This window comes from Oceanospirillum sanctuarii, from assembly GCF_002150805.1.
Classification (GTDB): domain Bacteria; phylum Pseudomonadota; class Gammaproteobacteria; order Pseudomonadales; family Halomonadaceae; genus Oceanospirillum; species Oceanospirillum sanctuarii.
In genome coordinates, this window is record NZ_MTBA01000013.1 from 1 (window position 1) to 57,671 (window position 57,671).

Genomic DNA, 57,671 nt, shown 5'->3' on the forward strand with positions numbered 1-57,671 from the left:
TCGTTCGACTTGCTCAACCGAGGCTGCGTATTTTACAGAAGCAATCCTCGATGTCAACACTTAATTTTTAAAAACTTTTCAAAAACAAGATGTTAACTGTTGTCGTGAGACTTGCTCCGTGACAACGAGGGCGAATTATACGCACAAAACGGAGCAGCGCAAGCCCTGATTGAAAGAAAATGTAAAATAATTACAAAAACTTAGAAGCAACCATTTTGCCTCCCCCCCCCTATATAAAGCAAAACCCCGATCCGGATTCCGGATCGGGGTTTTGCTTACAGATAAGAACAGAGTGCTATGCCTCTGCTCTTTGTCGAACTGCTACTTATAGAGCTATTACAGAATAGCCAGCAGCTCAACTTCAAATACCAGCACGGAGTATGGAGGGATTGCGCCCGCACCACGCTCACCGTATGCCAGATTCTGAGGAATGGTCAGACGCCATTTAGAACCAACAGGCATCAGCTGCAGCGCTTCAACCCAACCAGCGATTACGCCGTTAACCGGAAATTCTGCAGGCTGATCACGAACAACAGAGCTATCGAACACTTCACCGTTGATCAGTTCACCGTGGTAGTGAACACGTACTTTGTCAGCTGCTGCAGGCTTGTCACCTTCACCAACTGTCAGAACTTCATACTGCAGTCCAGACTCAGTTACTGTCACGCCTTCTTTCTTTGCGTTGTCAGCCAGGTAGTTCTCACCGGCTTCTACAGTTTCTTTGTGTGCTTCTTTTTGCTTTTCAGCCAGACGCTGCTGGATCACTTCAAAAGCTTCGTGCAGCTCCATATCAGTCAGCTGACTTTCTTTGCCTTCATAAGCTTCACGCAAGCCCAGAACAACCTGATCCAGTCCTAAACCTTCGATACCACTACTTGCCAGCTGCTCGCCCATCTGGCGACCAATGCCGTAACCTACTTTTGCTTCAACTGTATTCAGTTCGCTCATTTTAAGGCTTACCCTTTGATTTCATTAAAATTCCATCTTAACACTCATCCCCCATAGATTCATCCATCCGACCAAACACAGAATATCCCTCAACAGGTCACGGTAGATGATTTTTCTGTTTTTATCTTTTTAGCCAGTTTGATAAACCATGAAAGTTTACTTTTACGTAAACGTCTCTTATATTCCGAGACACATCACATGGTCTCCCGGCCTAATGCAACGTCTAAAAATAGCTATATTAGAAACGGGATACCTGTTTTGTGTGCCTTACCGGGTACCGCACAATCAGGTCACAGGCAGGCGGCTTTTCGCCCGATCAGCCGTCACTGACACAATCGGTACCGCCTGTACTTCTGACACGATCAGATGACTAATGACAAAAACAATAAAGGAAAGCTTATGGCTACTTCAAAACAGTCCGCAAAGCAGTCCGAGGCTCCGGTGGTTCACAATCCTGTCTTTATCGATGGCAGCGATTTAACAACCCCTACTCTCAAAATCCTTCGTCAGGATGGTTCCATCTACGAAGGCGCAGAACTGCCAGATATCGACAAAGAACTGGCACTCAAGATTTATGACACCTTCCAGTTTATCCGTGCTCTGGATGAACGCATGATTGCTGCCCAGCGACAGGGCCGTATCAGCTTCTATATGACCCAGATTGGTGAGGAGGCTGCTGATATCGGTAGTACCGCAGCGCTCGCCCATGACGACATGATCATGGCGCAGTACCGTGAGCAGGGTGCACTGGCATTCCGTGGTTTCCCGCTGGATCAGTTTATGCATCAGCTGTTCAGTAATGAAAAGGATCTTGGTAAAGGTCGCCAGATGCCGATTCACTACGGCTCCAGCGAACTGAACTACATGACCATCTCTTCCCCGCTGGGTACTCAGCTGCCGCAGGCCGTTGGTTACGCGTATGGCTATAAACTGGAAGAGAAAGACAACTGTGTGATCTGCTATTTCGGTGAAGGCGCTGCTTCTGAAGGCGACTTCCATGCAGCGATCAATATGGCAGGTGTATTTAAAGTGCCTGCTATCTTCTTCTGCCGTAACAACGGCTATGCGATCTCCACCCCATCCAGCGAACAGTTTGCCGGTGACGGTATCGCACCACGAGCGGTTGCCTACGGTCTGAAAGCGATCCGTGTTGATGGCAACGATGTACTGGCGGTTCTGAAAGCCACTCAGGAAGCCCGTAAGCTGGCGGTTGAGCACAACCAACCGGTTCTGATCGAAGCGATGACCTATCGCCTTGGCGCACACTCCACCTCTGATGATCCATCCGGCTACCGCAGCAAGAAAGAGGAAGAGAAGTGGCGCGAGAAAGATCCGGTTCTGCGCTTTAAACACTGGCTGATTCAACAGGGCTGGTGGAGCGAAGAGCAGGATGCCGAAGTGGCCGATGCCAAACGTAAAGCTGTAATGGCCGCCATGAAGGAAGCTGAGAAAGTTCCGGCACCTCATATTGATGATCTGATTACTGATGTCTACGACACCCCGCCTAAGCACCTGCAGGATCAGCTGGATGCGCTGAAAGCACACATCCGCAAATATCCGGACGCTTATCCGAAAACCGCTGGGAGAATAGACCATGAGTAATATGAATCTGCTCCAGGCGATTAACAACGCACTGGATATCGCGATGGACAAAGACAGCAAGGTGCTGTGCTTTGGTGAAGACGTGGGTCACTTCGGTGGCGTGTTCCGTGCCACCAGTCATCTGCAGGAAAAGTACGGTAAAAGCCGCTGCTTCAATACCCCTCTGACCGAGCAGGGCATTATCGGCTTTGCCAACGGTTTAGCCTCAGGCGGCCACAAGCCGATTGCTGAGATTCAGTTTGCCGACTATATCTTCCCGGCATTCGACCAGATTGTGAATGAAGCCGCCAAGTTCCGTTATCGCTCCGGTAATGAGTTTAATGTTGGCGGTCTGACGATTCGTTCTCCTTACGGTGGCGGTATTCACGGTGGTCTTTATCACTCACAGTCTCCGGAAGCTTACTTTACCGGCACTCCGGGTCTGAAAGTAGTTATTCCACGTAACCCGTACCAAGCCAAAGGTCTGTTGCTGGCATCGATCCGTGATGACAACCCAACTATCTTCTTCGAGCCTAAACGTCTCTACCGCGCCTCTACCGGCGAAGTACCGGAAGAAGATTACGAACTGCCGCTGGGCAAAGCGGACATCATGCAGGAAGGCACCGATATCACCGTATTAGGCTGGGGCGCTCAGATGGAAGTGCTTGAGAAGGCCGTTGCTATGGCGGCGGAAGACGGCATCTCCTGCGAACTGATCGACCTGCGCACCCTGATGCCGTGGGATGTGGAAACCGTCAGCCAGTCGGTTCAGAAAACCGGCCGTCTGCTGATCAGCCACGAAGCACCACTGTCCGGTGGTTTTGCCGGTGAGATCGCCGCCACGATTCAGGAAACCTGTTTCCTCTATCTGGAATCGCCGATCGCCCGTGTAACCGGTCTGGATACCCCGTTCCCACTGGCTCACGATAAAGAGTACATGCCGGATCATCTGAAAAACTACGAAGCGATCAAACGCAGCGTGTCATTCTGATAACCGCAGGAGATGAATATGATTCAGGAATTTATTCTGCCGGATATTGGTGAAGGCATCGTTGAGTGTGAACTGGTGGAATGGCTGGTAAAAGAGGGTGACATCATCACCGAAGATCAGCCCGTTGCCGATGTGATGACCGACAAAGCACTGGTTCAGATCCCGGCTATGCACCACGGCAAAGTGGTTAAACTGCACTACAAGCAGGGTGAAATCGCCAAGGTTCACGCGCCACTGTTTGCCGTTGAAGTGGAATCTGAAGCGACAAATACCGCTGAAGTTGCCAATGACACCGCTGCTGACCAACCACAAGCATCATCTGCCTCTGCTACAGGCGGCAAACGCACCAAAGACTTTATCCTGCCGGATATCGGCGAAGGTATTGTTGAATGTGAGCTGGTGGAATGGCTGGTTAAAGAAGGCGACTGGGTGGAAGAAGATCAGCCCGTTGCCGATGTAATGACCGATAAAGCGCTGGTTCAGATCCCTTGTATGGATCATGGCCGCATCAGCAAGCTCTATTATAAGCAGGGTGAAATCGCCAAAGTGCATGCCCCTCTGTTTGAGATCGAGATCGAAGATGACAGCCAGCCTGCTGCACCTGTTGCCACCGCCGCAAGTCCGGCGACTGAAACTGCTCAGCCGGTAGCAGAAGCATCAGCTTCTCCTGTGGCACAAGGTAAAGCACTGGCAAGCCCTGCTGTTCGTCGTATCGCCCGCGAGCATAATGTCGATATCAGTCTGGTTCAGGGTTCCGGTAAAGATGGCCGCGTACTGAAAGGTGATATTCAGGCTTATGTCGATGCCGGTCATCAGAACGCAGCAACAGAAACTGCTTCTGTGCAGGCTGCAAGTCAGCCAAGCTCGCAGACACCAGTATCTCAGAGCAGTGCAGAAGATCGTGTTGAGCCAATTCGCGGTATTAAAGCAGCGATGGCAAAACAGATGGTCAGCTCCGTCTCCACCATTCCGCATTTCACCTACGCGGAAGATATGGATATTACCGACCTGATCGCTCTGCGTAAGAAGCTGAAGCCTGGTATGGAAGCCAAGGGTATTAAGCTGACACTGATGCCGTTCTTTATGAAAGCGATGGCGCTGGCGATTCAGGAATATCCTGTGCTGAACAGCCGTGTGAATGATGACTGCACTGAGCTGACTTACCTCGGCAGTGTGAATATCGGCATGGCGGTGGATACTCCAATCGGCCTTCTGGTGCCTAACGTGAAGAACGTGCAGAATCTCAGCATTAAAGAGATCGCACTGGAAGTTGCGCGCCTGACCGAAGCCGCCCGCGCGGGTCGCGTCAGTCAGGATGATCTGAAAGGCGGCACCATCAGCATCTCCAATATCGGAGCGCTGGGCGGCACCGTGGCAACGCCAATCATCAATAAGCCGGAAGCCGCTATCGTGGCGCTGGGTCGTACTCAGTCTCTGCCGCGCTTTGATGCCCAGGGCGCTGTCACCGCAAGAGATATTATGCAGGTCAGCTGGTCTGGCGATCACCGGATTATCGACGGTGGCACCATCGCCCGCTTCTGCAACCTGTGGAAGCAATATCTGGAAGATCCGACCAGCATGCTGGTAGATCTGCACTAATCCTGAAAAGGTTAGTGATGTAGGATGAAAGCGAACAGGCACCCGAAGCATTTCAGGTGCCTGTTTTGCTTTATAAAGAACACTTAATAGCAAGGCCGCTTATGCCGGATAAACGCAAAAAACAGCAGTCAGCCACAGACCACGAAATCGGAAAAGCCCACAGCAAATCCGAGTACGACTCCCAGCTACAGCACTTCTATATCAATGAAGAGCAGTCGATCTACCTGATGAGCCATCAGGACGCCCAGAAGATCAAAGACTGGGTCGACCTGTGTGAAAGCCAGCTGATTCAGCACGGTTTCAGCCAGATTGAGTTTATCGGCAAGGGCGCTTACGGCTTTGTTTTTGGCGGCCTGTCTCCGGCGGGCAATCCCTACGTGTTTAAGTTCTCCCGTATCAACCTGCCTCAGCACGTTCAGGATCGGCTGGAAGAAGAAGCCTGGATGCAGCAACAGCTGGATCACACCAATATTCCGGCGGTGATCGAATACACCCGTATCAAAAAACAGTCCGTGCTGATTATGGAGCGGGCAAAGGGCATGGATCTGGAGCAGTTCAGCCTGAAGTATGGCCCCCTGCCACCGCGCCTGGTGGTCAGTATCGCCGCACAACTGCGAGATATTCTCTGGTCGATGCGCCAGTTTGTTGATCGTAAGCCGGATGGTCAGGGCAGTATCAAACCTATCGTACACGGCGATATCAAACCTTCGAATATCGTGATCGACCCGGAAACCGAAACCATCAAGCTGATCGACTGGGGCTCCAGCGTGTTTGCCCAGCTGGATGCTCAGGGGCAGCCGGTGGGCGACAACGGCATAAGTATGATGAGTGCTGACCACCAGCACACCAACGCCAAGTTGGGGGATGTTTATTTTATTGGCGAAGAGCAGCTCAATGGCTCCCTCTCCTCCCCCCGGTTTGATGAACAGGGCGCAGCGGGAACCCTGTACGCCATCGCCTCCGGTCAGTCCTGCCGTTACGGCCATAAAGCGATTCCCGCCACCTCACTGGGTTTACCGGTGGAGTTCGCCCGCACCCTGCAGACCCTGCTGGATGATGATCCGAACAAGCGCCAGCAGGCGGGGGATTACTTTATCCGCGAGATGCCTAAGATGCGTCATCTGGTGTTTGCCGAGGATCAGTGGCCAAGGCCAAAACCTCTGGTTCCGGTCTGGAGCCACCAGAAAACCGTCGCCATCGACACCGTGGTGTATAACTCCCGCAAAACCTTTCTGCGGGAAGAGCAGCAGGATCACTATCTGGCGGATGTAAACGATGTCGAGCTGGAGAAATACTATAAGAACTTTATGCATGGCATGGGCAAAACCGAACGTGCTTTTCTGGCCAGTATCAGCCGCTTAGGTAAGTATCCGCTGGTGGGCGGTCTGGGGATTCACTGGGATGAGAAAGGCGTGCATATCGATTCCAGCCTCAACCTGTATGAGCCGGAACTGCAACCGGCCTTTACCGCAGCCGTGAATAATATGGTGCATCTGGCACGCTCGATTCATCGGGTTGGCGTATTCAAATGCTGTATGTTTAACGCCCGTGTCACCCTGCATATGGAACGGGATAATCCCGACGAGCCCTTTAAAGCACCGCAAGGGGCTGAGATTCCCTTTGAAGTCACCCCCGCACCACCGGTGGATGAACCCAGCCGATTGCACTCCTATTTTGAAGACGGGGAAGACCCGGAAGAACTACTGGTACTGCCCGCCCCGATCCGAAAACAGGTAGAGCGCCTGAACCAGATCCGGCACACCGGCTGTATCATCTTTGAGAGCCTGCCCAAGCATCTTAAGTTGCACAGTTATTATGTACTGCTGGATGAGAGCAAAGAGGAAGAGTTTCGGGATGCGCTGCGGATTATTCTGGAGAATATTCCGCTGATTGATGGACAGGGGATTTCAGGGTTTATGAAACTCCCCTACAAAAATACACGCAGCTTTAGTCATCTGGAGTGCCAACCGGATCATTTCTACCCGAGGAACCCGAAAGAGCAGTTGTGATGGGGATTTGGGAAGGCAAAACAACCTCTCCGGTTGGAGAGGTTGTTGGTCCTAACACCCTGTTAAGGGGCTGATTAATGTTTGGCTAAAATGTGAAGCGAAGCGAAACCGAGCCAAACGTTAGCAGCCCCGCTTGAATAGTTTGTTATGTAACTTTACGCCATACCAAGAAGTTTATATATAGGAATACAAATTTCCTCATTTTCTTCTTCTGTCATTTCTAGCCAATCGGTCATCCTATTAAGTAGTTCATGCTGTTTATGAACGAATTGTATAAGAGCGTATTGGTCTATTTTTACTTGAGGGGGAATAGTGTTGATAAGTTGTGCATTAGCACAACATAGTGCTATTGACTTTAAACCACATAAATTGTTCGAAGGATCACAATAAAAAAACAAAGGTAGCTTATCAGCCAATTTTTTTGAAAAGTGAACAACTTCTGGAATCTCAAATAATTCACGAGAATCTGATTCATATCCGAAAAATGAGATTTCAACATTACTTTTCTTTTTAAAAGCTAATTCACGTGAAACGTGAAACCTATCAAATTGACTTACGACTTCTGAAATACCACCAGATTCAACCCACTCTTTTGAAATAACGATATGAAAACTATCTGTATGCTTAGTGATTACATCATTGATTAGCCAATATTTCTCCAATTCCTCAGTGTAATCAGTAACATCAGGCAACATAGAAGTAATTAATTTTTTACTATCGACTAAAACTTGATTCTTAGAAATAGACATTTTCCATGCTGAAGGTGTACTTTCTGTTTTATTTGCATCAAATAATTCCCAATAAACATCGTTCGAATCTGGGTCACATAACATGATGAACACAGGCAAGGGATAATTTAATAAATAATTTATATGTTTTAGCTCACCACGGTAAATATAACCCCATCTATTTTCTTCTTTAAAAAAGGATTTACCATATTTAATTTGAACTGCAAAAGTTTGGCCCGTTACCGTACCGTTAACATCGACAACATCAACTTGACCATCTATTCCAAAATCAAATTCTTGTGGTGTTCTTTTGAAGATCCAACCTAAACTTTCAAATACTATTGTTGAAACCCGTTGTACACCTAATTCTCCTTTTTGTGCTTCTACAGAATATTTTGGACCTAACATTTTTACTACCAATGTGAATATTGAATGAGACTAGTTACATAACTCCGCAATATACGGCAAAAATAGCTGGCTATACTTTGTGAGAAACGAACAAAAGCCAGTTGTTTTTGTCCGATTTAATTGCTTTGTTAAGTGTCTTTTCTAGTGAAAAAACTACTAGCAGCCATACCTAATACACTAAGAGCAATAGTGAACATTAGCCCTATAAACCATTTGTTCTGGTCATACATTCTATCTATTTCTGCTTTAGTTTGTGTTAACTCTGCCTTTATAGATTCTTCAGCGTTATTTAAGTCCTTTCTTAAAATTGGGACTGCGAGTGCCTTAGCCGGATCTACCGTAATTGCAGCTTCAAGGGCTTCAAGCTTCTTGCTTACACTATCTAAATTGGCCCCCATAAGCTTGGCTTCTACTTTCCAACCGTGATCATTTGGAACGGTTGAAATAGTCTTAATACTTTTAAGAGCACCATCAACTTCAGCACGGAGTGACATTATTTCTGATTTTAGTTTTGAGTTTTCTGACTCTAATTTCGTGATTTTTTCGGTTAAATCAGCATTGGTCAATGTTATTTTATCTTCTGAAATTAGCCCAAATAGCATGGCTATGGTAATTGCAGCGGCAATAGATGAGGCCATCCCTGCAACTATTGTAGATAAAGCTCGTGCCTTATTTTTATTTGCTTGATTGGAAGCTCTCTTGCTCTTGTATAAAGTTGATTCAACATTCTTCAGTGAATCGTAGGTAGGCAAATCAAAAACTTGAGAGGCATCACCTTCTTTTGTATTTACTAGAAATGTACTTTCAACACCGTCCTTAAATCCGTATATGAAAGCTTGAACTCTCTCACTCAACATCTTTGAATATGAAGTTACTTGTTCAAGTGCTTTATCTAGATTTCTAAGATCTCGTTTTATTTCAAATATCGCTAATACTTGATTGGTATCAGGATCTTTTATGGCTAGATCGATTCTAGCTCTTGCTGAACGGCCAATAGCAAGGCCAACCTCTAGCACAATAGATGACTTTGGATAACCCAACTCTAAAAGTCTATTAATTAACTTTTGCCTAACTTCTTCTTCCGAGAGTTCCACTTATCCTCCTGACACTTAACATTTTAATCATAGGCATGCGCGTTTAGCCGGTATCAATATACCGACAAACATAGAGGAAGGAGTTTAATAAGAAAGGAAAAATCCATTTCTGATCTGACTGCTTCCCTGCCAACGCGCCTGCGTTTATTCACTATGCAAGCATCTGTTTTCACTGCCTGCTGTCCAACATTCATAATTCTTGCAGCTTATCTAATTCAGCTACTCCGGTAAACGCTCATTAAGTCGGACACTTCCACAATTTACAGGCAAAAAAAGGAGCCGTGATAACTCACGGCTCCTTCTGGTGGATCAGGTCAGATAATTACTCCGGACGGCGCGGCATAAAGGCGTTTTCTTTCCAGATTTTGTACTCTTCCCGGAAGCCCTGCAGATCGCCATAGGCTTTGGCGAAGAACGGATCAGCAGCGGATTTCTCTGCGGCAACCTCTTCCCATGTTTTACGGAACAGATCCAGCATGTCGTCGCTCCAGCGCATGTTGTGTACGCCTTTGTCGTTGACGTTTTTGTTCATCGCGGCGAACTGAAGTGCTTCGCCCTCGGCATAGGATACCGCCATAGCTGAACGACAGGTGGTTTCTACCAATGCCTGCTGGGTTTCGCTCATCTTGTTCCAGGTATCTTTATTGATCAGGAGTTCCAACAGGGTCGCCTGCTGGTGCCAACCCGGATAGTAGTTGTACTTGGCGACTTTATGCAGGCCGATCATCTGATCGATCACCGGCATGGAGAATTCGGTAGCGTCAATCGCGCCTTTTTCCATCGCTGGGAAGATCTCAGAGCTTGGAATCAGAGAGGTGTTCACACCCAATTTCTGCATCACTTCACCACCCAGACCAAAGAAGCGCATTCTCAGCCCTTTCAGATCTTCAGCACTCTCAATGGGCTTGCTGAACCAACCGGAGGTTTCCGGTGCAACAACGGCACAAGGGATCGCATGCACGTTGTAGCCGTTGATGTCGTACATCTCCTGCCAGAGTTTGCGGCCATTGCCATGATAAACCCACGCCATATACTCACCGGCTTCCGGACCGAAAGGCACCGACGAGAAGATCGATGCCGCCGGAATCTTACCCACCCAGTAACCCGGTGAACCAAAACCCGCGTTAACCTTACCCGCTGCTACCGCATCCAGAATCTCAAAAGTGCCAATCAGCTTGCCCGGCTCATATTTTTTAACGCGAATCGTGCCGCCAGAGGTTTTATTCAGCGTCTCTTCGATATAGGTCGAAGTTGTACCCACACTCGGCAGTTTGGAGTTAAACGCGATAGGCATTTTCAGCATAATTTTCTGATCTGCAGCCTGGGTAGGAAGCGCAACGGCAGAGGCAAGACAAACCGCCAACGACAGGGTTTTGATCGGGTGTTTCATAAGGGTTAGCTCCGATTCTTCTTTATATTTTATTGGCTTAGCTCTTTGTAAGAGCAAAATCACCAAAGTCTAATCCTGCAAAACCCGGTCTGAAAAATGATTAGATCGAATCAGATCATTAGCTTTTCTGATGGTTGTAAAGTGTCAATAACAGCAAAGGTGTCGATAACTACAACTGCAGGCTAAATAGTGAGAACCAGAGCTCAAAGTTACATAAGAGTGCATAAGGCTTCAGAAAGCCTGCTGAAATTGTCATCCAAAACCTGTATAAAGCTTTTGCTCTAAGCCTGAAGCAGGCTTGAGTAAGCAACCCAAGTTAGCTAAGAATTAAAAACAAGGATGTCATCATGACAGATACCCTTCCGAATGGAGCTGAGGGACAACCTCAGAACACTCCGAATCTGACCGCAACACCCGCAGCAGACACCATGATCAACCGTGTGCTGAACAGCAAAACCGTACCGGTGGTCTTCTCCGGTAAGAAAATGGAATATTTCAAGCTTTGGCTGGTTAACCTGCTGTTAAGCATTATCACGCTGGGCATCTACAGCGCCTGGGCAAAAGTACGTAATACTCAGTACCTGTATGGCCACACTCAGATCGACGGTCATCGTTTCTCTTTTCTGGCAAAGCCGATGCAAATTCTGATCGGCCGTATTATTGCGGTTGTGGTATTTGCCATTTACGCCGTGATCTCCAGCCTGAACCCGATTCTGAGTCTGGTGTGCTCTTTACTGCTGCTTTTGGCTTACCCGTGGCTGATCAACTCCGGTGTGCGTTTCAGCATGCGTAACACCTCCTACCGTAACGTGCGTTTCTCTTTCCACGGCACCTACGGCGGCGCATTTGTAACCTTCCTGCTGCTGCCAATTCTGGGTGCTATTACCGCGTGGCTTGCGATGCCGTGGGTTCTGAAAAAAATCAATCAGTACATCTATGCCAACATCAGTTACGGCGGCAAACCGGTTGAGCTGAACGCTTCAACGGGCTACTACTACAAAGCCTCTCTGATCACACTGGCACTGGCAGCGGTTGTCTTTGGTCTTGGCTACCTGCTGGCTGAAGCCAGTAACCTGATGTACCTGATGCAAAGCGGAAGTGTTTCCATTGCAGCGGTGATGCCTCTGTTTATGGCTTTCTATCTGATCGCCTTAAGCCTGATTGCCGGTGTGTTTTATGCTCTGCTGTTTAATCATCTGGGCAATGCGATGAAGATTGATAACATCGCCTCTTTAAAAACCAATCTGAGTATTCCGGCTTACTGCTGGTTAAATCTCAGCAACAGCCTGCTGCTGATCTTTACTCTGGGCTTAGCTTTCCCGGTGACTCAGATACGGAAAAATACCCTGCTGGCCAACGCGACTCAGGTTGAACTGCAGCCAGAGATCGACCGTTTGGTGAATACTGTGCAGGATGATGAGAAAACCTTTGGTGAAGAAGCAGCTGGCGTGTTTGATGTCGATCTGTCTCTTACCTAATGAACCTGACTTAACTGATCTGGTCTGGTCTGGTTGATCTGACCGGACCTGAATAATCAGAATAAAGGGAAAATTATGACTGTTTCCTCTGAATCAAACGCTTTGGCAGATGCAGAGCAGCATCCGCAAGACGGTGTTCAGGGAATCTTTCAGCAGGCCGGTTGTGCAGCAGCACAACCGGCCTTTGCCGTTGTGGATTCTGACGGTGGGGTAAAGATTCTCAGCACAGATCAGGATGTTCTTGAGCAGCATCCGGCAGATGCCCTTGGCTACAGTTCGGTAATTCCGGGACTACCTGCAGAGCTTCATCTGCCCGATGGTGCCCGCTTTATTCCGGAAGATGTCAGCTATCGCTGGCCGGGGCTGAAGCCGGAAGCACATATTCCCGGCTGGCTGGAGACCCACTGGATAGCGGTATTTGCCTCTGTGGTCATTCTGCCGTTTTTCATCTGGATGATGATCTTTAAGGTGATTCCGGCGGGTGCCAGCATAGGTGTGGCTCTCTTACCAGACAGCGTGGCGGAAGAATCCGGCGAACAAACCCTGGCGATTCTGGATCGTTTCTATATGGAACCATCGGATGTGTCTGAAGCTCAGCAGGCTCAGATCCGTCAGCAATGGCATCAGGCGCTGGATGCTCTCAATATTCCACGGGACAACTACCGCCTGAATTTCCGACGCTGGAATATGGGGGCGAACGCCATGGCGTTGCCTAATGGTGATGTGATCCTGACAGACGATATTGTCGAGCTGATGGCCGACCGTCCGGAACAATTAACGGCAGTTATGCTGCACGAGATTGGTCATGTGGAGCACCAGCACAGCATGAAGATGATGGCTCAGGCCACCGCGACCTCTATGCTGTTTGCTCTGGTCTTTGGCGATATTGAAGGTGCCGGAGAGATGGTGATCGGCGCCAGCGCCAGCTTGCTGCAAAGTGCTTTCTCACGGGATATGGAGCGGGAGGCCGATGCTTTCGCCTATACCCAGCTGCATAAACTAGGGCAATCGCCGACGGATTTTGCTGACGCCATGAGCAGCCTGATGCACAGTCACGGCGCGTCTGAATCCGACAGTAAAGATGACAGCTCGCTGAGCAACTATCTGAGCTCGCACCCTGCGATTCATGAGCGTATTGAAGCAGCCCGGAACTGGAAGCCTGCTCAATAAGGAGCCCGTTGTAGAACGGATCCGGATAAAACAAAAAGCCGAAGCAGAATTATCTGCTTCGGCTTTTTTACGTTACAACGTGGGTATCTAATCAGGGATGCTTCTTCCGATAGGCTTTTAGTGCTCTGAGTAACCAATCCTGACTTCGCTCAGCCTCAACACCCGGGCAGATCACCTGATAGTAGCGACCACTGAAGGTGCTTTTACTGGCGGATAAGCGGATAAAATCCTCTGCGCTTTCGATATCGTCACGGAAATAATCATATTTGGTGCGAATATGATCCACCGCTTCCTGACCGGTATGACGACTGCCATTACGGTCATAAATGCAGTCGGTATTTTCAACGTAATTCAGCAGATAATTGATCTCCTGCTGAGTTTTCTGCTCAACGTCTGCTTTCGCCAACCCTGAAGTCATCAATCCTAAACTCACTAACCCTGAATTCAACAGCACCAGCAGCGACACCCTTCTAGCTGCCGCAGATAAACGCTTTTGTTTAGCTCGCGATCCGACACTCACCATAAAGCACCCTCCCTATCTCCAAGCCCCAGCTCCCCCGGTCACTTAGCTTTGCCTTGCATCGCTGATCAAGCCTGATAACGCGCCAGAAACATTGCCACGGTTTCCTGAATAGCCCGATCCCGATCTGCTTCAGACACTTCTGCCAACTGATAAAGCTGCGGATAAAAGATAAACGCCTTCAACTGATAGACAAACTGCTGGCTGGCAAAAAGCGGGTCTTCTACCTTGAGCACACCAGCATCGGTTGCCGCCTGCAGAAACGGCTCCAGATAACTCAGACAACCAATTTTTTCCTGAGTTAAAGTCTGCGCCAGCATCGGATCTTTAAGCAGCTGCATAAAGCCGATCTTAGCTACCCGCAGAAAAGGTTGGGATGACATCAGCTTGGCTTCGCAGAGAGCGATATAACTCAACTGATCGCTAATCGGTTGCGAAGCATCAAAGACCACGGCAGCGCCTTCAGAAAGCTGACCAAACATACGGCGCATAATCGCCTGAAACAGCTCTTCTTTATTGGCGAAATGGTTATACACAGTGCGTTTGGAAACACCGGCAACCTGCGCCAGCTGATCCATACTGGTCTGTTCTACGCCAAAATCGTAAAAAAGTTGTTCAGCGGCATCCAGAATCTGAAGGCGCTTTTTGTCGGAAAGTTTCATGGTTGTCAAAGCGTTACCGTATACACACAAGCGGGTTAGTTGCTGCTAGTGTACTGCAGCGAAGAAAAACTTACACCAAGCAGTTTACTTTTTGCCATTCAAATGTAAACTGCACCGTGTAGTTTACTTATTTTAAAACTCTGATCAGGACTTTTCTGATCAGCAGTAAAATCGAAATCAAAGAGCGATGCTATGACACCATTCAGATGGATTCTGGCGTTTTGCCTGACTCTCTTAGCCGGAGGTTGCATGATGAATGCCGAACTCGTTGCCAACACAGACAATATGAAACACCCGAATGCAGCCCGTTATGAAGATGGCAAATTCCACAACAGCGCCAAAATTGAGACTGCAGGCATCGGAAAAACAGTGGGTATATTCTGGCGCTTTATGACGGCGAGCAAAGTGGATGCAGAACCTGAAGTGAATCTGCCGGTTAAAGAGATCACCCGTGAGCAGCTGGATCAGCTGGCGGATGATCGCTTCTGGCTGATCAAGCTGGGGCACTCCTCCATTCTGCTCAAGGTTTATGGCGATTACTGGCTGATCGATCCGGTCTTTGCCGAGCGCGCCTCGCCGTTTTCCTTTATGGGGCCGAAGCGTTTTCATCAGCCGCCTATTGAGCTGAAAGAGCTGCCACCGATTAAAAAGGTGCTGATCTCCCACAATCACTACGATCATCTGGATAAAGAGAGCATCGCCCATCTGGCAGAGCTAAGCGAAAGCTTCTACGTGCCTTTGGGTGTCGATGGCGACCTGAAAAAATGGGGCGTGGCGGAAGAGAAAATCAAAAGCTTCGACTGGTGGCAGGAGGAGCGTGCCGGCGATCAGCTGATCGCCTTTACGCCAACACAGCACTTCTCGGGCCGTGGTATGAGTGACGGTAACTCCACACTCTGGGGTTCCTGGGTGATTAAAACCGCTAACGAGTCTCTGTATTTCAGTGGAGACTCCGGTTATTTCGCTGGTTTTAAACAGATTGGCGAGACTTACGGTCCCTTTGATCTGACCCTGATCGAAACCGGTGCTTACGACAAAGACTGGGCCAACATCCACATGACGCCGGAAGAGAGTGTGCAGGCGCATCTGGATCTGCAGGGTAAGGTGATGATACCTATTCATAACGGCACCTTTGATCTGGCGTTCCACGCCTGGTACGACCCGCTGAATCGGGTAACAGAAGCGGCGGAAGCCCATCAGGTCAGCCTGAGTACCCCTGTGGTTGGCGATATTCTGCAGGTTACCTCACCCGCTGTTGAACAGCGCTGGTGGCAGGGTTTACAGAACACCCAGCTGGCAACACTTTGATCACTCTAATTTTCTGAGTTTTCGTATAAAAAGCCGGTGCGACCTCTGAACAGGGTCACACCGGCATTTTTTATTTCGGTAATTTCAGCAGCCTAAAACCTACAATCAACCTGCAACCAAACTGCAGATTAAAACCGGCTGGCTTAATCCAGCTGCCAGTGGAACATACCGGAATCCTTACCCAGAATTTTTGCCGGATACTCACCACTGGATGCCTTACCCGCCAAACCGTAGCAAACGTGAATGGGCAGCAGATGCTCTTCCCGTGGGTGGCAGAAACGGGCTCCCGGTGCCTGCTCCCAGTTAAGCAGTCGCTGACGACGTTCTGGTTCGCTCAGATCACCGGCACAGGTTTCCAGCAGCCAGTGCTCAAAACCCTGATTCAGGTCGGTAATCTCCTGCGATGGTGCGGCAAAAAAGGCGCGCATATTGTGGAAGGAGAAACCAGAACCCACCACGAGCAGGTTATCCCACTCTACTCCTTTCAACGCCTCGCCCATCGCCAGATGCAGCTCAGGATCCAGGGATGCTGACAGGGACAGCTGCACCACAGGGATATCCGCCTGCGGATACATCATCTTCAGCGGGACAAACATGCCGTGGTCATAACCACGCTTATCGTCCAGACGGGATTCAATACCCGCTTGTCCTAATGCCTGATGAATCCGGCTGGCAAGCTCCGGCTCACCGGGAGCCGGATACTGAATCTCGTAGGACTCTTTCGGAAATCCGTAATAATCGTAAATCAGCTCAGGACTTTTTCCGGAAGTGATAGTTGGAACTGCCTCTTCCCAGTGAGCACTAACAACCAGAATCGCCGATGGTTTCGGCAGCACGGTACTCAACTCATTCAGACGATCCACCATCTCCTGATGACCCGGATCACCTAACAGCGGCATAGGGCCACCACCGTGGGAGATAAAAATAATATTGGATGCGTTCATCACACCCTCCTTAAAGAGAGAATAACGGTTAAAGAATGCCCGGGCCTTTTGGCACGATACCGTTCGGATTCAGTGCCTTGATGGAGTAATAACCCGCTTTGATATGCTCGATATTCACAGTATCCGCGATGCCATCCAGTTGCAGAATCCGCAGCATATAGGCATGCAGATACGGCATCTCTTTCAGAGTGTTGCGGTTACATTTAAACAGACCATGGTAAGCCGCATCGAAACGCACCAGCGTCACAAAAGTACGCACATCGGTCTCGGTAATAGCATCGCCAAACAGATAATCACGGCCATCACTGAGGCGCTCTTCCAGTTCATCCAGACAGGTAAAGACTTTCAGATAAGCTTCATCATAGGCTTCCTGAGAGGAGGCAAACCCCGCCTGATAAACACCGTTATTCAGGTTGTCATAGATATGAGCATTGAGCTGATCGATTTCTGAGGTCAGATCAGAGGGACACAGATCAGGGCCCGTCGCACCCAGTTCATTAAAGGCCGTGTTCAACATACGTAGAATATCGGCGGATTCATTATTCACCATGCGATCCTGCTGCTTGTCCCACAGCACAGGTACTGTGGCACGACCGGTAAACACAGGATCCGCTTTAGTGTAGATCTGATGCATATAGTCGGCGTCGTTCAGGGTGTCGGTATCAGCCCCTTCGAAGCCACCAAAACGCCAGCCCTGATCCGTCAGCTGAGGATTAACCACAGAAACAGAGATCATCTTATCCAGACCTTTCAGCTTCAGCGCCATCAGAGTTCGGGAAGCCCACGGGCAGATATAAGCCACATAGAGATGATAACGACCGGCTTCTGCTTTAAAGCCTGCGTCACCGGTTGGGCCTGCGCTGCCATCCGGTGTCACCCAGTGACGGAAGGATGAGGTCTGACGGATAAAACGTCCCTGCTCATCTTTAGACTGTACCGGTTGCCAGTTTTCCTGCCATACGCCATTGACTAACATCTCTGCTTACTCCTGATTCTGTTTGAGTCTGGTCTGAGTACTTATTTGGCCTGCTTATTTCTTTGCTCTGCTTTGCAGCTTATTCAACATAAACCGGGCGCGGCTGCCGGAGAAATCCCGTAAACCGCGCACCTGTTCTGTTTTCAGTCCGGTGAATCCGATTACTTCAGCTTGTCAGCAATCAGGTTATCCAGTGCCAAACGACCACCACCCTGAATCGCCAGTGCCAGACCGATCACCGTGAGTACCAATCCATACTCGTAGCCGTTGTTAGCCATAAAGAGACCGTTACCGATATGAACACTGAAGATAGCGATCAGCATGGTGAAGGCAGTGACCAGTGCTGCAGGGCGGGTCAGCAGTCCCAGCACCAGCGCCAGTCCACCAAAGAACTCGGCACTACCGGCCAGCAGCGCCATCAGGTAACCCGGCTCAAGACCGATACTTGCCATCCACTGACCTGTGCCTTCAAGACCATAACCGCCAAACCAGGCGAAGAGCTTCTGCGCGCCGTGTGCTGCCAGTACCAGACCGACTGGAACCCGCAGTACCAGAGCTGCCAGACCGGCATCGGATTGCAGCAGTTTTTTAACGATTGAGTTGTTCATACCTGTATCTCCAAAATTAATTCTTTGCGATTGAGTCTGAACCCGTGGCGACCCGACCTTTAGTGTTTTCGGGCTGCTGTTGTTCAGCTGATGGACACAGTTTACTTTCACTCAGATAAGAGATTAACGGGGGCAATGTTGTATTATTATCAACATATCATTGATAATAATTCCCGCTTAAACAGTGGCATCCTTAAAAAGAAACACGCTCAAACAGAAACCCCATCAGAAAAAAACTGGAAGGAGTATTACCGCCATGGACAGAATTGACGCCATGCGTGCTTTTGAACTGGTCGCCAGCGAAGGCTCCTTCACCAAGGCGGCAGACAGATTGGACACCTCGCCTCAGTTGGTAAGCAAATATGTGGGTCAGCTGGAGCAGCGCCTGAACGCCCGCCTGTTAAACCGCACCACCCGCAAAGTCAGTTTGACCGAGGCCGGTAGCCGCTACTTTCAGTGGGTACAGCAGGTACTGCAGGATATTGATGAGATGGAAAGCCAGATCGGCGATATGCAGGAGGAAGCTCAGGGTCAGCTACGCATCAGCGCGCCGGTTTCTTTTGCCATTCAGCACATGGGCTCTCTGGTGACGGAGTTTCAACAGGCTCATCCCGGGGTCAGCATCGACCTGCAGCTGAACGACCGTAAGGTGGATATCGTCGAAGAAGGTTTTGATATCGCCCTCAGGATCGGCCATCTGAAAAGCTCTTCGCTGATTGCAAAGCAGATCGCACCGATTCGGCTGGCGATGTGTGCGTCACCTGAATATCTAAAGCGTCACGGCACACCCGAAAAGCCGGAAGATCTGAGAAAACACCGCTATCTGCGCTACAGCTATATGGAGAATGAAACCAGCTTTGCCGTGAACCAGTGGCTGAAAATTCCGGGGCGGGACAGCAGCGGTGATCTGATCTGCAATAACGGGGATCTGCTGGTAAAAGCGGCCATCGAAGGTGCCGGTATCGCCATTCAGCCGACCTTTATTTCCGGTCAGGCCATTGCCGAGGGCCAACTACAGCGCCTGCTGCCGGAACTGGAACCGGAACCCATGGGGCTGTATGCGGTGTATGCCCACCGTAAACTGCTGGCCAGCAAGGTGCGCTGCTTTCTGGACTTTATTGATGGCTACTTTGGCACGCCACCCTACTGGGATGCCTTTGATTCCGAATAAGCGCGAAGCCTGAACAAAAAAGCGGCATTCAGAACAGATCTGAATGCCGCTTGGTATAACGCTCAATGCAAAAACAGCGGTTACGCGCTTTCCGCCATAATCCGCTTACGGGCGGCCATAACGGTTTGCACGAAATCCTCATCACTGCGGAAGAGTTTATCCATCACCTTGCCGAAGGATTGGGTAAATGCCTTCTGAGCTTCGGAACCATTTTCGATCACCACGGTAAAGTGTTCAGTTCCGAAAACATCAAAGTCGACAAAGTCCGGCAGGGCTTCAAACTCAGCTTCCAGTTCGTTTTCAACCACAGCTTTGACCACTGTACTCCAGCCGCTGGCATCCATCTCTATCGGCAGAAGATCCGCCAGATGCGCCGCCAGACGCTGCATGGTAGCGGTCTTCAGCTTGAAGGAGACGTTATAGAGACCAAAACGGGAACTGGTGCTGAACAGTTCTTTGGCGGGTAAACGTACAACCGCTTCGTCGGATTCAGCAGCATCATCCACCTCAGGTTCCGGCAGCAGAGATGCGTCAAACGCCTGCCACTCGATCTGATCGGCCACTTCCTGCAGGGCATTCATTACCGTACGACGGGTGGAGAAAAGACCGGTCAGCACTTCGCCAAGTTCATTCACCTGCTTAGCAGCAGACCCTGTTGGCACAATCACCAGCAAACAGGAGGTCATATCGCTTTCCGGCTGCAGAATCTCCAGCAACTCAGGGGCACGCTGGGCTACCACCGCCATAATAAACTGCTGCCAGTTGCTGCCGTGGCGCATATCCGCTTCCGGCACCGCCTGCTGCATATAAAACGCCAACGCCTGGGTCTGTTCGTAATCCAACTGAACTGAAAGCGCCATACCTTTGCGTTCCATCTTCTGACGCAGTATTTTTCGCATTTTCAGGCGCTTCTCCTCATCTGCCAGCAGTGCCGCCTGTTCGGCAAACAGCCCGGCACGACTAACATCAGACACATTCAGATCAGAGCCAGACGAATCAGCGCCTGACGAATCAGTGGCGGTCTGTTCAGCTACGGTCTGCTCAACAGTCTCGGCGGGCTTGCCTAAAGCAGCCAACCGGAAGTTTTCAATGCGCTCAGCAACTGCCTGAGGTTTTACCGGCACCTGTTTCTTAGCCAGATCATCCCGAGCGGCCTGTACCGTGCCATCACCCAATACAGCATCAATAATATCCAGCAGCGCAGCGGCTTTGTCTTCATGCATCAGCAGGTAGCCGACGGCATTCATGCCCTCGGCATCTATCTGCGCTTCCTGCACAAAACCTATAGTGCCACCGGTTTCCTGCTTCAGTTCCGGATCGATCAGATAAGGATCTGAACCCAGTTCCAGCAGGCGTTTGAACATTCCGGCACGCCCCGCAAAAGCCGCTTCCAGCAGTGGATGATAACGGCGGGAGCCCATCAGATTAACATCAGCCCCCTGCTTAACCAGATACTCAACAACGGCTACTTTTGAGCCTTCTACCGTGTGGTGAACGTCGTAACATTGCTCACCGTTAATGGCCGCAAGAATCGGTGTCATGCCCTCTTCCGTCAGCGCATTAACATCAGCACCCCGGCTCACCAGTAACTCAATCACCGCCTGAACACCCATCTGACAGGCAGTCATCAGAGGCGTCGCACCACCAGCACCCGGATCGGGATCCGGCACCTCTACGCTGACACCAAGATCCAGCAGTGCCTCTACCGTTGCGGTTCGGTCACGGGAAGCAACAAAGCTGTAGTTAGAAATACATTTGTGAATCGCATTGGAGTTATCAAAGCCACCCACATGATGAATATCGACACCTTTCTCCGCTAGCCAGCGCAGGATGGATGCCCGCCCCGGCATAGCAGAGGCAATGGCAAGGTTATTCCCCAGACGATTCACTTCCTGCAGGTTAAAGCCGGTTTTCTGCCACAGGTACTGAACAAACTTAAGACTGGTGGCTTCATCGATCTGGCGCGGGAAACGCTGAATAATGCTGGTGACGGCCGATTCGTTGAACGAGCCCACAGGTTTTGCCGGATCAGCACCATAGCCAATCAGAAGATCAAACAGAGGCTTAGCCTGCTCAAAGTTGCTTTGATTGTGGTAGAGCACCATAGCAAACAGATGAGTTGTATCGGGATGGGTTGGTTCAGGCTCCGCAACCTGTGAATAGAGATGATCGACAGAGGCATCTGCCTCCAGCAGCATCTCAACAGCATTCAGCCAGATCAGGCGCGAGCGTTCATCGGTGCCGCACTGACCGTAGCGGAAGCAGCATTGAAAGAGCAAAGTCCAGAGGGTCGATTCATCACCATCTGTGTACTGACGCTCCAGATCAGGATCACGTTCGATCAGCTTACGGATCAGCACTTCATCCAGATCCTGACCGTTGTTTTCCTCTTCCATCGGCAAGAGGCTTTTCTCCACCAGAGGAATCAGGGTGCTGTGGGCACGCATCTGCGGGAAGCGATCCACCAGATAATGTGCCAGCGCCCAGCGTTTTTTATGCAGCGCCAGGGTGATTGGTGTTCCGGCCTCGCGATATTTTTCCGACGGATGCACATGCAGGTTTTCGATCTCGTAATCCGGATAAAGAGCAACCAGATCACCAATCAGTTCATGATCCTGCAGATAGTGAACCGCACTCAGAATCACATCCGGAGAGATTTGGGCTTTTGGTGTCAGCTCCAGCAGAAGCTTAAGGACAGGCAGGTTACGGAACTGAATCGCCAGTTCAATCAGGGTTTCTTCGTTGCCCTCTGCATCGGTATAGCAAGCATCCAGTTGCAGGCCTAAATCCAGCAACAGACGGAAGATCGCCTCTTTATCCTGGGATTTTTCCGGGGTTCTGTGCTGGAAACCGACAAAATAGTGCCATGCGGTTTTAGCAGTGATCTGAGGATCACTCATCCCTGCCAGCATACGTTTCAGCAGTGACAGATCGGCACAATACTCAAACAGCTGATCCAGATTTTTAGCCGCTGATGGTGGAGCAAAGCCTCGGCTTAACATCAGTTCCACCAAAGGCATATCACGATAGCGCAACGCCAGATCCAGAGCAGTTTCACCCCGGCTATTGGTCATTTCCGCTGACAACCCAGCCTGCAGTAAAAGATCAAACATGGCGGCTTTTTGCGCATCGTTTGGTTTTACAGACAGGTGACTCGGGTGGAACATGGTGACCCAAAGGCTGTCATCCATGCGGCAGGTTTCATTAACTTTTTTGCCCGGCAGAATGCGGTTCGGGTTAACGCCGCCATCCAGCAGAGCGCGAATAAAGGCGATTCGGGAGGTCGACAGAGCAAGAAAAAGCGCACTGAAGTTTTCTTCTTCACCGGGATTACCGCTCTCAAACTGATCGCGGGCTCCCGCTTCCAGCAGGAAAGCGATCTGGCGGACAAAGCCATCGTCATCCTGATTACATACTGCATAGAGCGGAGAACAGATGATGCTCTTGCCAAAGCCCTGATTCAGGTTAAACAGCTGGTTTACATCAGCACCCTTGGCAATGGCTTCTTTTGCCAGCGCGCAGGCATCTTGCAGATTGGGATTGAGCAGAATCGGGCCGATAACCGCTTTACCACTCAGATCCGGGTGTTGTTTCAGATATTGGCGGACTTCTTTTTCAGAAAGCTCGGAAAGATCCAGCGTGTCATCCACCACCAGATTGTCTTTCAGCTGCTCTTTTTTCAGCAGCAGACGGCCGATATCTCTCTGATGACGACTGATATCCGCACCCAGTTCCACTAAGCGCGTCACCAGATGACGCTGACTTCGGCTTACCGCCATATCCAGCAGGTTGCCCATCAGGTAGCGACGCTCCAGCGCCAGCTCAAAGCCGTTATCCGCCATATAGTTGAGCACCGACAACTTGGTCAGCTCATGCAGATCAGAACGGAACAGGCGGAACAAAAGCGCATCGGCGTATTCTTTGTCCTCAGTACCCTCATAGCGCTCAATACCGGATTCCAGAATGGCAATAATGCTGTCAGCCGGGATATTGTTTTTGCGCTCCAGGATATGCCAGAACACTCCCGGGGATTCCATCAGCTTCAGGCCATGCTCGCGCATCAGCCTGAGCACGGCCTCCACCTGCTCTTCCTCACCGGAATACAGGGCATTTCCCAGCAGGTTAAATTCACCCCAGACAATATTCAGATCCACACCCAGCTCGTGGCTGAGCAGAATCATATCCGCAGAGTTCATCGCCCGGGTCAGGAGAGTACTGGGCTTACCGCCATCATCGGTCAGGCACTTGGTATCAGCGCCCAACTTAATAAAGTGGCGGATCATATTGATCAGTTCGGGGTTACGCTCACGTAGCGCAAATTCCAGAGGGTAATAGTTGAAACCGTCATCCTTAACGATCTCTTCATTGATATTGTTACGGGTAACAGCCTTACTGACACGCACCAGATCATTGGCACGAATCTGATCCGCAAGGGAGCCGGCCAGAAGATCCTTGGCCTTATTCAAAAGTTCCATGAAGTGTCCTCAGTCACATCCAATATGAGCAACCTGCCCGCAAGACAGGTATTAAAAAAGGCCCGATTCACCCGAACCTTTAGTCAACAATAAGTCACAATGTGAGTTTGCGACTTATCAAACATCCATTTCGGAAACACTATATCAAAACATCGGGTTAGATACAGAACGAGCAAAGTACAGAACGGTCAAGGCCAAAACAAAAGACCAATACCCAAGACCAAAGATTAACCGCGAGCTGCTTCTCGCTCTTTCTCTTGTTCAATCAGATCAGCACGGTACATACGATCCAGATCCAAAACCTCAGAAAAGTTCAGGCAGGCATAGGCCTGTTGTTCGCCATCACACCAGATCACCTCATCGTTATAGATCACAATTCCCAACCCGTGCTCTTCATCCCAGGCGCATTCAAAGCAGAAGCCGATGGCGTTGTTTTCCGGTGGTAACACGATAATCGAGGTCAGACGGATGAGTGAGAAGACATCGCTTTTCAGCATGATCTCCTCGGTCAGCTCACCAAAATCTGAAGGATAGACAGGATCCTCTTCATCAAACACATCGAGGAATTCCGAGCGTTCCAGCAATGCCGGATAGTGCTCTTTCAGATACTCACTCACCAGCTGGTAGTAGAGGCCTTCTTTGGCTAAAAACGCATCAAGCATCGCCTGATCAGTACCTTCCGGCTGCCCCGTGGCAAAGAGTACTTCAGGATCACTGGGAATCTGGTGCCAGCCATTGGCAAATTTCGCTCGCCCACTACGATAGAAATCCTGTTGTTCAAAATTGACCGTTAAAGCATCCATTGAATAATCCTTCCCAAAGCTATTAAATTGCCACCATTTTAAGCAAAAGCTCTAAAAAGACACTAACCTTTTGAAACTCATCATTATTTTTGCCGACAGATTCACAAAAGCCCGAAACGAATAAAAGAAGAATAAGAGAAGATTAAGAAAAGAATCCAAACAAGATTCGGAAGCAGTAAGGCCTAAAAACAAAAAAGCGCTGCCAGAGCAACGCTTTCAGAATTTACCAAGATGCGATCAGATCATTCAGACATCATCTTTATGCAGAATGGCACCAAACTCATCGGAGTACACAAACTCGCCACGCTTCAGATCATCAGTGTAGCTCTTCAGCCATTCACTCAGGCTATTCGCCAGACGGTCACGCTCTGACATCTCATGCCACATGGTGATGATCTGATCCTGAACACCACCTTCTGCAGGCTGGGTATCCACACAGAAATGGTCACCACAGCCGTTATAGGTAAAAGGCACCCAACCGGCATTCCACCAGTCGTTGCGAATCCCTTTTTCCGCACGGGAATGGGAACCGGCAAACTCTTTACCATCCAGCAGCTTTTTCCAGACGCCCCACTCTTCCGCGATACGCTCCGCTGACAGAAACTCCTGACCATCAAACAGATAACCACCTTCTGAATCCTGACCGTTGTGGATCGCCAGCAGTTCACGAAGCTCCTCCGGCAGATCAAAACCCAGCGCCTGCTCAAGAGCAGTCAGCTGCTCAGCAGTTGCTGGCGGGTTCAGGTCTTCCAGACCTTCGGGATAGTTGGCTTTCAGCCACTCAGTCAAAGACTGCATACTCTGCTGGATACTGCTCACAAGAACTCCTTAGCACAGCCTAGAGGCTGATCTTAAATACGGATAATTAACTTGGTTGCAATAAGAACACAGCCACAGCGCGCAATCCAGAAAAGACAAACTTTCCCTCTTCAAAGGTCTCTGACAGGCGGTTCGAAAATTCTGATTTGCATTCAAAAAGCTCTAATCAGCACTTCGAAAGAGACACATAAAGCCATCTCTTAGCCAGCGCCTTCTGGCGCAGTTAACACAGGAAAGCTCGGTATCATCCAGCCATTCATCTTCGTCATCAGCAACAAAACCATTACAGGCTTGCGCTGCCTTCCGGCTGGCAATCAGATCCGTCGCCGGATAACGGAATATCCAGCGCTCTCCCTGTAGTACAAAGGCATCCTCCTCGTCCGGGCACAGCCCAGCGCCAATAGAAAACTCTGACATTAGTACTCCTTTAACTCCTGGCGACCAGCATTGCGCCACTGCCCATCCTCGCCCTTCGCAACCAGAAGGGTCTGCTGATGATTAAGCAACACCGCTTTAATTTTTCCGGAGAGATACACCTGCTCGTCAAGAGCAAGCCGATAGCCGGTCAGATCCACCACCGCAGAAGCCGTTGTCTGTTCAATGATATCCCGCACCGGCCAAAGCCCCTCTGCTGCCGGTAGTTTCAGCCGACCTTTGTAGCGACCATCGCTGCCGGTCATTCTTAAACCGATTGCTGCCAATGCCCCGATAACACCATCCCCTGTGCCACCATGTTCTGACAGCTGAACACCCAGCTCTTCCGCCAACTGGTAGGCCATCGCTTTGGTGAGCACACGTTTTTTTGCATTCAGCCCATAGGCCACCAGTGCGGACCAGTCGCACCGGTCAGTCTCATTTAACAGCGCCAACCCCGGATCGGAAGCAGGAGCTGATTCCGCCAACAGATGCTCAATTGCCAGAGCACGGATCGCTTCCGGATTCGGTTCTGCGCTGTAAATCCGGAAACACATGGCGCTGTTGTGAGAGGTATAGGGAATGGATTCGTGCACAAACAGCTGATGGCGGGTCACCATACTTGCACGGCCAAGGCCCTGCTCCTGAATCAGTGCAGCGATCTCTTCAGCAATCTCACCGGTGCCCTTGGTGCCGATATCATCGGTATCATCGATCGCCAGATAGAGGCAGTGCGCATTGTTGTCCTGATTCATAGTCCGGTTTCCTTCTGATTCTCTTCAACAGGCTCGGATTTGTTATTCGAAGCTGTCACAAGACCATGGTGCGCCAGTTTGCGCATAACACCGGGCACCAGCAAGGCTGCCAGCACACTGAAAAGCCCACCACCCAGTAATTTCCAACCAATCTGTAGCAGAATCACGTCACTTTCCGCTCCGGCCAGCCATAACCCCAGCACACCTTTCAGCAACCAGGCCAGCATACCCGCCAGTGCTACCAGCACCGCCTGCCAGAGCGTCCAGGCGGCCATCGGTAATAACAGCAGCGCCATTTCCATTGTTAGTGCCGGTAAAGCCATCTTCAGAAGAATCAAGGGGCCACCCTTGCCCACGCCCATCACCATAGCCAGCAAACCGGCCATAAGACCGCAGTAAAGCACCGCCCCCCGATGAGGTACCAGTCCACGGGCCAGCAGAAATACCAGCACCAGCAGAAACATCGAGTGGCCGGTCAGCCCGAGCTTAAGCCGCACCATCGCTTTAAAGGCCACCAGCAACAAAGCCAGTGCTGCCAGTAACAGAGCATCCGCAAGAGAAAATGCCTGCAGCGGATTAAGACGCTGCCATAAGCTTTTAGCCCCGGAGGCTGCAGAAAAATCAGCATTGTTCATTATGAAATCTCAGAAGTTGTTTCAATGTTCTTTTCAGGCGTTCTTTCAGTCGGATTCGGATTACTACAAGTCCGCTTCTGCTGGCTAAACGCCGGATAGCAGGTTGGTTGGGGATTTCCTCGATAGCCCCGGCTTTTCAGCGCCAGAGCCTGCTGGCGGGTCAGCCGGATCAGCTGAATCAGCAGCGGCTGAAGGACTGTATTCATCAGATCCCGCCAGCCACCGGGCTGCCAGAAGTGTTTCGGGCGGATTAAGGCTCCTCTCAGGATCTGCAACTGGTACAGTTGCTGGGCTTCACGGCTCAGGCGGGGAATCAGCGCCAGCGTTGCCGATAGCACCAGAGCACTGCGGGCAGGCATTACCGGTCGTAACGCCACCACCAGCTGATGTGCCTCTGTGGACAGGAAAAACCAGAGCCCCGGCAGAAAGGCCAGAAACAGACGGGCAGAAACCAGTAAGGCATCCGGCCAGCTTTGCCAGCCAAAACGCAGCAGATAAAACAGATAAAGCAGCACAAACTGCAGACTCATCAATTTGAATAGCCGCAGCCAATGTTCAGCGCCCTTGGGCTGACACACCACCAGCAGTGACAGCACTCCAGCCAGCACTACAAGCCCGACTACGGGTAACATAAAACAGGCTGCAACCAGCAAGGGGGTCAGCAGAAGTTTAAGAGTGACCCAGTGGGTTTCTGTCAGAACAGCGCTGAAACCTTTGATCGCTATGTACTTATCTTCACATTCTTCATCAGCAGCTCTGTTGTCAGGCTGATCTGACGCAGCCTGTTTTTCATAAGAGAGTGCCTCTGAATCTGAAGACTGATTTTCTATAGGCCGGACGTCTGCCGACAGATCCACAAGACAATCCCCCTGAATCTGCCAATGGGCATTGCCTCCGGCAAACACCCTGTGACCGGTAACCAGTATGCCGCAGCCTGTAGTCAGTAAGCGGGCCAACAGCTTCTGCAGAGCAGTTAACGAACGGGCATCCAGTCCGGCACAGGGGTCATCCAGTATCAGCAATCGAGGCATCAGAATCGCCTGGGAGGCGATCGCTACCAGATGCTGCTGACCATAGGAAAGAGTATAGGGAGAGCGTAACGCCAGTTTCTCCAGCTGCAGATCAGCGAGCATCTGAGCAACCCGCCTTTCAGTCTCAGCAACCGGCACTCCCGCCCGCAACAGTGAAAAGGCCAGTTCCTGCTCAACTGTGTCAGCAAAAATCTGACGGGCTGGATGTTGCAGGACAAAACCCAGTTCGCCCTTGCGGCTCTGTTTTCGGCAATGTGCTTCAGGCGGGTGACCTAAGCAGGTGATCCGGCCTGTTTTTAAGCTGCGGATGCCCAGCAAAAGATCAACAAAACTGGATTTACCACTGCCGTTACAACCGGTCAGCTGCACCAGCGTACCGGGGTTTAACGCCAGAGACGGGCCATAAAGACTGCGCTCAGTATTTAGCGCCAGCTCAAAAGCATCACAGACCAGCAGCGGCTCAGCTGAAGAGCATTCAGCTGAGCCGCTGGGCCAGGAGAAATCACAACTGATACTGTTCACGGGGAAAAGATCGGAATAAGCAGAAACACCTTTTCCATGATCCTGCTGATGGCAAACCAGCCTCTTAGAAACAACGCCCGAAGAAGCAGTGTCCTGATAAACAAAAGACAACTGCCGGTCGGCCAGATCCTGCCATACATCGGTCCTGTGCTCGGTGACGACAACCGCGATGCCATCAGCCAGAAGATCCTGCAGTAACCTTCTGAGCTGCCGGAAACCGTCATCATCCAGCTGCGCCCAGGGTTCGTCCAACAGCAGCACTTTCGGGCGTACCACCAGCTGAGCGGCAATCAGCAGACGATAGCGCTGCCCCAGCGAAAGCTCCCGTACCTGTTGCGCCTGAGACAGGTGCAACCCCACCTGATCGAGTGCCGCAGTCACTTTCTCAGGCATCACAGCAGCCTCAAGCCCCAGCTGCTCCATTACCAGCGCAACCTCTGGACCGACCTGATCACGTATCAGCTGAAGATCCGGGTCCTGCAGAATCAGGGCAACCCGACCAGCTGCCGACACCCGTCCGGCATCCGGCGTGATCAGCCCAGCCATCAGCTGTAGCAGGCTGCTTTTACCGCAGCCGGTATCCCCCTGAATCAGCGTCAGTTCACCGGGCTGCAGCTGCAGATCAAGACCGGAGAAAAGCTCCAGCTCTGACCGGTTGAGACTCACCTGCGTCAGAGACAGCACGGTGGTTGCCTGAGCATTATGCATAGATCAGATACGGCGAGATCAGAGTTCAGCCTTCAGACTGAACATCCACTGACGACCGGGAGCCGGCAGATCCTGACTCTGATAATAGAGTTCATCAGTCAGGTTGGTGATGTTCAGCTGCCAGGAGAAACCTTTAACAGGCAGCGGCTGCATCAGGTTGAGGTCAAACAGGTTGTAATCATCGATCTCAACCGCGCCTGTATTATCGTAATAGACCTGCCCCATGATACGCTGAGCATCCAGACGGGCACTCAGCTCAAAAGGTAAACGGGCTGTCAGGGAAGCTTTAACCATGTGTTCAGGCCGGTTCTGCAGCTGATCCCGGTTCTGATCATCTTCACCCACATTTACCGCATCCAGATAGCTGTAACCCAAATCTAATGCCAGCGCGTCCAATGCCCGGTTTTGCCATAACAGGTCGATCCCCTGAAAACGGTACTCGGCATAGTTGCGGTAAACGCCGTCGGTATCCTTCTCGATATAGTTCTCCATATCGCTGCGGTAGATCGCAGCAGACAGAGTATCTTTAGCCGTTACAAAATAGCGGCTGCCCAGTTCGATATGGTCGGTTTTCTCTGTATCCAGGTTCGGGTTTGCAGCACTACCCTCATACAGATTACGGATCGAAGGGAAACGGATCTTGCGTGCCAGAGCGGCATTCAGACGCAGGTCTGCACTCAGATCCTGATACACCGAAATTGTGGCGGAAGGTTCAGTTTCTCCCTGAACATCACTGCGGTGCAGGCCAAGCCCCAGACTGCTGCCGAAATTGTCAGACGGTTGCCACTGATATTCAGCCACCAGATTATAGAGGTCCTGGGATTCATCGAATGAGGTGGTAGTACCGGTTCCTGCTGTGGTTGCCGCCGCTGTTCTGGTCAGTGAAGCTGCACTTGTTCCTGAGCCGCCACCAGAACCACTTCCTGAACCACCACCGGAGCCAGAGCCAGAACCGCCACCAGAACCACTTCCTGAGTCTGAACCACCACCAGAGCCTGATCCGGAACCGCTGCCTGATGCGCTGTATCTGGTTTCATCAGCATCATATCCCTGGCGCTCACCAATAAGCCCCAGAGTGAAAAGATGATCTCCACTTTCCAGTAACCATTGCCCGTTAAAACCAAGATTTCGTGAGCGGGAGTCTGTGCTGCGGGTGATAACCTGATAGGTTTCATCCTCATATCGCTGCAACAGCTTGTCATGCTGATTCAGATAAACAAAACCCCGCACACCATTGTTGCCGGATAACTGATGGGAAAGGCTGAGTTGGATACCGGCATTGTCCAGGTCATCGACCCGTTCAAAGCGAACAGTACTGTCGGTCAATGCCCCTGCACGACCCGGCTTGCCCTTCTCAGCCTGACCCAGCTCCGCAGTCAGGCCAATTTTGGTCTGGCCACTGATCTGCCAGTTTGCAGCAGTGTATAGCTGATCGCTTTTTACATCGCTGTTTTCTCTGGCACCGCCATCTTCGTAGGGAGCGGTATCATAATCATCCGGCACGGTAAATGCGTCCTGACGATATCCGGTATAAGCCAATAACCAGTCACTGTTCTGACCTCGGCCAGCCACGCTCAAACCAGCCTTTTTGCGTCCATCATTGCCCATTCCCAGTTCAGCGGATATACCCTGAGACTGAACACCCGTTTTTGTGATGACGTTAATCACCCCTGCATTGCCACCCGGCCCGTAGAGCAGGGAAGAAGGCCCCATAGCCACTTCGATACGTTCAATGCGGTCAGCCGGAATCAGCGTCGGATCAAACTGACCGTCATAACTACTATTAGCCGGTACACCGTTAATCAGCAACGTGACATGGCGGGTACGAAAACCACGCATATCTACCCTAGGAACGCCATCCGGGCCAGTTCGAACATACACACCGGGCAAACTGTTCAAAGCCTGATCCAGGGTTTCAACACCCTGTTCACGAATCTTCGCCCGATCCAGCGTGTAACGGGTGGTGGACTTCTGTTGTGCCGTAGGCATGCCACCCCGGATAACAATCACATCCTGAAGGTCGAAAACATTGGTCTGCTCTTCAGACACATCGTTTGCTATTGCCGGTGTCGCCAGCATCACTGCTAACGCAGTCGCAGTTAAGCGCATGGTTATTCCCTTATTTTCTCAAGCTGTTTTTTCAGGTGATCTGAGCCACCCTGATGGAAGCGACCGGCGAGTCTAGAGAAACCGCTCTAAGGCAGATATAAGCCCTTAGTTTTAATTTTTCCTTTACTTTTCAGTGTATTACGAAAAAAAGGAAGAATATTCCAAAGACAAAACAGCATAAGAAAAAGATGGATCTAAACGACCAAAAACCACCCCAAAATCCCACCATAGGCACTTGAGGGATAAAGAATCACCTTAACCTCCTATCAGAGAAATTCGGGACAAATAATGACAAACAAAATGAAAAACATTCAATAAATCTGCATTAGTGGTTTTCTATAAGATATTTCAGACATAAAAAAACCGACGTTGATAAACGTCGGTTTTCTAAAACTCATAATTAAGGTTATCAATGGATAAAACTGCCATCGATACCCTAATCTGAATCTGACAACTCAAAAGTTATGAGTCGTTTTCTCATCGGCACTTACAGTGACATTAGTGGTGCCGAAGTAACTCAGAGTTTCAGCAGTTTCAGGCTCGTCGCCAGCATTGCCGCAAGTATAGGTAATTGTGTATTCACCCGCCTCCAGGAAACCTGCTTCATAGCTGTAGCTGGCATCGGAAAACTTAACGAATGCAGTCGTCAATGGGTCAGTGCCAGTACCCTGCAGATCAACCGGGCTTACATCAGCACCTGAGTAGACATAAACAGCACCATGATTGGTCGCGGTATCAGCGACATATTCACCACCACATTGTGCTGAGATAGACGTTGAATTCACGGTTCCTGAGATACTACCAACCTGAGTATTATCAACTAGCCGTAATGCAGGACCTAGCTTGTATTTACCATTTGCCTCTGTGAGGCCTTTGCGCAGATCAAAATCAATGGTGAAGCTGTTATTGCCGCCAGCTGCCACAGTAAATCCGTTGATAAGTTTCAAACCGCTTTTATCACCGCTAGGGATCGATAATTCTTCTTGGGCACCATTTTCTGTGAGACGAATATAGGTATCAACTACACCATTCTCAGCTTGTACACCTAATCGGATCCACTGATACTCACCAGCATCCAACTGAACATTTTCCAACAGATTGGTCGACTTGCTCCCAGTCAATTGCAGTAAATCAATATCTCTTGGTTCGTCTAACGTAAATTTAGTTGTACTACCTGAACTAGAGTGCACTTCTACACTTGTAAAACGAACAACTACTTCAGCAGCTGTATCCACAGGCGCATCCGTTACCCCAAGAGTAAAGCTGCCTTTATCACCGGAAGTATCACCGCAGCCAATCAGAAAAAACGGTAGTGCAGCTGCAGCTAAAAATGGATATTTCATGTCTGTTCCCCTTCAAATTTCTTTGAAGAATTATCGGTAATTAATCCGACAGTTAAAACGATAAAAAGTGGCAACAGGTCTCGTTTTAACAAAAAGACAACCGGCTAACCTTCTGTTGTTAAAAGAGTTTTACACCGACTTTCTTTTAGAAACATTGGAAACAATCCAGAAAAATTTATTTTTCAAACAGCTTAAGTGTCCATTTGCGCATTTAGGGAGTGTTAAGAAGACAACTTACCAACGCTCTTTATGAATCCGCTCTTCCAGAGACTCACGGGGCAACCAACCAAAGCTTTCCAATTCAGGTTTGTCTTTGAATTTAGAGACATAGCCAAGGCACAGATAGCCGATAATATCGATCTCTTCGGGAATCCCCAGCGTACTTCTCAGTACGTCATCATGAATGATACTGACCCAGCCCATGCCGATATTTTCGGCCCGGGCCGCCAGCCAGATATTCTGAACCGCACAGACGGCGCTAAAGAGATCCATCTCAGGCTTAATGGTTCGCCCCAGAACAACCGGGCCGGTTCGGCTTCGGTCACAGGTGACACAGATGCCGATGGGGGATTCCATAATGCCTTCCAGCTTAAAGCTGCGATATTGCTCCTGACGCTCGCCGGTGAACTGCTGAGCAGACTCTTCATTAGCAGCTTCAAAGCCTGCTTTGATCGCTTTTTTGGTCTCAGAATCCTGCACCAGAACAAAGTCCCAGGGCTGCATAAAACCAACACTCGGCGCGTGGTGTCCGGCTCTCAGGATACGCTCCAGAACTTCTTCAGGGATGGGATCAGGCAGGAAATCACGACGAACATCCCGACGGGAAAAGATCACTTTGTAAAGCGCGTCGCGCTCTTCCTGACTGATATTCATACCGCTAACCCCATGAATCTATTCAACAAATAAGGCGGCGATTCTAGGGGTTTAGCTCGAAAAGTACAAAAGAAGGGTAAGGGGAAAAGTAAGGATATAACGGGAAATACTCGCTTAACCGTTCAACGCCATCTGTAAAAGCAGGTCTAACTGAACAGAAGCATCTCCTTTGTCACTATTTTCAGGCTCACCATTACCGCCCAGGCGTAACGCCGGAACCGGGTAATAAATTTCGTCGGCGGCCAGCACGCCTTTCAGTTTCCGGGTCTTCAGCAAACGCGAACGGCAGAAGAACTCCTCAATCACTTCCTCATCGCAACAGAAATCGTTGAAAAACTCCTCAAGGGACCAAACCAGAGAGTCAGACTGCGAGGTGTGCGGATCGATAAAGGCAACATCAACCTCATCTTCTTCCTCATCCAGTCCTTCGTCTTCACCGGTCAGATTACGGAAATAGAGGATATCGCCAAAAGCACTAAGAGCGATGGGCAAACGGTCCATATCTTCTTCGTCATACATCAGCCAGCCCCAGAGATTGTCCTGATACTGTTCGGGATTAATCAGCTGGATAAGACCATCACCGTAAAAGCCAAAACCGTGGGTCTGCCAAAGCTCCAGCAAGCTGGCAGGCAGATGATCACGATAACGGGCCAGAATCTCGGCAGATGCCTGCTGCAGGTTCTCGCCGGGAGTATGGGTATCAATAAAAGTCTGTAACTTGATCGCCATGGGTAAAAATCCTTTTAATAAATAACGCGCAAAAACAGTAAAGCCTGCCGGATGCTCCGGCAGGCTTACTGGCTAATAATTCAGCTGTTAAAGCTGGCTGAGAATGGTTTCATCGGTGATTTTATCGTCTTCCACCAGCATAAAGGCTTTGGAAAGTACGATGGAGAGACCATTATCCCCTTCAAACGGCAGGAAAACCTGATCGACATTTTTGTCCTTACCCCGACCCGGCACGATACACAGATAGCGGTCATTCGGCGCAATCAGGATGTTGCCGCTGCCGATATGGATCTTGTAGGTATGGCGGGTACCGGTTACCAGCAGGAATTTGCCATCGATAACCACTTTGTCCCGGATCTTAAGCCTCGGCAGCAAACGCTCCAGTACCGTTTTACGGGTTTTTGCCACTTCGCTCAGATCACCAAAAGAGTAGCTCTGCCAGTAATCACGGTATTCGCGACGGCCATCAGGACCGCCATCCTGCCACTGAGGATCGTTACCAACACTGGCAACACCGACAAACAGATCCAGATCCCGCATCACTTCCGACAACACCAGAGGCGGGATATCCACCATAGGGATCGCCTCGTCCTCCGCGTTAACAAAACGCAGCTGATCGGTGGCTACGTAGAACCAGATACCGGCATCATTAAAGTTGTCGTTATCATCCAGAATCTCATTGATCCAGAACTGGGCCTGCATGTTATAAGCTGGCAGCGGTTTACTGGCGATTTCGCCGTCACGGCCATCGTCGTAGGAACCCAACAAAGAGTACTTCCAGCCGCGCAGTGCCGACAGAGAGTTAAACTGATGCTGCTTCAGGATATGCGCCGCCATTCGGTTGGAATAAACCCGGGTATTGATCTCAGCATCGGTCAGAATATAGATCTCACGGTACGCCTGCTTCACTGGCTGTCGGATCTCCAGCTGATCCAGCCGGTCACGCCAGGCCAGAACCTCATCCGAGATTGAATCCAACGGATGCCACAGCGTGATACTGGTGACCGCGTTAAAGCCATTTTCATCGGCAAAAATCGATTCGCCTTTGGCATTCTGCCACTGACCGTTATGGCACAGCGCCGGTACGCCATCCAGATTCCAGATCAGACGACTGGCAAACAGGCTGATAAGGCCGTGGTTCAGATAGTATTTGCTGAAGCTTTCCGGCTGCCAGCTCATCTGCTCCAGATACAGGCGGTCGATACGGTCCCGCTGGGTGGTGGAACCCTGTTTTACCTGCTTGGCCAGATCCTGCATCTTTTTCAGACGGGCTTTATGTTTGCTGCTGTCTTTGACAAAAGCAGGAACCGACTTTTGGCTGGCGCCATCCGGTTTAAACCATTGCAGGGTGGCAGTGCCGACACCGGTATGACTCAGCACCAGCCGGTAATCATCGAACAGCTCGGTTCGCTGGCCGTCGACCAGACCAAAGTCCGGCGCTGCAATCTCTTCGATCTGCGCCGGGGTAATGCCCTGTTTGGCCGCCTGTTCTTCAATATTTTTCTGGATCAGCTTCTGGGTATTATTCTGGCGGATTCGCAGCTTAAGCCGGGACAGATGGCTGATGCCTTCAAGCCCTTTGGACTGCGCCAGGGCATAGATACCAGCGTTACCCACTGCCGCCGCTGCAGGGCCACGTTCCGGGATTTTCTGGAAACACTTTTCCGTCAGCAGGGCGATATTTTTCAGGGTCTGGCTATCGTGATAACGGCTCAGGCTCCACAGAATACCCTTGAGCAGGTTAAAGCTGTGCTCCTCGATATACTCGTAACCCTGATAGGTGTAATCCCGGCCATTGCCCAGTTTGATGGTGATATCTCGCTCTTCAATTTTGATCGCCGCAATGGCAGCCAGCCACTGATTGACCTGATTTTTGAAAGCAGCTGAACCGATACTGTCCATCAGCGGGTTAGCTTCGGTTAGAAACTTTTTCGAGGGTTTACCGGATGTCGCAGTGGATGTGTGATGGAAATAGAGGTGCCATAGCGCCTGTTTTTCCTGCTCCATTTTTGCCAGATCATCTGCGATCAGCTTGCCAACCAGACCAGTGCCAAGCTCATAAGGCACGGCGTCAACGTCACTCAGCATACGCTGCAGTTTTTTGGCCGCCTTCATAATATCCGGGCCCCAGTGGCTGCGGTATCCGCTTCCGGTCAGCTCGGCTTTCAGTTCTTTGTGATCCAGAATCTGACGCAGATCCTCCACCAGATCATCACTAATGCCACAGCGCTTACCGTGTTTCTCCAGCAGCATCACCAGGGCACTGAAAGGCCGGAAACGCAGGCGGGATTCTGTCTTTTCAGGGATATCCATCATGTACATCAGACGGAACAGGGCATTAAACGACAGCGCCTCGGGGCACTCAATTTTAGTGCGCAGCAGAGCATCCAACAGACTCTGGCGGATATTGTGACGACGAATCACAGGCAGATCCGCATCGTAGGGTTCCGGCTGGGTATAGTCAGCTTCCTGACACATTACAAACACCACAAAGGCCAGTTTTTCTGCGGCTGGTGCTTTGCTCAGCGGCGCATACTCGGGGCACTCTTTAAATGGCAGCTTGGTGGAGGGATAAATACGACGACAGTTTTTTGTCATGTAGCTTTCGATCAGCTTCAGAGTAGCCGCCATTTTTTCAATGGCAGCCGCATCGGTATATTCCGGTGCCAGAGACTGAGCGGCGGAAAAATCCTGAAAAAGTTGTATCGCTTGGGGTGCAGCGGCATTCATTTGTGGGGTATTCCTTACTGTGCTCGTTTCACTTAAAACTTAATAAAACGCTGAATTGATCAGCCACCGACCAGGGGCGTTAACTTAACAAAGGAGACCAGAGTGCCGGCTTTGATCTCAACTTCCTGCTCAAGTGTTTCCGCCTGCAGGTCATCGATCAGAATAAAAAAGCCATTGCCCTGAAAAGCTTTCAGAGCGACGTCGATCTGTTTGTCCAGATCCACCAGCTTACGGCCCTCGCCTTTTGCCTGGCTGTTACCATTTAACTGGCGTTCAAGATCGGTGGGCTGCACCAGATGGAACCGGGCCCGGTCACTGCCGTATTCCGCCGCTTTACGGTTGTATTGCACCACTTCCTGAGTCACTCGCTCAGTAATAATGTCCTTTACGCTGACCCTTACCCGGTCGAAGCTGATCTTCAGCTCATTGGCAACGGTGCCAAAGGCGTTTTCATCTCGAATGTGCAGTACATGCGTTGCCAGCATCCTGTGTCTCCATTTTGTTTTTAACGTCAGATTCTTGGGGTTGATAAAACCAGCTTGATAATCCAAAGCGATGGCCAAACTCGAAACAGAGATCCTCTAATCCGTCGCCGAGGCCAACAGCGCAATCACACGATCTGAGTCCGGGTGAGAAAAGGTATAGAAATGACTGCCCCACCACTCATGCCCAGCTTCAAAATAGTTGGAACATTCGGTGGACCAGCTCCAGATTTCAGCCGCCTCATCAAGATCGGATAAGAAAACATGGGCTATCTGCCAGAAGAGGCTGCAGGCATCGGCATTACTGAGCTGCAAGTTGTACGGTGGGGAAAGAACGGCATCGCTGAATCCGGCTTTTGGTAGCCTGCTCAGCTGTTCCCGGGACAGGCGGGTATTGTCTGTTTCAGGATCACCTTCCCGGAAATACTCATTCAGATAGTTAGAGTGCCGGCCACGAACCAGCAGGCAGTTTTCGTTGACCAGAAATTGATTGCCCAGAAAATCAGTCCGGCCGATCCGGTGGCCGGTTAATTTATCGACAGAGACATCAACGAAGAAAAAATCACTGCGCTCATGGTGCTGGTAGTCCGGTAACTTCAGCAGCTCGTTGTAATACTGGTCCCACTGCTCGCCGACCGCCTGCAAAGCCAAAAGTGCCGCCTGACGATAGGTCTCGGCATTACATTCTGCGCCAGCGCGGTTCAACACCACCAGATCAACGACACCTCCTGCTTCCTCGAAGGAATCCAACAGGGCTTGCTGTTCCGGTGGCAGCTTTTCAATAAACATGGGGTCCGTCCCTTGGCGTAGTTATGGCTGAGCGTTAGGGCTCAAGATAATAATTCGGGCTGTTATCCAGATCCGGATTCAGAATCTGGAAAGTAAAATCATCCGCAAGATTCAATGCAGACAGTGCCCGCTTTAACTCAGGTGATTTAGCGGCTTGGGCAAAGTCCTGCAGAAACGGAATCAGTTCCGGGTTGTCACTGTCATTCCAGTCTCCAGCCATCTCAGTGGCCAGAGGCTCTGCTTCCGGCCAGCGGCCTTCGTTAATGCCGGAGATATCGTAAAACGGCCAGTCAGCGATCTCATCATCAGCCGCCACTTCATCCATACCGACAATCTGATCGCCTTCAAACAGGAAGGAGATCTCGATGGTCTGAAACCATGGAAAAACACCCAAGTCGACGATTCTCAACTTACGGCCTTTTACCGCTTCGCTATGACTGAGCTCTTCAGATAACTGTTTCAGTTTTGGCTCGAGAACCGACTTAATGGCTTCGACACTGTATTCCATAACAACCCCTTAAATTGTTTCTATTCAATAGGTTACAAAATCATTTCAGCCGAAGCGCCAACTAGAGCTACTATACTAGAAAAAGCGCCGACTGCATCCGGTTAACTAAAAAAATGGTGCTCTGGTCACAGTTTAAAGAATCAAACGCAACCCGTATCGGGACAATCAAAAATAAAAAAGCCGAAGTCCGGATTTCAGGACTTCGGCTCAAGTTTCACTTCATCTGAATCTGACCGGTCTTTTCAGATCAGGCGCTCAGGGCTTTTGCCCTTGCCGCATGCAGCTTTTTGTAGCTGTCGATCAGGCGCAGATGTTTGTCGATGCCTTCCAGCTGCATATTGGTTTCGGTCAGGCCGTAAAAACGTACGGTACCTTCGATGGAGCCTTCCACGGCATCCATCCGCTCGTCACCAAACATACGGCGGAAGCTGTTCTGAAAATCTTCGTATTCCAGCTCTTCATCCAACACCACTTCCAGTGCCGCATTCATGCCCTGATAGTACAGAGAGCGGTCCAGAGTGTTGTCGTTGTACTGCAGGAACATCTCCACCAGCTCTTTGGCATCTTCCAGCGCGCCGAGGGCCAGACAGATCATGAGTTTCAGCTCCAGAATGGTCAGCTGGCCCCAGATAGTATTTTCATCAAACTCGATGCCAATAAAGGTGATGATATCGGTGTAATCATCCTCTTCGCTCTCTTCCAGACGATCGAACAGGGCTTCCAGCTGTTCGTCGTCCAGACGGTGTAGGTTGAGGATATCCTCACGGAACTTCAGCGCTTTATTGGTGTTGTCCCAGATCAGGTCTTCCACCGGATAGATCTCTGAGTAGTCCGGCACCAGAATACGGCAGGTGGGCACACCCAGCTCGGTACGCACCGACTGATACACCTCTTTGCCCATCGCTTCGAGAATGCCGAACAGGGTTTTGGCTTCTTCTTGATTCGAATCTTCGCCATCGTGCGTAAAGTCCCACTCACAGAATTCGTAGTCGGCTTTGTCGCTGAAGAAACGCCAGGAGACCACACCGGTAGAGTCGATAAAGTGCTCAACAAAGTTATTCGGCTCGCTGACCGCGTTGCTTTCAAAGGTCGGCTTGGGCACATCATTCAGGCTTTCGAAACTACGGCCCTGCATCAGCTCCGTCAGGCAGCGTTCAAAGGCAACTTCAAAGTTCGGGTGACCACCAAAAGAGGTCAGCACACCACCGGTGCGCGGGTTCATCAGGGTGATACAGGCCACCGGGAACTGACCGCCCAGGGAAGCATCTTTTACCAGAATCGGATAGCCCTGCTCTTCCAGCCCTTTGACACCTTCAACAATCTGCGGGTACTTCGCCAGCACTTCTTCAGGTACATCCGGCAGCACCAGTTCCTGTTCCAGAATCTGGCGTTTCACCGCACGTTCAAAAATTTCCGACAGGCACTGCACCTGCGCCTCTTCCAGAGTATTACCGGCGCTCATGCCGTTACTCAGATAGAGGTTTTCGATCAGGTTGGACGGGAAATATACCGTTTCACCATCGGATACCCGTTCAAACGGCAGGGAGCAGATACCACGGTCGGTACGGCCGGAGTTGGTATCAAACAGATGGGAGCCACGCAGCTCACCTTCCGGATCATAAATATCACGGGTGTAGTCATCCAGAATCGCTTCCGGCAGGCTGTCGTCTTGGCCGGGCTGGAACCACTGCTCATCCGGATAGTGAACAAAATCACTGTTGGCGATTTCTTCACCAAAATACTGATCGTTGTAGAAGAAGTTAAAGTTCAGACGCTCCAGAAACTCACCCAGTGCTGACGCCAGCGCCGCTTCTTTGGTGGCACCTTTACCGTTGGTGAAACACATCTGAGAGGCAGCATCACGAATATTCAGCGACCAGGCATTAGGCACGATGTTGCGCCATGAGGTGATCTCGATCTTCATCCCCATATCGGCCAGCAGCCGGGTCATGGTGGCGATGGTTTTTTCCAGTGGCAGATCTTTACCCGGAATCTCGGTACAGGCGTTTTCATCCAGATCCGCCATCAGAAGCGCCTGAGCGTCCTCTTCCAGGTTCTCCACTACTTCAATGACAAACTCAGGGCCGGTCTGAACAACCTTCTTTACCGTACAGCGGTCGATGGAACGGATAATGCCCTGACGGTCTTTCTCCGAGATATCTTCCGGCAGCTCAACCTGAATTTTAAAAATTTGGTTATAGCGGTCATTGGGATCAACAATGTTGTTCTGGGACAGGCGGATATTGTGGGTCGGAATATCCCGCGCATTGCAGTACACCTTAACGAAATAAGCCGCGCACATGGCAGAAGACGCGAGAAAATAATCAAACGGCCCCGGCGCTGAACCATCACCTTTATAGCGGATCGGCTGATCGGCGATCACGGTGAAGTCATCGAATTTGGCTTCTAAGCGGAGATTGTCGAGGAAATTGACATTAATTTGCATGAAACGGGACTCAGTCAAGACAGCTGCCGCTGGCTGATAGCTCAACAATCGCTATCAGCCAACGGCCTGTGGAAAACAGATAATGCGCACGGGCGCTGATTGCCCGCTATTATCCATTTTTTAAGCCCCGCGTCTTGGTTTTGCTACTAAACCAGAACCATCTCCTGTAAAGACAATTAGCCTGCCTTGGCAATCAATAAAGGTTGCTGGTGCGCGTAAGCACCGTCAAAACCTTCTTCCCATGGAAAAAGGCCAGCGGGATCCGGCCAAACCATCTGCATCACCGGGTAAGGCTTGGGTAAACCATCGTAATACCAATTGGCATAACCCAGAAATTCGCCGTAGTGCTCAAGCCCCACGGGTATAAAGGCGACATTCAGTCCCTGCAGAAAGTCCTCATAAGGACGAAAAGGCTCTATCGGCTCACCCTCACCGTGAATATGTACTGCCGCGATATTCAGCATCTGATGGGATGTCTCGGGTGGCAAGCCAACCACTATCAGCTCCGGGTGGTTAGCATTATGAAAATGACCCAGGGAGAAAGAAAACGGTGGCAACTCTTCTTCGCCTGCAATATACAGGTTGTGCCATCCCACCTCCGATAAGCTGGAAAGTAACTCCTGATCGTAATCATCTTGTGCAGCAGGTGGGGTGAAGTCGCCGGGAATCTGTTTCAAAAACATCGGGATTCGTCCTTGTGGTTGCCATCCTTCGATTTGATGCCGGTTGATCGGCTATCTGAACGCTTTCAGACTAGCAATAAACGGCAAAGTTAGCCCAGTCACAATGACAATCGGATTAGCTTTTTAAGACCTGGTTAAAACAATAAAACTGAATATTTGCTCCTGTTTTCTTATTCGTGTAAATTTCCGGAAGGAATAAAGAATTTTGCCGCAGGTCAATGCATGGACCTGAATCGGGTTAGCTACAAACCTGACGGTAAACAGGGATCGTTGAGCTTTCTACATGACTAAAAAAACCATTGCTGCAGAGCATGTCCGTATCGGCATGCGTATTGTTGAGCTGGATATTAACTGGCTCGAATCCCCTTTCTGGCGTCGCGGTTTCACCGTAAAGACCGAAGAAGAGCTGATCAAACTCAAGCGCGCCTGTAAGCAGGTGGTGATTGATATTGAAGCGTCTGCCCGCCACTCCCTGACCCATTTCCGTAAAAGTCCGGTTGAACCCGCCAAATCCCGCAAAAAACCAGAGGCTGAGAAAGCCACCAAGGCAGAAGAGAAAGAAAAAAATGTCCGGGAAAACCGCAAAGGTCTGATTGCTGCTCCTGAGTTGCTGAACCGAAAAGAGCTACAGATTATTGAAGGTAATATCGCCATCGCGGTGAATGAAACAAAAGATCTTTTCACCCGGGTGAATGATGGTAACCGGGTCTCCTTCAAAAAGCTCAACGATGCGGTTCACAAGCTGATGGATGATGCATTGAACGATGCCGCCTCTCTGCTTTTACTGTCCCGCCTGAAAGAAAAAGAACAATCTCTGGCGGAGAAATCCGTCAACGTCTGCATTCTGACCATCGCATTCGCCCAGTATCTGGAGCTGGATCAGCACACCATCTATCTGCTGGGTATGGCGGCGCTACTGCATGATATCGGCATGCTGAAAGTACCCAACTACCTGCTCAGTTACGAAGGCAAGCTCAATAAAGCTCAGAAGCAGGCGATAGAGTATCACGTGATTGAAGGCATGAGTTTCGTGGGTTTACACAACGAGCTTTCAACACTGCCAGAGCTGAAAGAGATCATCGGCAATCATCACGAACGCTATGACGGCACCGGATATCCCCGAGGGATCAAGGGAGACAAGATTCCCCATCTCGCACAGATTCTGGGCATTACCAGCACCTATGAAGCGATGACACGGGAGCGTTTCTACAGTGACGCAGCTAACCCGACACAAGCGCTGTCCCGAATTTACAGCTGGAGGGAAAAGCTGTTCGATGCCAAGTTGGTCAATCGTTTTATCAAGGCGTTAGGGGTTTACCCGCCGGGCTGTCTGGTGGAACTCATGAATGGCCAGATCGCCATTGTTACCATGATCAATCCTGAAAACCGTACCCGACCTGTTGTTCGCGCTCTGAACAACAACCTGCAGGGTTCAGAAAATGTCCGCGCAGAAATCGATCTGATGCGTGAAGAGAATGCCCAGATCAGCATCAAACGTACATTGGATGACACTAACCTTCAGGAGCTGGGTGTTCTGGCACAAACTGCCTGACTTTTGAGTATCTGTACAAGGGGGAAAGCCCCCCTTGCTCCTACTCACCTGCCTTACCTGTGCTCAGCCTGCCCCAACTCATTTGCCGTTTTTAGCCAAAGAGCGATCTGCTGTTCATCAGTGAAACTGGCGCTGGGAATCAGCAAAGGCTGTTCGTTTTCTATGCCACAAAACTCCAGAGTAAAACGATTCAGCTGCTCAAGCACAGGAGCCGCCTGTATCTCAGCATACTCTTCAGGGGCATCCATGGTCAGAATCAACCGGGCAGTTTTTCCTGTCAGTAGCGGCGTTGGTAGCGGGCTATCTGCTTCATATTTAAAGGTCTGCCCCGGCAGAAAAACCCGGTCGATCAGGCCTTTGAACTTAGCCGGTAAACCGCCCCACCAGATCGGCGACACAATCAGGATATGATCCGCCCATTGCAACGCCGTCAGAAAATCATTCAGATCAGTCTCTAACGCCTGCATTTGGTCATAACCTTCATTCAGGCTGGGATCAAAATTCATGTCACTCAGATTAAAACGCCGGATCTCACACTCTGCTACGGGGCTGCCCAAACGAACACCGGTTTCATAAGCATCAGCCAATTGTTGATTCAGGCTTTTCTGCTTTGGGTTTGCGTTCAGAATTAAAAGGCGACTCATGTTCAGTACTCCATTGCATATTTTGAATGCGATGAGTCTAAGCTCTGCCCCTAGGGGCAGAGTCAAGAGTCGAAATCAAAAGACAAAAAGACAGGCGGTCAGGGAAACCCGGTAAATGACTATGAGTGATTTGCAGAACTTTGAGGACATTGATTAAGTGAACTAAGGCAGAGATCAACACTTGCCAGCTTTTGATTCAGCACGTCCTGCTCCTGCAGCAGACGCGCCTTCACCTGAAGCAGAAACTCACCGATCTTCTGCCAGTCCGGTTCACCATCACGGAATAAAATAACGCTTTTCAGCTCATTGAGCTTAACACCCAATTTTTTCGCCTCGACAATCAGTTTCAGTAACTCAAGATCACTCGGACGATAGACCCGATAGCGGCCCCGTCGGGGCGGCGAATCGATCAGCCCCATCTCTTCGTACAGCCGGATCGCCTTTACTGACAACCCGGTTTGTTTGGCGGCTTCTCCGATATACATCACAAGCCCCCATCGCTTGCCTGCTGGTGCTTTTCAGCACAACGCCGACAAACACAAGCCTTGCGGCGTTTTTCCGGAGGAATCTGAGACAGCAGAGACTCCGGAAAATGAATATCCGGATCATTGCACCAGCAGCTACGCGCGACATCTGCCGCACCCTGATTCAAACAGGAATTAGCTTCCCCGCACAGAGGGCAAACCAGAGGATCAAGGTTCGATTCCGGTAGCGTATTCACACCGCCAGACGCAAGCGTATCTGCCCTGGCAGGATCAAAGGTGCCAACTTCAGACAGGGTGCCAACTTCGGAAAGGGTGTCAGCTGCTGGCGAAGAAGTGTTGTGTTGCGTTTGATCTTTAAGACTCATAGGTTTCCGTTAGTCGGTTAGGGTCAGGTGTTCAGCCAGAAAGTCCATCAGCAGGCGGATTCGCCGGTTATGTTGTACATCCCGATGACAGCACAAATAAACCGGCAACGCTGGCAGTGTCAGCCCGACATCAAGCGCAAGCAGCTCAAAACGTGCCGCCAGAGTTTTGTGGCTAATCAGAATACCGCCATCATATCGCGCCAGCTCCAGATGCAGGGGCTGAAAGTCCGTACGCAACAGAAAGTCTTCATTCTTTAATGGCCAGCCTAACTGCGCGGAACCCTGTTCCAGTTGTTTGTCCCTGTCGTAGCCGAGCAGCCGATGCTTGAGCAAAGCCTCCGGACAATCAGGAACACCGTACTGGTCGAGATATGCTTTACTGGCAAAAAAGCCAAGGGATACTTCACCCAGCCTGCGGGCCACCAGATCCTGCTGTTGCGGAGCAAACATACGAATAGCGACGTCAGCATCCCGCTTATCCAAACTGGTCGCCTGATTGCTGGCGACAACCTCAACAGAAAGCTCAGGATTCTGCGCCATAAAAGCGGGCAAAATTTCCGGCAGATAATACTGCGCCACCAGCTCGTTTACTGATAACCGTACCCGCCCCGTCAGGGACTGATCCTGACCGCTCACCTGGCGCTCAATACCCTGTGCGATCTGCTCCATCTTTTCACAGGACTCGATCAGACTTTCGCCAAAATGTGTCAGCGTCATGCCCTGAGTACTGCGGTCAAACAGGCTTTGCCCTAACCGCATTTCCAGCAATTGCAGTTGCCGGGACAGCGTGGGCTGTGAAAGATTCAGGCTTTCAGCGGCTTTATTCAGACTTCCGCAACGGGCGATCTGCAACAACATCTGCCAGCTTTGCCAGTCAGTAATCGTCATAGGTTATTCATTTTCGTATATTGGCAGGCAATTATTTTCGATTCACTATCCCAGAAAGAATAATAAAATCAAACATCATCGACCATCAGACAGAAGAAGCAAGGACAGGGACAATGGCTACCACTCAGAATCAGACAGCAAAGAAAGCCTTAGTGCTGGGCATCAGCGGTAACTTTGGCTCGGCCATGGCGCGGGCTCTGCATAACAGCGGTTGGCAGGTGACGGCTCTACTGAGAGATCCCGGAAAAGCCCCGGAATGGCTGGCGGCTGAAAACTGTATTGAGGGAGATGCGGAAGATGAAAGCCTGCTTTCTGAGATTGCGCTGGATATGGATCTTTTGGTGTATGGGGTGAATCCCCCCTACCACCGCTGGTCAGAACTGGCTGAAAAAATGCTGGAGCCCAGTATCAGAGTCGCCGAGCGTTTCGGTCTGACACTGCTTTTCCCGGGCAATATCTACAATTTTGCCCCAAGAGACGCCCTTATTAACGAAGATACAACCATGGCACCGCCTACCGAAAAAGGCAGAATTCGGGTTGCGATGGAAAAAAGACTGAAACTGGCGTCACAACAGGGAGCCAAAGTTATCATCATCCGTGCCGGTGACTTTATTACGGATAAGCCTGTCGAACCCAATCAGGCGGCGACTCAGGACAGCACCTGGTTCAGCCAGATAGTCAGCTACAAATCCGGCCGTCTGAAGCTGAAGCTGCCACATAACAGCCAGCACCGGCATTACTGGAGTTATCTGCCGGATCTGTGCGCCAATACCGCCACTCTGTTACATCAGATCCATACAGAAGCGACTGCAGGCTTAGCTTCGAGTAACTGGCTTGTGATGCATGATCCGGGCTTAGTTATCGATAAAGCTGACTGGCTGGAAGCCTGTCATCAACTGGGAATTCCGGTGCGGACAAAAAGCTTCCCCTGGTGGCTGATCTCTATGATGAGTCTCGTCAGCCCCCTGCTACGGGAGGTCAATCAGATGCGCTACCTCTGGCAGCAGCCGGTAATCGCTGATGGGCAGCAATTCAGAACGCTTTTAGGTGATAATTTTCAATCGACAACGCTCACCAAAATCCTGCAACAGAAGCTGAAACTTTTGGGCAAAGAGTAAAGACACGGGGCGCTTCAGGGCTCTGACCAGTCAACCTGAAAGATCTGATGGTTGTCCCGGAAACCTTTAGGGGCAACGGAGCCTGCTGAAACCAGTCGCTGCTTTTGCTGCTGACAGCTATTAAACACAACTTCACTGAGCAGAATCTGTTCAGGTTCAGCATGGGAGCATAATCGGGCTGCAAGCTGAACCGCACTGCCAAAAAGATCCCCATGTTCTTCGATGGGTTCACCGGCACTCAGGCCAATGCGGACATACAAGGGCTCATCCGGATTCTGTTCATTATGCTGACCAAACGCCCGCTGGATACTGATCGCACAGGCCACCAGATTATCGATAGAGTTAAAGGCGGCCATAAAGCCATCACCGGTATGCTTAACCTCACGACCCTCAAAAGCTCTTAAAGCATTGCGGGTCAGTACGTTATGCACGTGTAACAGATGCAAAGCCTTGGCATCACCGAACAGGGTATTCATCAGGGTAGAATCTTTCAGATCGGTAAACATAATGCCACGAAAGGCACTATCCACCGTCGCAGGTTGTTTTGAAACAGGTTCCGGATCACGCACCCGCCCGAGAAAGGCTTCGACTACAGATGGATCCACCTCAAGAATCTCCGCTGGCACATCACCATGGGCTTCATCGTGAGCATGTTGAATGGCAGATTTATCTGGTGCTTCCACCAGACAAAAAGCCGTACTGCGCTCCTCATCAAACCAATAGGTGAGAAACTTAACACCGTACGCATCCTGAATATTGAGATCCTTCTCATGGGCCAGTGCCAGCGTATGTCGGGTTGCCCCTTCGATAAAATGACGATCCAGAAAGATTGGCATAAGCCTACCCTCAGTCGCTAACGCAATAATTGAAACCAGACGTATTCAATAAGCGTAGCAGGATCAAGCAGATGCAAGCGGTTTGATGAAGGTGCAAGTAGTTCGATGAAAGGTGCAAGCAGTTTGATGAAAGGCGTCGATCTGGCAAAATAGGCCTTTAGCCATCAGCCCGCAAAGAAACAGGCCCTTCATGTCTGCACCGGAATCGCCGGAATTTTACCGGCAACAACATAAGAAACGACTCAGCTGGATGCCCTGGCTTTACTACCGGCTTAAGGCCAAACACCTGCAATGGGCCAAACCCTGGCAGGAAGAACTGCAGCAGACGCTGATGCAACTTGAGACTCTGGAATTAGCGGATAAAGTGTTTATCTCGCCGGATGCGGCCCTGTTTGCCGAACCCGGTCGCGCCATTAAAATGGGTGAGGAAAGCTTTGTTGCCGCCAACTGTTTTCTGCACGGCCCTCTGACTATCGGCCGGGAAGTGGCGATCAATCACGGCTGCTCCTTTGATGGCGGTAAGGCGGGCATTAGCATTGGCGATCAGACCCGCATCGCCAATCAGGTCAAGCTTTACGCTTTTGATCACGGCATGGCACCGGATATGCCGATCTATCAGCAAAACAACACTTCTCAGGGCATCACCATTGGCAAAGATGTCTGGATCGGTGCCGGAGCAGGCGTGCGCGATGGCGTCAGCATTGGTGATCATGCTGTGATCGCCATGAATGCCATGGTGACCCGGGATGTACCCGACTTTGCCATTGTCGCCGGAAATCCGGCCAAGGTGATCGGAGACCGCAGAGACAAGCCGATTGGCTATCGGGAAAAGGCAACGGGCATGTCCGCCTGATCAGCCATAAATACCCTTCGAACACAGTCATCAAGCAAGCTACTTAATTACAGATTCAGACCAGGAGCCATTATGCCGTTACATATCTGCTTTATTCACGGAAAAGAAAGCGGCCCCTGGGGCAATAAAGGTCAGCTATTTTCCCGTATCGCCAACGAGCGAGGCCACGAATTCAGTGCACTGAATTATCTGACGGCAGAAAACCCCGATGATCCGGAAAGCCGTGTCAAAATGCTGAACGCCTATCTGGCGGAGACACGGGTTCCTTCCAAAGAGCTGGTGTTGGTGGGTTCCAGTATGGGTGGCTATGTGGCAGCCAGAACCAGCCAGACCTACAAAGCGGCAGGCATGTTTCTGATGGCTCCAGCGCTTGGACTGGAGAACTATCCGGTTCAGTGGCCTGAAATTAAGGCGGATTCGGTTTATCTGGTACACGGGCTTTTTGATCGGGTTATTCCGTGGGTCAATTCCAACGACTTAAGCCAGAAGCTGGACTGCAAGATTCATCTGGTCGCCGATGACCATCGATTAGGCGACAGCATGAATTTTATTGAGGAAGATTTTCTCGCATTTCTGGAGCCTTTAGAAATGGCGCTGAAAGACTAAAGCATCCCTCTATCACTTCTCCAAACAGAAATGCCTGATGATGTCCCAACAGAGACAAACATCAGGCATTGCATTCCAAAGAATCATCCAGACTTTTTATTCCGATTAGCGAGACTAGCTTCCAACCAGTCCGCCATCCTTTTTGGTGATCACCACCAGTGAAGGCCGGGGCGGCATTTTGGGTTTAAAGTCCGGCCAGCGGGTGACAGGATCAGCAAAGGTGGATTCCCGGGCAAAAGGCGGATAATCCTTAGCACCATCGCAGCCCGGATGCTGAACTGAGACAAACAGGGTTTTATCATCCGGCGTGAATGCCGGACTCGCCATCTCAGCTCCCACAGGAACCCGGAAGAACATACGTGCTGCTCCCCTCTTCTTACCGTGGGTTTCAACCGCCCATATACCATCCGTTGAACCGGTTTTGCCCCAGTTGTCTCCTTGATCGGTGGTGACCCAAAGTCGACCGCGACCATCAACTGCGAAGTTATCCGGAGCAATAAACCAATGGTCTTCCGGTTGATTCTGCCCCTCCTGATTAACCTCAGCTTTAATCGTACCGGGGCTAAGGGGATGGGCATCATCGATATCACTGGTATCTGTTTTCAGCATCACCTTCCAGCTGTAATGCTCACCAGCATGATTACCCTCTGGCGGACTCAGTTGAAGAATCTGACCGTCAAGATGCTGATGGTTTTCGGTGTCTGCCAGCAGCATCAGATAAACACTCTGATCCTTTGGATTTACCGTTACATCTTCCGGCCGGTTCAGAGGTGTTGCCCCTAAAAGATCTGCCGCAAGGCGGGCATCCATCACCACATCAGCCTGACTTTCAAAGCCATTTTTTCGGGTCAAAGGCCCATAACCATGGCGGAGAGGTAACCAATTCAGAGTGCCACCATCTTCAAAACGGGCGACATAAAGAGTCCCTTCATCCAGGAGCCCGAAGTTTGCCCGACGGCTGTGTGGATCGTACCGTCCATGACTAACAAACTTGTAGAGATATTCACCGTTCTGGTCGTCAGCGGAATAAACCACCACACGACCATCTTCGTTGATGGTGACGGCAGCCCCTTCATGTTTGAACCGGCCAAGGGCAGTTCGCTTAACGGGTCGGGCATGAGGATCGTATGGATCAAGCTCAACGATCCAGCCAAAACGATTCACCTCGTTAGGCTCACGCTCAATATCAAAGCGTTCGTGATGCTTGCCCCAGTCAAACCACTTACCGGGAATACCGTAGCGTTTGAGTTTCTCTTTTTCCGGATGGTGCTTTTTCTTACCGCAGAAATAGCCGTTGAAGTTCTCTTCAGCAGTCAGCAAGGTTCCCCAGGGGGTCATGCCTCCAGCGCAGTTGTTCAGCGTCCCGATAACGTGTCGCCCTTTGGGATCGTAGGCCGTTTTCATCCGATCATGGCCAGCTGCGGGACCCGAGATATCCAGTACACTTTTCAACGGACTGATTCGACGGTTATAGGGACTAAAACGAACCCGCTGCCAGCGGCCTTTACGATCTTTTTCAATCTCGATAACGCTCAGGCCGTGGGCCGCCATCTCAATCTCACATAGGGTGCGCTCATAGTCACTTTTCTTACCCTGATGTTTATTGCCTTTTTCATGCTCCGGAAACATCAGCTTGCGGGTGGTGTACTCGTGATTAACCGCCAGCAACCCGCGATCCGGGTTATGAGAACCTCTCGGCAACGGGAAGAAGCCAACATAGTCATTGTTGTAACCAAACTGGCGAGCCTGAGCAAACGGTGTCTGCTTCATCGGATCAAACTCCGGTGCATCATCCGTCACAGGGTCTCCCCAGCGAATCAGAATATCCGCCCGATAGCCTTCTGCCACATGGTGAGTACTATCGATGCCATGGGGCAGGCCGGAAAAAGAAAAATCCTGACCCGATGCCTTTTCTTGCTTTGATCGATTCTTTGCCCGCCGAATCTCAGATTGAATGCCAGCAGCTTCTGACTGGGTCAACTCAAGTAGCTGGTTGATATCCGGGTGTTTCACCGGACTGATGCGCATATCTTCATCAGCATCCCATTGCTTAGTGATCATAGCGATTTCCTTTTAAGACAAGTTTTCCAGCGGTTTGAACTCTGAAAACTATGCTGCAATCGCGAAATGACAGAAGCATGAAAAGCGGTAAAAAAGAAACAGGGATAGGACACAGATCAAAAAGCAGTCTGGCGGGTGATGCGTTATTAAAGACAAGAGAAAGGAAAGATAAAATTCAAGGCAAAAAAATGGGGACATCCCATGTCCCCTAAGAGCAACAGCCTGTTCGGCCTGTGTTCACTTAACGATTGAGTCACCCAAAAGTTAAGAGACCTTGGACTCTGCCTCCTTTTCGGAGCAGAGAATATGCAGTTGACCCGGACCCTGATACTTCATTTCTGCGCTGTACAGCAGGGCCTCGGTCACAATTCGGTTCAGCGGCATATCATCACTTCTTGCCGCCGCAGTAATAGTGCAGCTAAGTTCAATTGCGCGATCTGAGAGACGTATCTCCCGCTGCAGTTCTCGCTGAATATCTTTGCCGATATATTCCAGTTGCTCACTGTTCAAGGGTTCATCGGCCATGATCAGCTGAATAAAACGATCGCCTTCGTAGCGATAGCTGATCTGTTGGTACAGATATTCCAAGTTAGATAAACGATCGAAATCGATCATAAATACCGCTGCGACCCGCCCGGTAAACGCTGGTGTTGTTTTATCTATTTCAAAGGCTGAGCGGCACAACAAACCTGTCAGGGAGTCATAATTTCCTAATTTACTCATCGGACCTCCATTAGATGGCTCCGTGGTGGCGAAGACGGGAGAAGGTTGTTCGATGGTCATAGTGAAATTCCTTACACATTTAATTTTATTATTTTCAGATGGGGAGTCAGTGCAGGCCCTTTTCCCTGTGCCCGTTGATTACTGAATCGCTACCAAAGCAAACCCATCCTTAAAATCTGACCGATTCCTGAATAACCGGACATTGTGTGTAAGTTTGAGTTAAAGTCTGTAATCCAACCACTCGGTTCACTACCATTTTCATTCAGGGTTTTCCCTAGGGCATAATCAGGCGGTCAAAGGTATACTGGAATCATACGGCAGACTGGATATGGCAATGGAAGAAACCAAAAAAATATCACTTATAAATCAGCTAGTTCGCTTGGTTATTCTGCCGCTGTTGCTAACCGTTATTCTGCTCTCTGCGTTTCAGATCTACCTCTACTACCAGTCAAGCGTCAGTAACACCCAAACCCATGTTGAGAAGCGTATTACGCTGATTCTGCCGGTGCTTTCCAAAGCTCTGTATGATGCCGATACAGAAACCATCGATCTGATTGGCGACAGTTTATTTCAGGAAGCCTACGTGGATTATCTGATGATTTCCGATCAGTTCTCCCGTATCTATCTGCGCAGCCGAAACAACAATCAGAATTCGACATTGTCTCCCATCGTGATCAGCAAGCCTCTGAGCTATACCAACGCTCAGGGACAGCGACTGTTACTGGGTAACCTGAATATCCACTACAACCCAGAGATCCTTCTGGAAGGCAGAACTGAGTCAGCGGTTTCCATTGTGATCCTGGGTATTCTGAAATTTCTGCTGCCACTATTGGCGCTGATTATTTTCCTGCACCGAAAACTACAGAAGCGCCTTGATGTTCTGATCAACGAAATATCGGTCTCCCGCCCGGACCATCTGCGCCAGATCACCCAGAAACAAACCGACCCTAAAGAGATTCAGGAGCTGGTCAGCGCCTACAACCAACTGCAGGAAAATAACTTCCGCTACCATAACCGCCAGCAGGAAGCCCATGCCAAACTGATTGAACGAACTAACGAAGTGGCTGAAGGCCGGGAATCAGCCCGCCTTTTGACCAACATGCTGCAAAACAGCCAGAAGCGTTATCGTGCACTTTTCCACCGTAATGTTGATGCGCTGTTGATTGTGGAAAGCTTTCGACTGGAAGATGAAGAACGCTATCGCATCATTGATGCCAATCAGGCCGCAATGAATGTTCTGGATCAGCCCCTTGAGCAGCTAATCAAACAGGATTTCGAAGTGATGTTCGGCTCTAAACCACTGGAACATGGCAGCTATCGTCTGGATGAAAGCTCCCTGCCCACACCTTTGCAGAAAGCGGGACTACAGATAGAGTTGCACTTCAATATGGTGATGTATGACAAGCAAGGGCTCTACTACGTCACCCTCAGGGATGTCAGTGACAAGATCCGTGCAGAGAAGCTGGAAAAAGAAGCGGATGAACTGATGAACTACCGCCAGAACCAGATGGCGATAGCCGAGATGGCGACCACCATCGCTCACGAGATCAACCAACCTCTGGCAGCTATTCAGAACTATGCTCTGTCTGCCATCAACTTCAGCCAGAAAGAAAACGTCAGCAGTGACAAACTGCACCACAGTCTTGAGCACCTGATTCAGCAGGCGGATATCGCCTCCCAGATTGTTCAGCAGGCGCGTAGCCATCTGGGGCGGAACGATTACCCTCAACAACAGTTGGATCTGGTGAAAGCATTACAGGAAAGTCTGGATCTCTGCCGCCTCAGAGCAGATAAGCATCAGGTTGCCCTGCACCTGAATACCGATCTGAGTGAAGCTCCTGTAATCGCTAATGAAGTTCAGGTAAAGCAGCTGATGATCAATATGCTGTCTAACGCGATTGAGGTGCTGGCCGAACAGGAAAGCGGGAACGGCAGGGTGAGCATCAGACTCAGCAAAGAAGATTGTTATTACATGATTCGGGTCAGCGACAACGGTCCCGGCATTGAGAATATCGAACGGGTGTTTACCACTCACTACAGCACCAAAGAAAAAGGTTTGGGGATGGGACTGGCAATCTGCCGCAGTATCGCGGAGATGCACCATGGCTCTATTTCAGCCCGGAATCCCGAACATGGCGGAGCAGAATTTACCCTACGGCTGCCCACACAAATAATAACGCCGGAGAAAAAAGATCCGGCAGCGTCTGAAAGTCATCTTCAGCCCTGACACCGGGTTGTAGTCAGCTTCAGGAGACCAAGACTTGCAAACACTTCCACAAAAAATTCATATTATTGATGACACCGCATCTGTGTCGGCATCCCTGAAGATGCTGTTGGAATCCTATGGTTATGATGCTGTCACCCATGCATCCGGCGAAGAATTCCTTGAGGAGATGACACACAAAACCTCAGAACCCAGCTGTATTCTGCTTGATGTTCGTATGCAGGGAATGAGCGGTATCGAGCTGTTTCAGCAGCTGGAATCTCTGAATATTATTGCGCCCGTCATCTTTATCACAGGTCATGCGACAGTTCCTATGGCGGTGCGCGCCATCCAGCTGGGAGCCTTTGATTTTCTTGAAAAGCCTATCGATCACAGTCAGCTTGTTTTTAAAGTTGAAGCGGCTCTTAAGAAGTTCCGTGAAACCAAAAGCGCTCTCCAGATCGAACAGGAAAGCCACAAGGCGCTGGAGTCCCTGACCAAGCGGGAATACCAGATTCTGGAACTTCTGGTTAAAGGCTGCGCCAATAAAGAGGTCGCAAGAGAGCTGAATATCACGGTGAAAACGGTGGAGTATCATCGCAGCAATATTATGCGCAAGACAGGAGCAAACTCATTGCCGGAACTGGTCAGACTGCACCTGACCTACCAGCAATAAAATAGCCGAATCCAGTCATACCGGGAAACCATCATCTTATGCCTACCCCAGCCCAGTTTCAGGTTTCGTCTTTTATTGGTTTCAGGAACCGAAAGCGGATCGCCTCTTCGCTTTCAGGGTTTATTCGTACCTGCTGTTCTATTTTCCTGCTCAGCTCTCTTATCATTACGATCTTGCTGATTGCCTGGCGACCGGCACAAGCTGATCAAAGCAATAGCACTCAAAGTGAGACCGTTTTTCTGAGTAAGGCAGCCCCTATGCAGGTGGTACTTCTGATCAACAATCAGGAAAACCCCTTTTGGCAACTGGTTGCTAAAGCTGCGTCAAAAGCAGCAGAGGACCTGAATATCAGCCTGCAGGTGATTTCGGTTAACGGTAACCCTCTTCGTCCGGTCAGGGTGCTATCCGCGCTGGTCAATTCCAGCCGAAAACCGGATGCTGTGCTTTTCCCCAACATTAAAAATACCGGCAAAGCCGTTCTCGATCTGCTGGAAAAACACAAGATCTACAGTGTCATCTACGACAATGGCTTCTCCCCGAAAGATAATATGGGCCGGCCGGGGCAATATTATCGCTACTGGCTGGGGCAGATTGCCGTTAATAATTACGAAGCCAGCCGGCAACTGACCCATGAACTGATTGAAGAGGCTTTGCAGCGCTTTCCGGATCAGCGCCCGCTGCCGATGATTGTTCTGGAAGGCAATACCTCCTCTCAGGCCAATGCCCAGCGACTTCTGGGCATGTTTGATGCGCTGGTCAGTTATAAAGAGATGGTTGAGATCCGCCAGATTTTTCACACCCGCTACAACCCCAAGCACGCCTATAACGCGACCCTATCCGCTCAGCAACGCTATCCGGAAGTACGCGTCATCTGGGCTGCAAACGATGCCATGGCCGTTCGGGCAGTGGATGCGCTTAAGGAGGGCGATCAGATCCCCGGACGGGATGTTCTGGTGACCGGATTCGACCTTCTGCCGGAAGCCAGACGACGAATCCAGCGGGGCGAGCTTTTTAACAGTTATGGCGGCCACTTTATGGCTGCGGCATGGGGACTGGTTTATCTCTATGACCATTTGCATGGCGCAAGCGAACGCTACCAGCAGCTGAGTATCCCCCTCTACTCCGGAAAATACCCGTTCAAAGTTGCAGTACCGGAAAAAAACGGAAAACTCTGGCTCGAACCGGGACGGGATTTCGCCAATATCGACTTCACCCTTTTCAGCCACTATCTGCAGGAATCAGAGCTGTCTGAAGGCAGGAAAAAATACCTCTTTGAAGCAGGCAACAATCAGTAACCGGAAAGCCTGATTACTGGTTTGCCTTTCACCAGACTCAACCTTAGACTGTTGTTTTTGCGGTAAAAAATGGAATAGCAGTTATGGGCTTCTTTGGTCGGAACAAATCAGACAGCAGCACAACCAAAGTTTCTATCCAACGGGAAGGTTTCGCCCATATTCGCCAGATCAGCGAAGCGGTAACCACCATGCCCTGGGGGATTTCTTTGCTGTCCCTTGCCTGGACTGCAGGTCCTGTTACCCTGCTCGCCGCACAGCTAAGCTACATTCTGGGTTATAACAAAGCGCCTACTCAGGAAAACCTGATCTTCTTCTTTATCTACACCGTCATTACCGGTGTGGCAGGTATTATCGCTCAGATTACCTATCGTCTGACCCGCGTGCCGAAACTGGAAGAGGAAAAGCGAAGGGTTTCACTGGTTCTTGAGCAACTACCCGAACTTCGTTGGCAGATACTGGATCTGCATACCCACCAGCATGACACTGAACAGCGCCAGCGTTATGTCGCCAAACTCCTGCTTCAGAAAGCTGATCTTGATCCGGAATCGCTGAAACAGGCGGTCTTCGACCTGACTCAAAACAAAGCCTTCGCCCGGCTGATCAGCCAGATCGAAATCTATCGTCAGGTGGGCATGGATCGCCGAATCGATGATCTGGTGGAAAGCCAGCGTTTTCTCATTCGTCATGTACTGGTTCAGCTGGAAACGGTTGAACCCGATGCCATTCCTATTATCCGTACACGTTTACAGGGCGACAGTCCGGATCAGAAATTGGGCATGCCCCGTCAGGAAAACTTTATTGAACGTATTTTCGCAGCCATCGAGGAAGAGAACGACCTGTTGATGTCCGACGAGGATGTCGAAGAGATGGTGGTTCTGGCCTTTGAGCTGTTGTGCGGCCGTAAAATCTCCATGCTGACCTTCGCCT

50 protein-coding genes (1 of these 50 running past the window's edge) are annotated in these 57,671 nt (G+C 50.3%); 17 read left to right on the forward strand and 33 right to left on the reverse strand.

Translation table 11 applies throughout. The features are described from left to right. Positions 1-336: 336 nt before the first annotated feature. Positions 337-948 carry a BamJ family beta-barrel-assembly machinery protein gene (bamJ, locus tag BV405_RS15955; protein WP_086481885.1) on the reverse strand — a complete coding sequence of 204 codons (612 nt, stop codon included), beginning with the start codon at positions 946-948 and terminating at the stop codon, positions 337-339. 399 nt (positions 949-1,347) lie between these two features. On the opposite strand from bamJ, the gene BV405_RS15960 reads away from it, so the two are divergent. The 4 genes from BV405_RS15960 to BV405_RS15975 all read left to right on the forward strand — a co-directional run bounded on the left by BV405_RS15960 (position 1,348) and on the right by BV405_RS15975 (position 7,128). Next, positions 1,348-2,550 carry a thiamine pyrophosphate-dependent dehydrogenase E1 component subunit alpha gene (locus BV405_RS15960; protein WP_086481886.1) on the forward strand — a complete coding sequence of 401 codons (1,203 nt, stop codon included), beginning with the start codon at positions 1,348-1,350 and terminating at the stop codon, positions 2,548-2,550. Beyond that, entirely contained in the window at positions 2,543-3,520 is a 978-nt protein-coding gene (locus tag BV405_RS15965; RefSeq protein ID WP_086481887.1) for an alpha-ketoacid dehydrogenase subunit beta, read from the forward strand. Before BV405_RS15960 ends, BV405_RS15965 begins: the two co-directional genes overlap by 8 nt. 18 nt (positions 3,521-3,538) lie before the next feature. Beyond that, positions 3,539-5,119: a dihydrolipoyllysine-residue acetyltransferase gene (locus BV405_RS15970; protein ID WP_086481888.1), complete on the forward strand. Its 1,581-nt coding sequence runs from the start codon at positions 3,539-3,541 to the stop codon at positions 5,117-5,119. Between the two features lie 227 nt (positions 5,120-5,346). Beyond that, complete coding sequence (locus BV405_RS15975) at positions 5,347-7,128, forward strand: protein kinase domain-containing protein (protein ID WP_245832363.1); 1,782 nt, start codon at positions 5,347-5,349, stop codon at positions 7,126-7,128. 155 nt (positions 7,129-7,283) lie between these two features. Here the strand turns inward: BV405_RS15975 and BV405_RS15980 are convergent, their stop codons facing one another. The 3 genes from BV405_RS15980 to BV405_RS15990 all read right to left on the reverse strand — a co-directional run bounded on the left by BV405_RS15980 (position 7,284) and on the right by BV405_RS15990 (position 10,748). Next, the gene (locus BV405_RS15980; RefSeq protein WP_086481890.1) at positions 7,284-8,264 is read right to left on the reverse strand and encodes a DUF4365 domain-containing protein; all 981 of its coding nucleotides are present in this window, start codon (positions 8,262-8,264) and stop codon (positions 7,284-7,286) included. A 128-nt stretch (positions 8,265-8,392) separates the two neighbouring features. After that, entirely contained in the window at positions 8,393-9,358 is a 966-nt protein-coding gene (locus BV405_RS15985) for a type I restriction enzyme HsdR N-terminal domain-containing protein (RefSeq protein WP_086481891.1), read from the reverse strand. A gap of 322 nt (positions 9,359-9,680) precedes the next feature. Beyond that, positions 9,681-10,748 carry a TRAP transporter substrate-binding protein gene (locus BV405_RS15990; protein ID WP_086481892.1) on the reverse strand — a complete coding sequence of 356 codons (1,068 nt, stop codon included), beginning with the start codon at positions 10,746-10,748 and terminating at the stop codon, positions 9,681-9,683. Between the two features lie 347 nt (positions 10,749-11,095). Between BV405_RS15990 and BV405_RS15995 the strand changes: the two genes are divergently transcribed. Then, entirely contained in the window at positions 11,096-12,226 is a 1,131-nt protein-coding gene (locus BV405_RS15995; protein ID WP_086481893.1) for a YjgN family protein, read from the forward strand. A gap of 75 nt (positions 12,227-12,301) precedes the next feature. After that, on the forward strand, positions 12,302-13,396 hold the full coding sequence (locus tag BV405_RS16000) for a M48 family metallopeptidase (RefSeq protein WP_086481894.1): 1,095 nt from the start codon (positions 12,302-12,304) through the stop codon (positions 13,394-13,396). A gap of 91 nt (positions 13,397-13,487) precedes the next feature. Here the strand turns inward: BV405_RS16000 and BV405_RS16005 are convergent, their stop codons facing one another. Next, complete coding sequence (locus tag BV405_RS16005) at positions 13,488-13,814, reverse strand: DUF5329 family protein (RefSeq protein ID WP_086481895.1); 327 nt, start codon at positions 13,812-13,814, stop codon at positions 13,488-13,490. A gap of 170 nt (positions 13,815-13,984) precedes the next feature. Continuing rightward, positions 13,985-14,578: a TetR/AcrR family transcriptional regulator gene (locus BV405_RS16010; RefSeq protein ID WP_086481896.1), complete on the reverse strand. Its 594-nt coding sequence runs from the start codon at positions 14,576-14,578 to the stop codon at positions 13,985-13,987. Positions 14,579-14,770: 192 nt separating this feature from the next. Between BV405_RS16010 and BV405_RS16015 the strand changes: the two genes are divergently transcribed. Next, the gene (locus BV405_RS16015) at positions 14,771-15,886 is read left to right on the forward strand and encodes an MBL fold metallo-hydrolase (protein WP_217895685.1); all 1,116 of its coding nucleotides are present in this window, start codon (positions 14,771-14,773) and stop codon (positions 15,884-15,886) included. Between the two features lie 143 nt (positions 15,887-16,029). On the opposite strand, the gene BV405_RS16020 is transcribed toward BV405_RS16015, so the two are convergent. The 3 genes from BV405_RS16020 to BV405_RS16030 all read right to left on the reverse strand — a co-directional run bounded on the left by BV405_RS16020 (position 16,030) and on the right by BV405_RS16030 (position 18,414). Next, positions 16,030-16,830 carry a DODA-type extradiol aromatic ring-opening family dioxygenase gene (locus BV405_RS16020; protein WP_217895686.1) on the reverse strand — a complete coding sequence of 267 codons (801 nt, stop codon included), beginning with the start codon at positions 16,828-16,830 and terminating at the stop codon, positions 16,030-16,032. Positions 16,831-16,858: 28 nt separating this feature from the next. Beyond that, the gene (locus BV405_RS16025) at positions 16,859-17,806 is read right to left on the reverse strand and encodes a glutathione S-transferase family protein (protein ID WP_086481898.1); all 948 of its coding nucleotides are present in this window, start codon (positions 17,804-17,806) and stop codon (positions 16,859-16,861) included. 161 nt (positions 17,807-17,967) lie between these two features. Beyond that, positions 17,968-18,414, reverse strand: coding sequence for a DoxX family protein (locus tag BV405_RS16030; protein ID WP_086481899.1), 447 nt, complete (start codon positions 18,412-18,414; stop codon positions 17,968-17,970). A gap of 256 nt (positions 18,415-18,670) precedes the next feature. Here BV405_RS16030 and BV405_RS16035 point away from each other — a divergent pair, with 256 nt between their 5' ends. Beyond that, a complete protein-coding gene (locus tag BV405_RS16035) occupies positions 18,671-19,585 on the forward strand; it encodes a LysR family transcriptional regulator (protein WP_086481900.1) in 915 nt (304 codons plus the stop codon). An 80-nt stretch (positions 19,586-19,665) separates the two neighbouring features. On the opposite strand, the gene BV405_RS16040 is transcribed toward BV405_RS16035, so the two are convergent. The 17 genes from BV405_RS16040 to BV405_RS16120 all read right to left on the reverse strand — a co-directional run bounded on the left by BV405_RS16040 (position 19,666) and on the right by BV405_RS16120 (position 42,439). Then, positions 19,666-24,060: an ankyrin repeat domain-containing protein gene (locus BV405_RS16040; protein ID WP_086481901.1), complete on the reverse strand. Its 4,395-nt coding sequence runs from the start codon at positions 24,058-24,060 to the stop codon at positions 19,666-19,668. 227 nt (positions 24,061-24,287) lie between these two features. Next, positions 24,288-24,863 (reverse strand): DUF6985 domain-containing protein, encoded by a 576-nt coding sequence (locus BV405_RS16045; RefSeq protein WP_086481902.1) that lies wholly within the window; start codon positions 24,861-24,863, stop codon positions 24,288-24,290. A 246-nt stretch (positions 24,864-25,109) separates the two neighbouring features. Further along, on the reverse strand, positions 25,110-25,682 hold the full coding sequence (locus BV405_RS16050; RefSeq protein WP_217895687.1) for an SMI1/KNR4 family protein: 573 nt from the start codon (positions 25,680-25,682) through the stop codon (positions 25,110-25,112). Between the two features lie 162 nt (positions 25,683-25,844). After that, positions 25,845-26,099, reverse strand: a complete 255-nt coding sequence (locus BV405_RS16055; protein ID WP_086481903.1) for a hypothetical protein — start codon at positions 26,097-26,099, stop codon at positions 25,845-25,847. Next, positions 26,099-26,851: a DNA-binding protein gene (locus BV405_RS16060; RefSeq protein WP_086481904.1), complete on the reverse strand. Its 753-nt coding sequence runs from the start codon at positions 26,849-26,851 to the stop codon at positions 26,099-26,101. Before BV405_RS16060 ends, BV405_RS16055 begins: the two co-directional genes overlap by 1 nt. Further along, positions 26,848-27,486 (reverse strand): hypothetical protein, encoded by a 639-nt coding sequence (locus BV405_RS16065; protein WP_086481905.1) that lies wholly within the window; start codon positions 27,484-27,486, stop codon positions 26,848-26,850. The genes BV405_RS16060 and BV405_RS16065 overlap by 4 nt, the downstream gene beginning before the upstream one ends. Further along, positions 27,486-29,723, reverse strand: a complete 2,238-nt coding sequence (locus BV405_RS16070) for an ATP-binding cassette domain-containing protein (RefSeq protein WP_217895688.1) — start codon at positions 29,721-29,723, stop codon at positions 27,486-27,488. The genes BV405_RS16065 and BV405_RS16070 overlap by 1 nt, the downstream gene beginning before the upstream one ends. A gap of 42 nt (positions 29,724-29,765) precedes the next feature. Continuing rightward, positions 29,766-31,856: a TonB-dependent receptor plug domain-containing protein gene (locus BV405_RS16075; RefSeq protein WP_086481907.1), complete on the reverse strand. Its 2,091-nt coding sequence runs from the start codon at positions 31,854-31,856 to the stop codon at positions 29,766-29,768. 455 nt (positions 31,857-32,311) lie between these two features. Next, the gene (locus tag BV405_RS16080; protein WP_086481908.1) at positions 32,312-33,199 is read right to left on the reverse strand and encodes a DUF4382 domain-containing protein; all 888 of its coding nucleotides are present in this window, start codon (positions 33,197-33,199) and stop codon (positions 32,312-32,314) included. Positions 33,200-33,433: 234 nt separating this feature from the next. Further along, on the reverse strand, positions 33,434-34,072 hold the full coding sequence (bluB, locus tag BV405_RS16085; protein ID WP_086481909.1) for a 5,6-dimethylbenzimidazole synthase: 639 nt from the start codon (positions 34,070-34,072) through the stop codon (positions 33,434-33,436). Between the two features lie 114 nt (positions 34,073-34,186). Next, positions 34,187-34,801 carry a GAD-like domain-containing protein gene (locus BV405_RS16090; RefSeq protein ID WP_086481910.1) on the reverse strand — a complete coding sequence of 205 codons (615 nt, stop codon included), beginning with the start codon at positions 34,799-34,801 and terminating at the stop codon, positions 34,187-34,189. Positions 34,802-34,888: 87 nt separating this feature from the next. Continuing rightward, positions 34,889-37,531, reverse strand: a complete 2,643-nt coding sequence (locus tag BV405_RS16095) for a DUF4132 domain-containing protein (RefSeq protein ID WP_086481911.1) — start codon at positions 37,529-37,531, stop codon at positions 34,889-34,891. A 59-nt stretch (positions 37,532-37,590) separates the two neighbouring features. After that, positions 37,591-38,016, reverse strand: coding sequence for a hypothetical protein (locus BV405_RS16100; protein ID WP_086481912.1), 426 nt, complete (start codon positions 38,014-38,016; stop codon positions 37,591-37,593). Positions 38,017-38,112: 96 nt separating this feature from the next. Continuing rightward, complete coding sequence (locus tag BV405_RS16105) at positions 38,113-38,802, reverse strand: hypothetical protein (protein ID WP_086481913.1); 690 nt, start codon at positions 38,800-38,802, stop codon at positions 38,113-38,115. 34 nt (positions 38,803-38,836) lie between these two features. Then, the gene (locus BV405_RS16110; protein ID WP_086481914.1) at positions 38,837-39,310 is read right to left on the reverse strand and encodes a hypothetical protein; all 474 of its coding nucleotides are present in this window, start codon (positions 39,308-39,310) and stop codon (positions 38,837-38,839) included. Positions 39,311-39,557: 247 nt separating this feature from the next. After that, positions 39,558-41,756: an OsmC domain/YcaO domain-containing protein gene (locus tag BV405_RS16115; protein ID WP_086482037.1), complete on the reverse strand. Its 2,199-nt coding sequence runs from the start codon at positions 41,754-41,756 to the stop codon at positions 39,558-39,560. A 176-nt stretch (positions 41,757-41,932) separates the two neighbouring features. After that, complete coding sequence (locus BV405_RS16120; protein ID WP_086481915.1) at positions 41,933-42,439, reverse strand: DUF4262 domain-containing protein; 507 nt, start codon at positions 42,437-42,439, stop codon at positions 41,933-41,935. 283 nt (positions 42,440-42,722) lie between these two features. Between BV405_RS16120 and BV405_RS16125 the strand changes: the two genes are divergently transcribed. Then, positions 42,723-43,991: a cyclic di-GMP phosphodiesterase gene (locus BV405_RS16125; RefSeq protein ID WP_086481916.1), complete on the forward strand. Its 1,269-nt coding sequence runs from the start codon at positions 42,723-42,725 to the stop codon at positions 43,989-43,991. 53 nt (positions 43,992-44,044) lie between these two features. Here BV405_RS16125 and BV405_RS16130 read toward each other — a convergent pair whose 3' ends face one another. The 4 genes from BV405_RS16130 to BV405_RS16145 form a co-directional block, all read right to left on the reverse strand. Further along, positions 44,045-44,635, reverse strand: a complete 591-nt coding sequence (locus BV405_RS16130; protein ID WP_086481917.1) for an NAD(P)H-dependent oxidoreductase — start codon at positions 44,633-44,635, stop codon at positions 44,045-44,047. 119 nt (positions 44,636-44,754) lie between these two features. Next, positions 44,755-45,120 carry a MerR family transcriptional regulator gene (locus BV405_RS16135; protein WP_086481918.1) on the reverse strand — a complete coding sequence of 122 codons (366 nt, stop codon included), beginning with the start codon at positions 45,118-45,120 and terminating at the stop codon, positions 44,755-44,757. Beyond that, positions 45,120-45,485: a cysteine-rich CWC family protein gene (locus BV405_RS16140; protein ID WP_086481919.1), complete on the reverse strand. Its 366-nt coding sequence runs from the start codon at positions 45,483-45,485 to the stop codon at positions 45,120-45,122. The genes BV405_RS16135 and BV405_RS16140 overlap by 1 nt, the downstream gene beginning before the upstream one ends. 9 nt (positions 45,486-45,494) lie before the next feature. Beyond that, positions 45,495-46,373, reverse strand: coding sequence for a LysR family transcriptional regulator (locus BV405_RS16145; RefSeq protein ID WP_086481920.1), 879 nt, complete (start codon positions 46,371-46,373; stop codon positions 45,495-45,497). A gap of 113 nt (positions 46,374-46,486) precedes the next feature. Between BV405_RS16145 and BV405_RS16150 the strand changes: the two genes are divergently transcribed. Beyond that, positions 46,487-47,491, forward strand: a complete 1,005-nt coding sequence (locus BV405_RS16150; RefSeq protein ID WP_086481921.1) for an NAD-dependent epimerase/dehydratase family protein — start codon at positions 46,487-46,489, stop codon at positions 47,489-47,491. Between the two features lie 14 nt (positions 47,492-47,505). Here the strand turns inward: BV405_RS16150 and BV405_RS16155 are convergent, their stop codons facing one another. After that, complete coding sequence (locus tag BV405_RS16155; RefSeq protein WP_086481922.1) at positions 47,506-48,327, reverse strand: nickel-binding protein; 822 nt, start codon at positions 48,325-48,327, stop codon at positions 47,506-47,508. A 190-nt stretch (positions 48,328-48,517) separates the two neighbouring features. On the opposite strand from BV405_RS16155, the gene BV405_RS18040 reads away from it, so the two are divergent. Both BV405_RS18040 and BV405_RS16165 read left to right on the forward strand, forming a co-directional pair. Next, positions 48,518-49,180, forward strand: coding sequence for an acyltransferase (locus BV405_RS18040; RefSeq protein WP_086481923.1), 663 nt, complete (start codon positions 48,518-48,520; stop codon positions 49,178-49,180). A gap of 72 nt (positions 49,181-49,252) precedes the next feature. Next, complete coding sequence (locus BV405_RS16165) at positions 49,253-49,786, forward strand: YqiA/YcfP family alpha/beta fold hydrolase (protein ID WP_086481924.1); 534 nt, start codon at positions 49,253-49,255, stop codon at positions 49,784-49,786. Positions 49,787-49,900: 114 nt separating this feature from the next. On the opposite strand, the gene BV405_RS16170 is transcribed toward BV405_RS16165, so the two are convergent. Then, positions 49,901-51,847, reverse strand: coding sequence for a PhoX family protein (locus BV405_RS16170; RefSeq protein WP_086481925.1), 1,947 nt, complete (start codon positions 51,845-51,847; stop codon positions 49,901-49,903). 77 nt (positions 51,848-51,924) lie between these two features. On the opposite strand from BV405_RS16170, the gene BV405_RS18045 reads away from it, so the two are divergent. Then, positions 51,925-52,059 carry a hypothetical protein gene (locus BV405_RS18045; protein WP_281251705.1) on the forward strand — a complete coding sequence of 45 codons (135 nt, stop codon included), beginning with the start codon at positions 51,925-51,927 and terminating at the stop codon, positions 52,057-52,059. Positions 52,060-52,111: 52 nt separating this feature from the next. Here BV405_RS18045 and BV405_RS16175 read toward each other — a convergent pair whose 3' ends face one another. After that, on the reverse strand, positions 52,112-52,630 hold the full coding sequence (locus BV405_RS16175) for a nucleotidyl cyclase domain-containing protein (protein WP_086481926.1): 519 nt from the start codon (positions 52,628-52,630) through the stop codon (positions 52,112-52,114). 274 nt (positions 52,631-52,904) lie between these two features. Between BV405_RS16175 and BV405_RS16180 the strand changes: the two genes are divergently transcribed. From BV405_RS16180 to BV405_RS16195, 4 genes are all read left to right on the forward strand, one after another. After that, positions 52,905-54,797, forward strand: coding sequence for a sensor histidine kinase (locus BV405_RS16180; RefSeq protein ID WP_176330196.1), 1,893 nt, complete (start codon positions 52,905-52,907; stop codon positions 54,795-54,797). Between the two features lie 34 nt (positions 54,798-54,831). Continuing rightward, positions 54,832-55,449, forward strand: coding sequence for a response regulator transcription factor (locus tag BV405_RS16185; protein ID WP_086481928.1), 618 nt, complete (start codon positions 54,832-54,834; stop codon positions 55,447-55,449). A gap of 257 nt (positions 55,450-55,706) precedes the next feature. Beyond that, complete coding sequence (locus tag BV405_RS16190) at positions 55,707-56,744, forward strand: ABC transporter substrate-binding protein (RefSeq protein WP_176330197.1); 1,038 nt, start codon at positions 55,707-55,709, stop codon at positions 56,742-56,744. Between the two features lie 83 nt (positions 56,745-56,827). Beyond that, positions 56,828-57,671, forward strand: partial view of a hypothetical protein gene (locus BV405_RS16195; RefSeq protein ID WP_086481930.1) — the 5' end (the start) only. The gene runs 1,097 nt beyond the window's last position; 844 of the gene's 1,941 nt are visible here — the first part of the coding sequence; it begins with the start codon at positions 56,828-56,830; its stop codon lies off the right edge, out of view.

Excerpts from the sequence above, each read along its gene's own strand:
- bluB (WP_086481909.1), bottom strand. The coding sequence starts at position 34,072 with ATGAATATCAGTCAGGAAGAGCGCGACGCGCTTTACAAAGTGATCTTT.
- BV405_RS16020 (WP_217895686.1), bottom strand. The coding sequence starts at position 16,830 with ATGAACGCATCCAATATTATTTTTATCTCCCACGGTGGTGGCCCTATG.
- BV405_RS16010 (WP_086481896.1), bottom strand. The coding sequence starts at position 14,578 with ATGAAACTTTCCGACAAAAAGCGCCTTCAGATTCTGGATGCCGCTGAA.
- BV405_RS16190 (WP_176330197.1), top strand. The coding sequence starts at position 55,707 with ATGCAGGTGGTACTTCTGATCAACAATCAGGAAAACCCCTTTTGGCAA.
- BV405_RS16130 (WP_086481917.1), bottom strand. The coding sequence starts at position 44,635 with ATGAGTCGCCTTTTAATTCTGAACGCAAACCCAAAGCAGAAAAGCCTG.
- BV405_RS16155 (WP_086481922.1), bottom strand. The coding sequence starts at position 48,327 with ATGCCAATCTTTCTGGATCGTCATTTTATCGAAGGGGCAACCCGACAT.
- BV405_RS16170 (WP_086481925.1), bottom strand. The coding sequence starts at position 51,847 with ATGATCACTAAGCAATGGGATGCTGATGAAGATATGCGCATCAGTCCG.
- BV405_RS16035 (WP_086481900.1), top strand. The coding sequence starts at position 18,671 with ATGGACAGAATTGACGCCATGCGTGCTTTTGAACTGGTCGCCAGCGAA.
- BV405_RS16175 (WP_086481926.1), bottom strand. The coding sequence starts at position 52,630 with ATGACCATCGAACAACCTTCTCCCGTCTTCGCCACCACGGAGCCATCT.
- BV405_RS16075 (WP_086481907.1), bottom strand. The coding sequence starts at position 31,856 with ATGCGCTTAACTGCGACTGCGTTAGCAGTGATGCTGGCGACACCGGCA.
- BV405_RS16110 (WP_086481914.1), bottom strand. The coding sequence starts at position 39,310 with ATGGAATACAGTGTCGAAGCCATTAAGTCGGTTCTCGAGCCAAAACTG.
- BV405_RS15980 (WP_086481890.1), bottom strand. The coding sequence starts at position 8,264 with ATGTTAGGTCCAAAATATTCTGTAGAAGCACAAAAAGGAGAATTAGGT.
- BV405_RS16135 (WP_086481918.1), bottom strand. The coding sequence starts at position 45,120 with ATGTATATCGGAGAAGCCGCCAAACAAACCGGGTTGTCAGTAAAGGCG.
- BV405_RS18045 (WP_281251705.1), top strand. The coding sequence starts at position 51,925 with ATGAAAAGCGGTAAAAAAGAAACAGGGATAGGACACAGATCAAAAAGC.
- BV405_RS16045 (WP_086481902.1), bottom strand. The coding sequence starts at position 24,863 with ATGGATGCTTTAACGGTCAATTTTGAACAACAGGATTTCTATCGTAGT.
- BV405_RS15975 (WP_245832363.1), top strand. The coding sequence starts at position 5,347 with ATGAGCCATCAGGACGCCCAGAAGATCAAAGACTGGGTCGACCTGTGT.
- BV405_RS16145 (WP_086481920.1), bottom strand. The coding sequence starts at position 46,373 with ATGACGATTACTGACTGGCAAAGCTGGCAGATGTTGTTGCAGATCGCC.
- BV405_RS16025 (WP_086481898.1), bottom strand. The coding sequence starts at position 17,806 with ATGTTAGTCAATGGCGTATGGCAGGAAAACTGGCAACCGGTACAGTCT.
- BV405_RS16090 (WP_086481910.1), bottom strand. The coding sequence starts at position 34,801 with ATGGCGATCAAGTTACAGACTTTTATTGATACCCATACTCCCGGCGAG.
- BV405_RS16065 (WP_086481905.1), bottom strand. The coding sequence starts at position 27,486 with ATGAACAATGCTGATTTTTCTGCAGCCTCCGGGGCTAAAAGCTTATGG.
- BV405_RS15990 (WP_086481892.1), bottom strand. The coding sequence starts at position 10,748 with ATGAAACACCCGATCAAAACCCTGTCGTTGGCGGTTTGTCTTGCCTCT.
- bamJ (WP_086481885.1), bottom strand. The coding sequence starts at position 948 with ATGAGCGAACTGAATACAGTTGAAGCAAAAGTAGGTTACGGCATTGGT.
- BV405_RS16060 (WP_086481904.1), bottom strand. The coding sequence starts at position 26,851 with ATGAATCAGGACAACAATGCGCACTGCCTCTATCTGGCGATCGATGAT.
- BV405_RS16115 (WP_086482037.1), bottom strand. The coding sequence starts at position 41,756 with ATGCAAATTAATGTCAATTTCCTCGACAATCTCCGCTTAGAAGCCAAA.
- BV405_RS16125 (WP_086481916.1), top strand. The coding sequence starts at position 42,723 with ATGACTAAAAAAACCATTGCTGCAGAGCATGTCCGTATCGGCATGCGT.
- BV405_RS16100 (WP_086481912.1), bottom strand. The coding sequence starts at position 38,016 with ATGCTGGCAACGCATGTACTGCACATTCGAGATGAAAACGCCTTTGGC.
- BV405_RS16005 (WP_086481895.1), bottom strand. The coding sequence starts at position 13,814 with ATGACTTCAGGGTTGGCGAAAGCAGACGTTGAGCAGAAAACTCAGCAG.
- BV405_RS15970 (WP_086481888.1), top strand. The coding sequence starts at position 3,539 with ATGATTCAGGAATTTATTCTGCCGGATATTGGTGAAGGCATCGTTGAG.
- BV405_RS16150 (WP_086481921.1), top strand. The coding sequence starts at position 46,487 with ATGGCTACCACTCAGAATCAGACAGCAAAGAAAGCCTTAGTGCTGGGC.
- BV405_RS16015 (WP_217895685.1), top strand. The coding sequence starts at position 14,771 with ATGACACCATTCAGATGGATTCTGGCGTTTTGCCTGACTCTCTTAGCC.
- BV405_RS16140 (WP_086481919.1), bottom strand. The coding sequence starts at position 45,485 with ATGAGTCTTAAAGATCAAACGCAACACAACACTTCTTCGCCAGCAGCT.
- BV405_RS16055 (WP_086481903.1), bottom strand. The coding sequence starts at position 26,099 with ATGTCAGAGTTTTCTATTGGCGCTGGGCTGTGCCCGGACGAGGAGGAT.
- BV405_RS16180 (WP_176330196.1), top strand. The coding sequence starts at position 52,905 with ATGGAAGAAACCAAAAAAATATCACTTATAAATCAGCTAGTTCGCTTG.
- BV405_RS15965 (WP_086481887.1), top strand. The coding sequence starts at position 2,543 with ATGAGTAATATGAATCTGCTCCAGGCGATTAACAACGCACTGGATATC.
- BV405_RS16165 (WP_086481924.1), top strand. The coding sequence starts at position 49,253 with ATGCCGTTACATATCTGCTTTATTCACGGAAAAGAAAGCGGCCCCTGG.
- BV405_RS16080 (WP_086481908.1), bottom strand. The coding sequence starts at position 33,199 with ATGAAATATCCATTTTTAGCTGCAGCTGCACTACCGTTTTTTCTGATT.
- BV405_RS16040 (WP_086481901.1), bottom strand. The coding sequence starts at position 24,060 with ATGGAACTTTTGAATAAGGCCAAGGATCTTCTGGCCGGCTCCCTTGCG.
- BV405_RS16095 (WP_086481911.1), bottom strand. The coding sequence starts at position 37,531 with ATGAATGCCGCTGCACCCCAAGCGATACAACTTTTTCAGGATTTTTCC.
- BV405_RS16105 (WP_086481913.1), bottom strand. The coding sequence starts at position 38,802 with ATGTTTATTGAAAAGCTGCCACCGGAACAGCAAGCCCTGTTGGATTCC.
- BV405_RS15960 (WP_086481886.1), top strand. The coding sequence starts at position 1,348 with ATGGCTACTTCAAAACAGTCCGCAAAGCAGTCCGAGGCTCCGGTGGTT.
- BV405_RS18040 (WP_086481923.1), top strand. The coding sequence starts at position 48,518 with ATGTCTGCACCGGAATCGCCGGAATTTTACCGGCAACAACATAAGAAA.
- BV405_RS16120 (WP_086481915.1), bottom strand. The coding sequence starts at position 42,439 with ATGTTTTTGAAACAGATTCCCGGCGACTTCACCCCACCTGCTGCACAA.
- BV405_RS16030 (WP_086481899.1), bottom strand. The coding sequence starts at position 18,414 with ATGAACAACTCAATCGTTAAAAAACTGCTGCAATCCGATGCCGGTCTG.
- BV405_RS16000 (WP_086481894.1), top strand. The coding sequence starts at position 12,302 with ATGACTGTTTCCTCTGAATCAAACGCTTTGGCAGATGCAGAGCAGCAT.
- BV405_RS15995 (WP_086481893.1), top strand. The coding sequence starts at position 11,096 with ATGACAGATACCCTTCCGAATGGAGCTGAGGGACAACCTCAGAACACT.